The sequence below is a fragment of the Acidovorax benzenivorans genome (assembly GCF_028680575.1).
GTDB lineage: Bacteria > Pseudomonadota > Gammaproteobacteria > Burkholderiales > Burkholderiaceae_C > Acidovorax > Acidovorax benzenivorans.
The window spans coordinates 1-41941 of the sequence record NZ_JAPCKI010000025.1 but is presented as its reverse complement, the minus strand read 5'-3'; the positions used below and the strand labels follow the sequence as shown (position 1 = coordinate 41941).

General features: G+C 62.1%; 45 protein-coding genes. 10 read left to right on the top strand and 35 right to left on the bottom strand.

Annotation, left to right across the window (positions count from 1 at the left end):
• The 10 genes from OIN59_RS24410 to OIN59_RS24365 all read right to left on the bottom strand — a co-directional run.
• On the bottom strand, positions 1-289 hold a 289-nt coding region (locus tag OIN59_RS24410), incomplete at its 3' end, for a hypothetical protein (RefSeq protein ID WP_274114691.1).
• 215 nt (positions 290-504) lie between these two features.
• Positions 505-921 carry a F0F1 ATP synthase subunit epsilon gene (locus tag OIN59_RS24405; protein ID WP_274114690.1) on the bottom strand — a complete coding sequence of 139 codons (417 nt, stop codon included), beginning with the start codon at positions 919-921 and terminating at the stop codon, positions 505-507.
• Between the two features lie 75 nt (positions 922-996).
• Positions 997-2403 carry a F0F1 ATP synthase subunit beta gene (gene atpD / locus OIN59_RS24400; RefSeq protein ID WP_274114688.1) on the bottom strand — a complete coding sequence of 469 codons (1407 nt, stop codon included), beginning with the start codon at positions 2401-2403 and terminating at the stop codon, positions 997-999.
• Positions 2404-2436: 33 nt separating this feature from the next.
• A complete protein-coding gene (atpG, locus tag OIN59_RS24395) occupies positions 2437-3303 on the bottom strand; it encodes a F0F1 ATP synthase subunit gamma (RefSeq protein ID WP_056058853.1) in 867 nt (288 codons plus the stop codon).
• Between the two features lie 18 nt (positions 3304-3321).
• Complete coding sequence (gene atpA / locus OIN59_RS24390) at positions 3322-4875, bottom strand: F0F1 ATP synthase subunit alpha (RefSeq protein ID WP_274114685.1); 1554 nt, start codon at positions 4873-4875, stop codon at positions 3322-3324.
• Between the two features lie 42 nt (positions 4876-4917).
• Entirely contained in the window at positions 4918-5460 is a 543-nt protein-coding gene (locus OIN59_RS24385) for a F0F1 ATP synthase subunit delta (RefSeq protein WP_056058859.1), read from the bottom strand.
• Positions 5461-5470: 10 nt separating this feature from the next.
• Complete coding sequence (locus OIN59_RS24380; RefSeq protein WP_274114682.1) at positions 5471-5941, bottom strand: F0F1 ATP synthase subunit B; 471 nt, start codon at positions 5939-5941, stop codon at positions 5471-5473.
• A gap of 34 nt (positions 5942-5975) precedes the next feature.
• Positions 5976-6245, bottom strand: a complete 270-nt coding sequence (atpE, locus tag OIN59_RS24375) for a F0F1 ATP synthase subunit C (RefSeq protein WP_015012210.1) — start codon at positions 6243-6245, stop codon at positions 5976-5978.
• A gap of 54 nt (positions 6246-6299) precedes the next feature.
• Complete coding sequence (atpB, locus tag OIN59_RS24370; RefSeq protein ID WP_274114679.1) at positions 6300-7178, bottom strand: F0F1 ATP synthase subunit A; 879 nt, start codon at positions 7176-7178, stop codon at positions 6300-6302.
• Between the two features lie 19 nt (positions 7179-7197).
• Positions 7198-7671: an ATP synthase subunit I gene (locus tag OIN59_RS24365; protein ID WP_274114677.1), complete on the bottom strand. Its 474-nt coding sequence runs from the start codon at positions 7669-7671 to the stop codon at positions 7198-7200.
• 288 nt (positions 7672-7959) lie between these two features.
• Between OIN59_RS24365 and OIN59_RS24360 the strand changes: the two genes are divergently transcribed.
• From OIN59_RS24360 to lipA, 3 genes are read left to right on the top strand one after another with little or no spacing between them, the layout of a single operon-like run.
• Positions 7960-8277: a YbeD family protein gene (locus OIN59_RS24360; protein WP_274114675.1), complete on the top strand. Its 318-nt coding sequence runs from the start codon at positions 7960-7962 to the stop codon at positions 8275-8277.
• Between the two features lie 22 nt (positions 8278-8299).
• Positions 8300-9004 carry a lipoyl(octanoyl) transferase LipB gene (lipB, locus tag OIN59_RS24355; RefSeq protein WP_274114673.1) on the top strand — a complete coding sequence of 235 codons (705 nt, stop codon included), beginning with the start codon at positions 8300-8302 and terminating at the stop codon, positions 9002-9004.
• A 15-nt stretch (positions 9005-9019) separates the two neighbouring features.
• On the top strand, positions 9020-10000 hold the full coding sequence (lipA, locus tag OIN59_RS24350; RefSeq protein ID WP_274114671.1) for a lipoyl synthase: 981 nt from the start codon (positions 9020-9022) through the stop codon (positions 9998-10000).
• 70 nt (positions 10001-10070) lie between these two features.
• Here lipA and OIN59_RS24345 read toward each other — a convergent pair whose 3' ends face one another.
• The gene (locus OIN59_RS24345; RefSeq protein WP_274114669.1) at positions 10071-11573 is read right to left on the bottom strand and encodes a TolC family outer membrane protein; all 1503 of its coding nucleotides are present in this window, start codon (positions 11571-11573) and stop codon (positions 10071-10073) included.
• A 200-nt stretch (positions 11574-11773) separates the two neighbouring features.
• Here OIN59_RS24345 and OIN59_RS24340 point away from each other — a divergent pair, with 200 nt between their 5' ends.
• Together OIN59_RS24340 and OIN59_RS24335 are read left to right on the top strand one after the other, a co-directional pair.
• Positions 11774-12409, top strand: coding sequence for a transglutaminase-like cysteine peptidase (locus tag OIN59_RS24340; protein WP_274114667.1), 636 nt, complete (start codon positions 11774-11776; stop codon positions 12407-12409).
• A 31-nt stretch (positions 12410-12440) separates the two neighbouring features.
• Positions 12441-14354 (top strand): EAL domain-containing protein, encoded by a 1914-nt coding sequence (locus tag OIN59_RS24335; protein WP_274114666.1) that lies wholly within the window; start codon positions 12441-12443, stop codon positions 14352-14354.
• 264 nt (positions 14355-14618) lie between these two features.
• Here the strand turns inward: OIN59_RS24335 and OIN59_RS24330 are convergent, their stop codons facing one another.
• From OIN59_RS24330 to OIN59_RS24310, 5 genes are all read right to left on the bottom strand, one after another.
• On the bottom strand, positions 14619-21941 hold the full coding sequence (locus tag OIN59_RS24330) for a retention module-containing protein (RefSeq protein ID WP_274114664.1): 7323 nt from the start codon (positions 21939-21941) through the stop codon (positions 14619-14621).
• 142 nt (positions 21942-22083) lie between these two features.
• Positions 22084-22302, bottom strand: a complete 219-nt coding sequence (locus OIN59_RS24325; protein WP_274114662.1) for a hypothetical protein — start codon at positions 22300-22302, stop codon at positions 22084-22086.
• Positions 22295-22939 carry a response regulator transcription factor gene (locus tag OIN59_RS24320; RefSeq protein ID WP_274114660.1) on the bottom strand — a complete coding sequence of 215 codons (645 nt, stop codon included), beginning with the start codon at positions 22937-22939 and terminating at the stop codon, positions 22295-22297. The genes OIN59_RS24325 and OIN59_RS24320 overlap by 8 nt, the downstream gene beginning before the upstream one ends.
• A gap of 5 nt (positions 22940-22944) precedes the next feature.
• Complete coding sequence (locus OIN59_RS24315; protein WP_274114658.1) at positions 22945-24360, bottom strand: HlyD family type I secretion periplasmic adaptor subunit; 1416 nt, start codon at positions 24358-24360, stop codon at positions 22945-22947.
• Between the two features lies 1 nt (position 24361).
• The gene (locus OIN59_RS24310; protein ID WP_274114656.1) at positions 24362-26527 is read right to left on the bottom strand and encodes a type I secretion system permease/ATPase; all 2166 of its coding nucleotides are present in this window, start codon (positions 26525-26527) and stop codon (positions 24362-24364) included.
• A gap of 94 nt (positions 26528-26621) precedes the next feature.
• Here OIN59_RS24310 and OIN59_RS24305 point away from each other — a divergent pair, with 94 nt between their 5' ends.
• Both OIN59_RS24305 and OIN59_RS24300 read left to right on the top strand, forming a co-directional pair.
• Positions 26622-27332, top strand: coding sequence for an AraC family transcriptional regulator (locus OIN59_RS24305; RefSeq protein ID WP_274114654.1), 711 nt, complete (start codon positions 26622-26624; stop codon positions 27330-27332).
• A 104-nt stretch (positions 27333-27436) separates the two neighbouring features.
• Positions 27437-28270 carry a DMT family transporter gene (locus tag OIN59_RS24300; RefSeq protein WP_274114652.1) on the top strand — a complete coding sequence of 278 codons (834 nt, stop codon included), beginning with the start codon at positions 27437-27439 and terminating at the stop codon, positions 28268-28270.
• A 102-nt stretch (positions 28271-28372) separates the two neighbouring features.
• Here the strand turns inward: OIN59_RS24300 and ptsP are convergent, their stop codons facing one another.
• The 5 genes from ptsP to OIN59_RS24275 all read right to left on the bottom strand — a co-directional run bounded on the left by ptsP (position 28373) and on the right by OIN59_RS24275 (position 32827).
• Positions 28373-30130 carry a phosphoenolpyruvate--protein phosphotransferase gene (gene ptsP / locus OIN59_RS24295; RefSeq protein WP_274114650.1) on the bottom strand — a complete coding sequence of 586 codons (1758 nt, stop codon included), beginning with the start codon at positions 30128-30130 and terminating at the stop codon, positions 28373-28375.
• 130 nt (positions 30131-30260) lie between these two features.
• Positions 30261-30530, bottom strand: coding sequence for an HPr family phosphocarrier protein (locus OIN59_RS24290; protein WP_056058887.1), 270 nt, complete (start codon positions 30528-30530; stop codon positions 30261-30263).
• Positions 30499-30951 carry a PTS sugar transporter subunit IIA gene (locus OIN59_RS24285; protein WP_274114647.1) on the bottom strand — a complete coding sequence of 151 codons (453 nt, stop codon included), beginning with the start codon at positions 30949-30951 and terminating at the stop codon, positions 30499-30501. The genes OIN59_RS24290 and OIN59_RS24285 overlap by 32 nt, the downstream gene beginning before the upstream one ends.
• A gap of 86 nt (positions 30952-31037) precedes the next feature.
• On the bottom strand, positions 31038-32297 hold the full coding sequence (locus OIN59_RS24280; protein WP_274114645.1) for an MFS transporter: 1260 nt from the start codon (positions 32295-32297) through the stop codon (positions 31038-31040).
• A complete protein-coding gene (locus tag OIN59_RS24275) occupies positions 32294-32827 on the bottom strand; it encodes a hypothetical protein (protein WP_274114643.1) in 534 nt (177 codons plus the stop codon). Before OIN59_RS24275 ends, OIN59_RS24280 begins: the two co-directional genes overlap by 4 nt.
• A gap of 183 nt (positions 32828-33010) precedes the next feature.
• Between OIN59_RS24275 and OIN59_RS24270 the strand changes: the two genes are divergently transcribed.
• Positions 33011-33514: a TlpA disulfide reductase family protein gene (locus OIN59_RS24270; RefSeq protein ID WP_274114641.1), complete on the top strand. Its 504-nt coding sequence runs from the start codon at positions 33011-33013 to the stop codon at positions 33512-33514.
• A 240-nt stretch (positions 33515-33754) separates the two neighbouring features.
• Here OIN59_RS24270 and OIN59_RS24265 read toward each other — a convergent pair whose 3' ends face one another.
• Positions 33755-34210 carry a c-type cytochrome gene (locus tag OIN59_RS24265; protein ID WP_274114639.1) on the bottom strand — a complete coding sequence of 152 codons (456 nt, stop codon included), beginning with the start codon at positions 34208-34210 and terminating at the stop codon, positions 33755-33757.
• A 166-nt stretch (positions 34211-34376) separates the two neighbouring features.
• Here OIN59_RS24265 and OIN59_RS24260 point away from each other — a divergent pair, with 166 nt between their 5' ends.
• Both OIN59_RS24260 and OIN59_RS24255 read left to right on the top strand, forming a co-directional pair.
• Positions 34377-35054: a cytochrome b/b6 domain-containing protein gene (locus OIN59_RS24260; protein ID WP_274114637.1), complete on the top strand. Its 678-nt coding sequence runs from the start codon at positions 34377-34379 to the stop codon at positions 35052-35054.
• A 46-nt stretch (positions 35055-35100) separates the two neighbouring features.
• The gene (locus OIN59_RS24255; protein WP_274114635.1) at positions 35101-35592 is read left to right on the top strand and encodes a GNAT family N-acetyltransferase; all 492 of its coding nucleotides are present in this window, start codon (positions 35101-35103) and stop codon (positions 35590-35592) included.
• 71 nt (positions 35593-35663) lie between these two features.
• Here OIN59_RS24255 and OIN59_RS24250 read toward each other — a convergent pair whose 3' ends face one another.
• From OIN59_RS24250 to OIN59_RS24190, 13 genes are all read right to left on the bottom strand, one after another.
• Entirely contained in the window at positions 35664-36170 is a 507-nt protein-coding gene (locus tag OIN59_RS24250) for a peroxiredoxin (RefSeq protein WP_274114633.1), read from the bottom strand.
• A 204-nt stretch (positions 36171-36374) separates the two neighbouring features.
• Positions 36375-36644, bottom strand: coding sequence for a 30S ribosomal protein S17 (gene rpsQ / locus OIN59_RS24245; protein WP_056058906.1), 270 nt, complete (start codon positions 36642-36644; stop codon positions 36375-36377).
• Between the two features lie 9 nt (positions 36645-36653).
• On the bottom strand, positions 36654-36851 hold the full coding sequence (gene rpmC / locus OIN59_RS24240) for a 50S ribosomal protein L29 (protein ID WP_015012191.1): 198 nt from the start codon (positions 36849-36851) through the stop codon (positions 36654-36656).
• 17 nt (positions 36852-36868) lie between these two features.
• A complete protein-coding gene (gene rplP, locus OIN59_RS24235; RefSeq protein WP_274114629.1) occupies positions 36869-37285 on the bottom strand; it encodes a 50S ribosomal protein L16 in 417 nt (138 codons plus the stop codon).
• A 2-nt stretch (positions 37286-37287) separates the two neighbouring features.
• A complete protein-coding gene (rpsC, locus tag OIN59_RS24230) occupies positions 37288-38169 on the bottom strand; it encodes a 30S ribosomal protein S3 (protein ID WP_218341851.1) in 882 nt (293 codons plus the stop codon).
• 15 nt (positions 38170-38184) lie between these two features.
• Entirely contained in the window at positions 38185-38517 is a 333-nt protein-coding gene (gene rplV / locus OIN59_RS24225; protein ID WP_007847806.1) for a 50S ribosomal protein L22, read from the bottom strand.
• Positions 38518-38526: 9 nt separating this feature from the next.
• Positions 38527-38802, bottom strand: a complete 276-nt coding sequence (gene rpsS, locus OIN59_RS24220) for a 30S ribosomal protein S19 (protein ID WP_010467177.1) — start codon at positions 38800-38802, stop codon at positions 38527-38529.
• 10 nt (positions 38803-38812) lie between these two features.
• Positions 38813-39637 (bottom strand): 50S ribosomal protein L2, encoded by an 825-nt coding sequence (gene rplB / locus OIN59_RS24215; RefSeq protein ID WP_274114621.1) that lies wholly within the window; start codon positions 39635-39637, stop codon positions 38813-38815.
• Between the two features lie 2 nt (positions 39638-39639).
• A complete protein-coding gene (gene rplW / locus OIN59_RS24210; protein ID WP_274114619.1) occupies positions 39640-39954 on the bottom strand; it encodes a 50S ribosomal protein L23 in 315 nt (104 codons plus the stop codon).
• Positions 39951-40571, bottom strand: a complete 621-nt coding sequence (gene rplD, locus OIN59_RS24205; RefSeq protein WP_008906425.1) for a 50S ribosomal protein L4 — start codon at positions 40569-40571, stop codon at positions 39951-39953. The genes rplW and rplD overlap by 4 nt, the downstream gene beginning before the upstream one ends.
• Positions 40571-41245, bottom strand: coding sequence for a 50S ribosomal protein L3 (gene rplC / locus OIN59_RS24200; RefSeq protein WP_274114616.1), 675 nt, complete (start codon positions 41243-41245; stop codon positions 40571-40573). Before rplC ends, rplD begins: the two co-directional genes overlap by 1 nt.
• Before the next feature lie 232 nt (positions 41246-41477).
• On the bottom strand, positions 41478-41789 hold the full coding sequence (gene rpsJ / locus OIN59_RS24195) for a 30S ribosomal protein S10 (RefSeq protein ID WP_005796953.1): 312 nt from the start codon (positions 41787-41789) through the stop codon (positions 41478-41480).
• 26 nt (positions 41790-41815) lie between these two features.
• Positions 41816-41941: EF-Tu C-terminal domain-related protein (locus OIN59_RS24190; protein ID WP_456057495.1), on the bottom strand; the 126-nt coding region annotated here is incomplete at its 5' end.

Genomic DNA, 41941 nt, shown 5'->3' with positions numbered 1-41941 from the left:
TGCCCAGGCTGCTGAAGCCCTGCGTACCGGCCAGATCTCTGCTGGCGAAATCGGCAACGCCATGTAATTGCGAAGGCTCCATGCGCACTGCATGAGGGCTTTGTGAGAAATGCAAATGCAAAAGGCCGGGGCCCCGTGAGGGGCCCCGGCCTTTTTTGCTGACCAGAATCCAGAGATGCTCGCAGCAGAGCCAGCCCATTGCACTCCCGCCGAATCTCTCTTTGAAACAGGTTCCCAGAGAGCACTTGTTGATTGAATCGCTGCCGCTGAGCGTGCGCTCACAGCCCATAGCGCGTGCCTTTCTGAGCAGCCGCCAGTTGTTGAAGGCAGATGCAGGGGCCCTGCTCACATTGACATGTGAAGGTCTGCAGATTCGCCTAGTGGAGGAATCCCCCGCCCAGCCTTGAGTCTCCCTTCCACGGCTACTTGCGTCTCACGCAATGAACGGGCGTAAAAAAACCCGGCATCGCCGGGTTCTTGAGAGCAGATCCGCAAAAGTCTGAATCACTTCTTCTGGCGGAACTTGCGCAGTGCCGCAATCTGGGCTGCCATGACGGCCAACTCAGACTGGGCCTTGGCCAGATCGATATCGCTCTTGGCATTCTTCAGCGCTTCTTCAGCAGCCGCCTTGGCCGCAGTAGCCTTCTCGTCATCGAGATCTTTGCCTCGGATGGCGGTGTCAGACAGCACGGTCACGCAGTTGGGCTGCACTTCCAGAATGCCACCGGCCACGAAAACGAACTCTTCGCCACCGTCAGCCATTTCGATGCGCACCGAGCCCGGCTTGATGCGGGTGATCAGCGGGGTGTGGCGGGGATAGATGCCCAATTCGCCAGCTTCACCGGGCAAAGCGACAAAACGCGCTTCACCGGAGAAGATGGACTCTTCGGCACTGACCACATCAACGTGGATGGTGTTCATCATTGCTCCTAGGAAAAGGTGGGTTGCTTGATTGCTGAAGGCCGAGCTGCTACGGGCTGCCCGGCCGACGGCTCATCAGGCCACCTTCTTGGCCTTTTCGAAGGCTTCGTCGATGGTGCCCACCATGTAGAACGCTTGCTCTGGCAGGTGATCGCATTCACCGTTCACGATCATCTTGAAACCACGGATGGTTTCCGACAGGGGAACGTACTTGCCTGGCGAGCCCGTGAACACTTCGGCCACGTGGAAAGGCTGCGACAGGAAACGCTGGATCTTGCGCGCGCGGGCCACGGCCAGCTTGTCTTCAGGAGCCAGTTCGTCCATACCCAGAATGGCGATGATGTCGCGCAGTTCCTTGTAGCGTTGCAGCGTACCCTGCACGGCGCGGGCCGTGCTGTAGTGGTCTTCGCCCACCACGTTCGGGTCCAGCTGGCGGCTGGTGGAGTCCAGAGGATCCACGGCGGGGTAGATACCCAGCGAAGCGATGTCACGCGACAACACGACGGTGGAGTCCAAGTGGGCGAAGGTCGTGGCAGGCGATGGGTCGGTCAAGTCATCGGCTGGCACATACACGGCCTGGATGGAGGTGATCGAACCGACCTTGGTGGACGTAATACGCTCTTGCAGGCGACCCATTTCTTCAGCCAGCGTAGGCTGGTAGCCCACGGCGGAAGGCATACGGCCCAGCAGGGCGGACACTTCGGTACCGGCCAGCGTGTAGCGGTAGATGTTGTCCACGAAGAACAGCACGTCACGGCCTTCGTCGCGGAACGACTCGGCGATGGTCAGGCCGGTCAGCGCCACGCGCAGACGGTTGCCTGGGGGCTCGTTCATCTGACCGTACACCATGGCGACCTTCGAGTCTTCAAGCTTCTCAAGGTTCACCACGCCGGAATCGGCCATTTCGTGATAGAAGTCGTTCCCTTCGCGGGTACGCTCGCCCACACCAGCGAACACCGACAGACCACTGTGTGCCTTGGCGATGTTGTTGATGAGTTCCATCATGTTCACGGTCTTGCCCACACCGGCACCACCGAACAAGCCCACCTTGCCGCCCTTGGCAAACGGGCAGACCAAGTCGATCACCTTGATGCCGGTTTCCAGCAGCTCTTGCGAAGGCGACAGTTCGTCGTACGCAGGGGCCTTGCGGTGGATGGAGGCCGTCAGTTCCTGGCTCACGGGACCACGTTCGTCGATGGGCGCACCCAGCACGTCCATGATGCGGCCCAGCGTCGCCTTGCCCACGGGCACGGTGATGGAGTTGCCGGTGTTGGTCACCATGATGCCGCGGCGCAGGCCGTCGGACGAACCCAGGGCAATGGTACGCACCACGCCGTCGCCCAGCTGCTGTTGCACTTCCAGCGTCAGCGACGAGCCTTCGAGCTTCAGGGCGTCATAAATCTTGGGCATCTGGTCGCGGGGGAACTCAACGTCCACCACAGCGCCGATACATTGAACAATCTTGCCTTGCACTTGAGCCATTTTTCGCTCCAATAAAGTAGTTTGTTGAGCTGCTTACACAGCAGCGGCGCCAGCCACGATTTCCGAAAGTTCTTTCGTGATCGCTGCCTGGCGCGTCTTGTTGTAGACCAGCTTCAACTCGCCAATGACGCTGCCGGCGTTGTCGGTGGCGGCCTTCATGGCCACCATGCGTGCCGACTGCTCGGACGCCATGTTTTCCGCAACCGCCTGGTAGATCAGGGATTCGACATAACGGACCAGCAGCTCGTCGATGACGCTTTGCGCATCGGGCTCATAGATGTAGTCCCAGCCGTGTTCCGTCTTCTCAGCCTGCATCTGCTCGGAGGACAGGGGGAGCAGCTGCTCCACCACCGATTCCTGCTTCATGGTGTTGATGAACTTGGTGTAGCTCAGGTACACCGCGTTGATCTTGCCTTCTGCGTATGCATCGAGCAGCACCTTCACCGGGCCAATCAGCTTGTCCAGGTGGGGCGTGTCGCCCAGACCCGTCACGTGCGAAACCACCTTGGCACCCACACGGTTCAGGAAACCCAGGCCCTTGTTGCCAATCGCCACGGCTTCGGTCGAAACACCAGCACCTTGCAGTTCACGCAGTTTGGTCGTCACAGCACGCAACACGTTGGTGTTCATGCCGCCGCACAGACCTTTGTCCGTAGTGATGACGATGACGCCAGCAGTCTTGGCATCGTTCACTTTCATGAACGGATGCACGTACTCTGGGTTGGCCTTGCCGAGATTGGCTGCAATGTTGCGGATCTTCTCGCTGTATGGACGGGCTGCCCGCATCCGGTCCTGCGCCTTGCGCATTTTGGATGCGGCCACCATTTCCATGGCTTTGGTGATCTTCTTGGTGTTTTCCACCGATTTGATCTTGCCGCGTATTTCCTTGCCTGCTGCCATGATGGCTCCTCGTCCGGTTTAAGCGAACGACTTCTTGAACGCGGCGACAGCGGCGGTCAATTCAGCTTCTGCGTCCTTGTCCATGGCCTTGGCCTGTTCCAGCTTGGCCAGCAAAGCGGCGTGGCTGGTCTTCAGGAACTGGTGCAGGCCGTGTTCGAAGTCGAGCACCTTCTTGACGTCGATATCGTCCATGAAGCCCTTGTTCACAGCGAACAGCGTCGCGCCCATCAGCGAGATGGACAGGGGGCTGTACTGTGCCTGCTTGAGCAATTCGGTCACGCGGGCACCGCGGTCCAACTGCTTGCGGGTGGCTTCGTCCAGGTCAGAAGCAAACTGCGCGAACGCAGCCAGTTCACGGTACTGGGCCAGGTCGGTACGGATACCACCGGACAGGTTCTTCACCAGCTTGGTCTGGGCAGCACCACCGACGCGCGACACCGAGATACCGGCGTTGATGGCGGGGCGGATACCGGCGTTGAACAGGCTGGTTTCCAGGAAGATCTGGCCGTCGGTGATCGAAATCACGTTGGTCGGCACGAAAGCGGACACGTCGCCGGCTTGCGTTTCGATGATAGGCAGAGCCGTCAGCGAACCGGTCTTGCCCTTGACTTCACCCTTGGTGAAGGCTTCGACGTAGTCGGCATTCACACGGGCTGCGCGCTCAAGCAGACGGCTGTGGAGATAGAACACGTCGCCAGGGTAGGCTTCGCGGCCTGGTGGGCGGCGCAGCAGCAGCGACACTTGACGGTAAGCAACCGCTTGCTTGGACAGGTCGTCATACACGATCAGGGCGTCTTCGCCACGGTCGCGGAAGTATTCGCCCATCGTGCAGCCCGAGTAGGCCGACACGTACTGCATGGCTGCCGATTCGGAAGCCGATGCGGCCACCACAATCGTGTAGTCCATGGCACCGGCTTGTTCCAGCGCGCGCACCACGTTCTTGATCGACGAAGCCTTCTGGCCGATGGCGACGTAGATACAAGTCACGCCCTGGCCCTTCTGGGCGATGATGGCGTCGATGGCCACGGCCGTCTTGCCAGTCTGGCGGTCACCAATGATCAGCTCGCGCTGGCCACGGCCCACGGGCACCATCGAGTCGATGGACTTCAGGCCGGTCTGCAGAGGCTGGTCCACCGATTTACGGGCGATCACGCCCGGAGCGACCTTTTCGATCACGTCAGTGAGCTTGGCGTTGATAGGACCCTTGCCGTCGATAGGCTGGCCCAAGGCGTTCACCACGCGGCCAATCAGCTCGGGGCCGACGGGCACTTCCAGAATGCGGCCCGTGCACTTGACGGTGTCGCCTTCGGAAATGTGCTCGTATTCGCCCAGAATCACGGCGCCCACGGAGTCGCGCTCAAGGTTCAGCGCCAGGCCGTAGGAGGGCTGACCGTCCTTGGTGGCGGGGAACTCGAGCATTTCGCCCTGCATCACGTCCGACAGGCCATGAACGCGCACGATACCGTCGGACACGGACACCACGGTGCCCTGGTTGCGGATATCGCTGCTGGCTGCCAGACCTTCGATGCGGCTCTTGATGAGTTCAGAAATTTCTGCGGGATTGAGTTGCATGACTCTTTCCTTCTTTCTTTGGTTCGCTGTCCTCGCCGCGCATTACGCGATGAGGGCCGCTTTCATTTGTTCAAGACGGGCCTTGACCGAAGTGTCCAGCACCTCGTCACCCACCACTACGCGAATACCGCCGATCAGGGACTCATCCAGCTTTACAGCGAGATTGAGCTTGCGGCCGAAGCGCTTTTCAAGCGCCGCGCTGACCTCGGACAGTGCAGCACTGTCCATCGGAAATGCGCTGTACACCACGGCATCCGAAGATCCGTTGCGACGATTCACGAGGGCACGAAACTGCGCAGCCACTTCCGGGAGCGCATCAATGCGTCCGTTGTCGATGACTGTGCGCAGGAAATTTTTGGCCATATCCGGCAGGGCCGAGCGGGCGACCCCGGTGAATACGGCGAACACCTGGTCTGCCGTCACCTTGGGGTTGTCCGCCAACTGACGCAGCTGGGGGTTGGCGGCAATCGCCGCCAGTTCGTCCATCCAGGCAGCAGTGCTGCCCAGATCGACGCCCGCGCCCGCTGTGGCAGCCTTGAACAAGGCATCGGCGTAAGGGCGGGCAATGGTGGCGAGTTCAGCCATGTGTGTCCCCTTACAGCTCGGTCTTCAGGCGGTTGAGCAGGTCGGCATGGACGCCAGCATTGACTTCCTTGCGGAGAATCTGCTCGGCACCCTTGACGGCCAGCGCTGCCACCTGCTCACGCAGGGCTTCGCGGGCTTGGACCGTCTGCTGCTCGGCTTCGGCACGGGCGGAGGCAACGATCTTGTTGCCCTCTTCCGTAGCGCGTGCCTTGGCTTCTTCGATGATGGCCTGGGCACGACGGTCGGCGTCCGCAAGACGCGAGGCCGTCTCGTTGCGCGCCTGTGACAGTTCCTTCTCGACGCGCTGGTTGGCAGCGGTCAGTTCGGACTTGGCACGGTCGGCAGCTGCGAGGCCATCGGCGATTTTCTGGGCTCGTTCATCCAGCGCCTTCGCGATCGGAGGCCACACGAATTTCATCGTGAACCACACGAGGATCAGGAAGACGATGGCCTGAACGAACAGGGTCGCATTGATACTCACGGCAACACCTTTCTAAAGTGGCGTTGAACGGGAATTACTTGGGCAGGTTGGCCAAGAGCGTAGAAACGAAGGGGTTGGCGAAAGCGAACAGCAGGGCGATAGCCACGCCGATCAGGAACGCAGCGTCGATCAGACCGGCCAAGATGAACATCTTGGTTTGCAGTTCGTTGATCAGTTCGGGCTGACGTGCCGACGATTCGAGGAACTTGCCACCCATCAGGGCGATGCCGATGGAAGCGCCAATAGCGCCCAGACCAACGATCAGACCACAAGCCAGAGCGACGAGACCGAGAATGTTTTCCATGATGACTCCTGAGTTAAAAAGAAAAGTTAAGGAAAGAAAAAACGAAAGAGAAACTTAGTGCGCGTTGTGCGCCTGACCGAGGTAGATCAGCGCCAGCATCATGAAAATGAATGCTTGCAGCGAGATCACCAAAATGTGGAACAGCGTCCAAATGGTGCCAGCAATGACGTGGCCCACAGGCAGCAGCACACCCGACAGCGACAGTGCCGCCGCACCACCCATCAGGGCGATGAGCATGAACACCAGCTCGCCAGCGTACATGTTGCCAAACAACCGCATGCCGTGGGACACGGTGTTGGCGACATATTCAATGATCTGCATGAGCAGATTCACCACGCCCAGAATCAGGGCGAAGATGGGATTCTTGCTGGTACCGAAAGGCGCAGACACCAGTTCGTGCGCCCAGCCGCCAGCGCCCTTGATCTTGACGCTGTACCAGAAGCGAAGGATCAGGATGGCGAAAGCCAGGCCCAGCGTGGTAGACAGGTCAGCCGTGGGCACGACACGCAGATAGGCGTGGTGAGGGTCATGACCGGCGGCACCATAGATCTGAGCCCAGACGGCGGGCAGCAGATCCACAGGCAGCATGTCCATGAAGTTCATCAAAAAGATCCAGACGAACACCGTCAGACCCAGGGGCGCAATGAACTTGCGGCTTTCAGCATTGTGGATGTTCGCCTTGGCCTGGTTATCCACCATTTCGACCAACATCTCGACCGCAGCCTGGAAACGCCCGGGCACACCCGAGGTTGCCTTACGGGCAGCTGACCACAGAATCAAAAGGGTGAGGGCACCCAGAACCAAACCTACGATGATCGAGTCGTAGTTGATGACGGTGAAATCAACGATCTTGGTCTGGTTGACGTTTTGAAGATGCTGCAGGTGGTGAACGATGTATTCACTTGCAGTCGGAGCGTGCGCTTCTGCGGCCATCGGACAACTCTTCTCTCTATCAATCGGTTTTTCGGACACTAGGCCGCACCCAAAGTGCCACCCAGTACGTTTTCATTGCGACCACCATGCCAATCAGCAAGGCAATCCAGCTCAAGCCCGGCACCAGCCGAGGTGCCGCCGCCAGCAGCGCCACCGTCAACATGATCTTGGCGATTTCCCACCCAAAGAACCCCACCATGGCAGCCCGCGGATTCGATGACGCCTTGTGGCGCAACACACCGCGGGCAAACAGCGCAGCCGGAGCCACCACTGCCAGGGCACCGTAGGCTGCAGACCAGCCCACCACCGCCCTGCCCGTCAGAACCCAGGCCACCAGGGCCACCAGCATTCCAACCAGCGCCTGACCTGCCACCACCTTCCACACCGAGAGGGGCGGATGGCGACTGCGCCACTGCTGCGCCTCTTGGGCCGTCAGGGGCTTGAAGTCAGATTCTTCAGCCTCAGTTTCAGTCTCAGGCGGGATTGTTTTCATTGTTGAATGACGCCCGCGTTACAGACCGCAACTTTTACAAAGCCTCTAATTATAAGTAAAAACCCATGGCACCAGACAAAAACCCGCAAACGCGCTTGCGGGCTGCGTGCGCGCTTGCCCTATTGTGGTGACCTGCCAACGGCTTTGGCGCCCCCAAAAACTCGTGCAACGCACCGATTTAGAGCAGACTGAACGCGCGATGCGGACACCCTCCATCTGCCTGTGGCGCACAATGGCAGTGCATGGCCAGCTATTGAAACCGCAGCATCCCACCCACCGCTATCTACCATGACATCCTCCAATCCGCCCCCCGCTAACGGCATTGATACACAGGCCACCGATCCACGCAAAGACTCGCTGATCGAATACCCCTCCAAGTTCCCGATCAAGGTCATGGGCGCCAAGGTGGATGGATTCGTGCACGTGGTGACCGAACTGGCCCGCCAGTTTGACCCCACCTTCGACGCCGCCACCATTGAACTGCGTGACAGCCGCGCAGGCAATTACCTCGGAGTAACCATCACCATCACGGCGACCAGCCGCGAGCAGCTGGACGACCTGTACCGTGCGCTGTCATCGCATCCGCTGGTGAAAGTGGTGCTGTAACCGCTCCCCTGCAAATTGCGCCATGACGATTGACATCCTTGACATCCGCCTGCTGGGCCGCGTGGACTACGCCAGCACTGTGCAGGCCATGCAGGACTACACGGCCACCCGCACGCCGTCCGACTCGGACACACTCTGGATTTGTGAGCACGCTCCGCTTTACACACAAGGTATTGCGGGCAAAAGCGATCATGTTCTCCGCCCAGGCGACATCCCCGTGATCGCGACCAACCGGGGCGGGCAAGTCACCTTCCACGGACCGGGCCAGGTGGTGGCCTACCCGCTGATCGACTTGCAACGTGCAGGTTATTTCGTCAAGGAATACGTCTACCGCGTGGAAGAGTCCGTGATCCGCACGCTAGCGCACTTCGGCATCACGGGCCACCGGGTCGCAGGCGCACCCGGCATTTATGTGCGTCTGGACGACCCACACAGCCACGCCCTGCTGCCGCAGCGCCCCCAAAAGCGCGAGGGTGCGGCTGCGCCGGTGCCGGATTTTGAAGGCCTGGGCAAGATTGCTGCGCTGGGCATCAAGGTCAGCCGCCACTGCACATACCACGGGGTGGCGCTGAACGTGGCCATGGACCTGGAGCCCTACGGCCGCATCAACCCTTGCGGTTACGCAGGATTGAAAACGGTGGACCTTTCTACAATCGGGGTCCACACCACCTGGGAAGAAGCCGCACAGGTACTGGGCCAGCAGCTCAGCATCCGGTTGGCGCCCTGAACTCTGCCTACAGCCATGAGCACCCCTGAAGTCGTCCGCGAAGCGCAATCCACCGAAGCCTACAACCCGCTGGCCAAGCAAAAGGCTGCGGCCAAGCTGTCGCGCATTCCGATCAAGGTGGAGCAGGGAGAGGTGCTGAAGAAGCCCGAATGGATCCGCGTGAAGGCGGGCAGCCCCACCACACGCTTCTACGAGATCAAGGACATCCTGCGCGAGCACAAGCTGCACACGGTGTGCGAAGAAGCGTCCTGCCCCAACATCGGCGAATGTTTTGGCAAAGGCACGGCCACCTTCATGATCATGGGTGACAAGTGCACGCGCCGTTGCCCCTTCTGCGATGTGGGCCACGGCCGCCCCGACCCGCTCGACAAAGACGAGCCGCTGAACCTGGCCAAGACCATTGCCGCGCTCAAGCTCAAGTACGTGGTGATCACCAGCGTGGACCGCGACGACCTGCGCGACGGCGGTAGCGGCCACTTTGTGGAATGCATCCAGAACATCCGCGAGCTGTCGCCCCAAACGCAAATCGAAATCCTGGTGCCGGACTTCCGTGGCCGCGATGACCGCGCCCTGGAGATCCTGAAGGCCGCGCCGCCCGATGTAATGAACCACAACCTGGAAACCGCACCCCGCCTCTACAAGGAAGCGCGCCCCGGCTCCGATTACCAGTTCAGCCTGAATCTACTGAAAAAGTTCAAGGCCTTGCACCCCAACGTGCCCACCAAGAGCGGCATCATGGTTGGCCTGGGCGAGACAGACGAAGAGATCCTGCAAGTGATGCGCGACATGCGCGAACACCACATCGACATGCTGACCATCGGCCAATACCTGGCCCCCAGCAACAGCCACCTGCCCGTGCGCCGCTACGTGCACCCCGACACGTTCAAGATGTTCGAGGAAGAGGCCTACAAGATGGGCTTTTCCCACGCGGCAGTGGGCGCCATGGTGCGCAGCAGCTACCACGCCGATCAGCAGGCCCACGCCGCTGGCGTCTGATATCTATTGACAGTCGATTCTCTTACTGCAGGGCCGCCGCAGGGTGCGCTTGAAATGAATCAGCAACCTGCTATCGATTCGCGGCAGGTTTGGCCGCTCCTGCGGGAGTTCCTGAATTGGCCGTAGCTGGCAGCGGCAAGACGGCCCGGGGACGAGCAGGCGTATCCGCTACTGCCTTGACCTTGTCAATCACGATAGATACAGGAGCCTCTGCAGGACACAACTCCGCAAGGTCAATGCCGCTGCGCTGCTGCCCGGCATCTGCGGGTGAGGGCATGTCGGCGCGAGTTACGTTAAGCGCGGGAAGTAACTGCCCCATGGCACTCAATGTCCGAGCCTGAGCTACTACCTGATCGTACCGCGCATTGACGTACGCCCGGCTGGCTTGGAACGCTTCGTTCTGAGTATCGAGCAAGTCGAGCAGTGTGCGCTGTCCGAGATCAAACTGCTGCCGATAAGCCTCCCGTGCTTTCTCGGTGGAAAGTCGGTGCTGGTCCAAATACGTCATCTGTTCGATCAACCGTCGCACGTCATTGAACGCAATCACCGTAGTCTGCCGCACATCCCGGCACGCCTTTTCCTTCAACTCACGTGCCTGAAACTTGTTTTCAACAGCCTGCTGCTCCCGAGCCTTGTCTGCACCGCCTCGGTAGAAGTTGTACGTCAGCACCAGCTCGACCGTGCTATCCCTCGATCGCCCCTGCTCCCCAATCAGATTGCGGTCCCAGGACTGGCGGGCCCGAAAATCAATCCGAGGGACAAACCCTGCCTTTTGCGATGCAATGCCCGCCTCGCTAGCGAGCATATTCTCGATGGCGGCGTTGATCGTAGGACTGTTGTTCAAGGCGAAATTCACTACTTCTTCAGTTTTGGGAGGCAGGGCGCCAAGCTTGAACCCTTCCGGCAATGGCGCCAAGGCGCCGGGGGGCAACTCGCCGATCAATCGCTGATACCGAGCGCTGACATCGTGCAGATTGGAAATCTCCGTCAGCAGGTTCGACTCCGCCAAAGCCAGGCGACCTGTCGCCTGCTCGAGATCGACACGGCGACCGACACCAGCCGAGGTGCGCTCATCGATCTGGTTGGTGGTCAACTTGTGTTCGACGTAATTTTGCTTGGCCTGCTCGACCAGCTCCCGATAGCGCGCAACGTCAGCATACGCGCGCACGGCCTCCAGGGCTGCCGCTTCCGACGCATCCACCAGTTCGTAGTAGCGCGTCAGCTTGGCATGCCCCAGTCGCTTGACTTCGTTACTGGTGAAAAAACCATCGAACAACATCTGATTCAGCGTCAGCGCCGCTCCAGTGTGATGGTATGAACCCGTGGATCCGGAAGGACGCACACGGTTTTCTCGTCCAGTGCTGGCCACCGCGTCCAACTGGGGCAAAAAACCGGCCCGCGCGACTCCGCGTTCGGAGTCAGCAGCGCGAAAACCAAACCATCGCGCTTGCACATCCGGATTGTTTGTCACGGCCTTGCGAGCCGCCTCGACCAGTCCTTCTGGAAGTGTTTGCGCAACAGCGCCCGTACTGGCGACAACAGCGGCAGCGATCAGGGTAAGGTGCAGTTTCATGGCGACTCCGAATCGTTTGTGATGCAGAATCGAAACGTAACATTTACCTTGAAACTCGCACAGTTTTTTTTTACAAAGAAGTCACTGCGCCCCCGACCAGGTACTTTTCAGCAAGGTAGCCGCGTCTTCCGCGTTCCATGCCCTCCCTGCCGCCCCTTTTAAAGCGCGCGCCCCGAGTCACTACGCAACTTCGGGCGCTGATGGCGCTCACCATCGCCTTGGTGCTGGGAGTTGTATTCAGCGCACCGGATCTGGACAGGATTCAGTCTGCAGCGCTGCAACGCTACGGCGCCAAGGGCTCCAATCTTGTCATTGCCTGGAGAGCCATGATGGCCGAGGGAAGCCATCTGAGCGAAGCCGAGAAGCTGGCCCACGTCAACAACTTCTTCAACCGGCGCATGCTGTTCGAAAACGATATGGCGGTCTGGCAGCAGGACGACTACTGGGCCACCCCCCTGGAGTTCATGGGAAGAAACGCGGGCGACTGCGAAGACTTCTCCATCGCAAAGTACATCACACTGTTGCACATGGGGGTCCCCAACGCCAAGCTGCGCATGATCTATGTCAGAGCGCGGATCGGGGGCGCAGGCAGCACCAAAAGCGAGGCGCACATGGTGCTGGGCTACTACCCCCAGCCGTCGGACGAACCCATGGTGCTGGACAACCTGATCACCAACATCCGCCCCGCATCGTCCCGATCCGATCTTTCACCCGTCTTCAGCTTCAACAACGAAGGCCTCTGGGTCTCTGGCGCCACCACTTCTTCGGCAGACCCGACGGCCCGCCTGTCGCGCTGGCGCGATGTGCTCGAGCGCATGCGGCAAGAAGGCTTCTGAGCGCTGCGCCCTTTCTTGGAGATACAGCACCATGTCACTCACCAAACAACTCTGGCTCGCCATCGGCCTGGTCATGGCGCTTGCGTTTGGGGGCAGCATGCTGGTCAGTGTGCTGTCTGCCCGGCACTACCTGCAGCAGCAACTGCAGGTCAAGAACATCGACAACGCGACCTCGCTGGCGCTGGCGCTGTCGCAGCTGGACAAGGACCCCGTGACGGTCGAACTGCAGGTGGCAGCACAGTTCGACGCGGGGCACTACCGCTTCATCCGGATTGTGTCGCCCACTGGTCAGACGCTGGTCGAACGCAGCTTCTCAGGCTCCTTGCAGGGCGCACCGGCCTGGTTTGCGCGGCTGATTCCCATGAACGCCGAGCCCGGCCGGGCCCAGATCCAGGACGGCTGGAAGCAATACGGCACCCTCACCCTCGCCAGCCACGACCAGTACGCCTACCAGAGCCTGTGGACGGGCACCCTGGAGCTGCTGGCCTGGTTTGTTCTGGGCAGTGTCGTAGCAGGTGGCATTGGCACCCTGGCCGTCAAGCGCATCACCAAGCCCCTGCGCGACGTGGTGGCACAGGCCGAGGCCATCGCAGACCGGCGCTTCATCAAGATTGCCGAGCCGAGCACGCCGGAGCTGCGCAGCGTGGCCCGGGGCATGAATGACATGGTCACGCGCCTGCGGTCGATGTTCGGAGAGGAGGCCGCGCGCCTGGACGGCCTGCGCAAGAAGGTCAACCGCGATGCGGTGACAGGGCTTTCCAGCCGGGACTACTTCCTGTCGCACCTTCAGGAGGCGCTGGAAGGGGAGCAGTTTCTCTCTGCAGGCAGCCTGGTGATCCTGCGGCTGACTGATCTCGAAGGGCTGAACAACCAGCTGGGGCACCAGAAGGCCGACGCACTGCTCAAGCACCTGGGCACCGTGCTGTACAAGAGCGGCGAGGGCAAACCCGGCCAGCGGGCTGGTCGCCTCAAAGGGGGCGAGTTCGGGGTGTTGTGCCCCTCCACGCCATCGCCCCAAGATGCGGCACAGGACATCTTCGCCGCCCTGTCCTCGCAGTGGCTGCCGCACTGGTCAGCAATCGTCCCGGACCTGTTTCACATGGGCGCAGTGGGATACCGCAGGCAGGAACCTGTGGGCGAACTTTTCAGCCGCGCCGATGAAGCGCTGGCCCGTGCAGCGTCCCTTGGGCCCAACAGCATGTATGTGGACGAGGGCACGCACGCGGCCGACGCGCGGCCTGCCGAACAGTGGCGCACCCTGCTGACCGAGGCCGTCAGCGGCGGCCGGTTGCAGCTGGCCTTCTACCCCGTGGTGGACGGCAGCGGTGATGGTGCCATCCACCAGGAAGGCGTGATCCGCCTGGTGGCCGATGCCTCCGGTGCGCTGCTGTCGGCAGGCGACTTCATGCCCATGGCGGCCCACCTCAACCTCACCGCCCCCATCGACCTGCGCGTGGTGCGCTTGGCTATCGATCACCTGCGCAGCTCGGCCGGAGACATTGCAGTCAACCTCTCGGCGGAAACCATCGCGGACTTCCGCTTCCGCAACGAACTCACCCAGCTGCTGCATGCCTACCCCGACATGTGCGCACGCCTGCTGTTCGAGGTGCCCGAATACGGCGTGTTCCGCGCGTTCGACGCCTTCAAGGAACTGGCCCACACCCTGCAGCAACTGGGCTGCCGTGTGGGCATCGAATACTTCGGCCAGCGCTTCACCGAGGGCAACAAGCTCGCCGACCTGGGGCTGGACTACATCAAGGTCCACCCCAGCTACGTGCGCGGCATTGGCGACAACCTGGGCAACCAGGAATTCTTGCGGGGCCTATGCAACATCGCCCACGCGATTGGTATCCAGGTCATCGCCCTGGGGGTGGAATCGCGGGACGATCTGCCGCTGCTGGCATCCCTGGGCTTCGACGGCGCCACTGGGCCGGGTATCCGTTAAAACGGCTCGCCCTACAGCAGGGCGGTTGCCGCCCGGAGCCCCGCTGCCTGTCCGCAGGGCTTGAGTTTAAGCACCCGTAGCACTCGCCTGCAGCGCTAGCGAGATACCAAAATTGATAGCAAACTCTGCCTCACCACAGGCTCAAGCGGCCATTTTTACTGACTATTCAATAGAAAGGGGCCTCACGCTGCGAAGCGCAAGGGCCTTGGGCAAGGACACAGCGACCAACGACGCCTGGAACACCGTCCCAGGCGTGCGGCTTGGTCAGTCGTCGGACGGCTTGACTTCGATGGTCGCCACGCTGGGCGCCCCCAGGGCCAAGTCCACCGCCAGGGCCGCAGGTGTAGTGTCCTCCACCACAACCGTCTGAGACGCACCGCCACCCGCAGACCCGTTGCTGTCGATCGCGATGGTGGTGTCGCCTTCGGCGTCAGCGGCGGGGGCCAGGCTTGCCAGCAAGTCGCCGCCATCGTCCGCCAGGAGATCCGCCACTTCGATCTTGTCACCCTCGGCCAGGTCCGTGACGACATCCTTGTCGGAGCCGCCAGGGGCGCTGTCCGCTAGGTTGATCTCGATCGTGTCATCGCCATCCCCGCCGGTGATCGTATCGCTGCCCTTCTGGCCGTCGATGGTGTCGTCGCCGTCGCCTCCCACGATGGTTTCGGAAGCATCGCCGCCCTGGATGGCCAGGCCGCCCTTCGCGGGATCAGACAGGTCCACCTTGTCACCGTCGAGTGTGTTGTCGGTATCGATGACAACCTTCACGTCGATCGGTTCGGCCAGCTGATCTCCGTCGCCATCCACGACCACCGCCTGGAAGTCGATCCACATCTGGTCTGCATAGACCGGCTCGATGACCGGGGGGTTGATCACGGTTTCGGTATAGGTCAGCGTCATGGCGTCCGTCACGCGGTACTCCGTCCCATCCTTGGCCGCAAACTGCACCGTATTAAAAGTCGCCGAGCCACTAGGATCCACCCCGACAGGCGTTTCCACATTGGCGTTCCCGCTGTTCGTGTTATTGCCCGAGGTCGTCCCCTGGATGTCCATCGACGCCCCCACGGGAGTGGTAGTGGTAGCAGCGGTAACGATGGCAGTTTCCTTCTTGCCCAGGTGATCCAGTTCAAAGCCCGCTGATGTCACGTTCAGGCGTGTGCCATCGGGCTTGAAGAACTCGATGACCAGCCGCTCTCCGGCGCCGTCCCCCTCCTTGATGGCATCGGACTGCGAGTCTTCCTCTTCGCCCACCGAACTCTTATTGCCGATGTAGTTGTCTCCCACACCAAAACCCCCGCCACCGTTGCCACCGCCCGTGGACGACCAGTTGACCTCTTCGTCGCTGGTCGAAGGGCCAAAGGTTGTGTCGTCTTTCTTCACCTTCCAATCGCCGTCCCATTGCCGCTCGACCTCGTTGACGATGGTCTTGTCCTTCTCGGCAGAAATCTGCATGTAGATACCCGTGGCGGAATCCACATACCGGGCCGAGTCCGCGACCCCCCCGGCAGATGTCTGCATGTAATTGTCGGGCTTGTACACCTTGTCCTGCGTGCTGTTGCCAAAGGTCACCGTCTTGTCCACGGTCGTCGTGCCGCCAGGAACTTCCGTCGTGCCCACTTGCACCTTATCGGCCACAGCCACCATGTTGGTCACATAACTCGTGGTGCCATCGGCGTTCACAACTCCTTCCACTGTGAAGGCGGTCTTGATCTCGCCACAGTCGTTGTACACCGCCTTGATGGTGCCATCGCTGTTGGCCTGGTAGTACACCTTGTTGCCGTCCACCGTCATCACCGTGGACTGCACCGAGCCCCCTTGCATGTACGACAGGGAGACGTAGCGCAGCGACGAGCCGCCCACAGACGCCGTCGTGGTAGCCGCCATGTTCACATCGGCCCCCACCACATCGGCCCCCACACGGGCGCCAAGGTCGGCAACGACCTCGCCCACACCGCTGTTGGCGACTAGCGTGTCCTGCGTGCCCCCCACGTAGACGGGAGCATCGTCCTGGATTTTGACGTTGAAGCCCTGCACCTCAGTTTCACCGCCCTCAGTTTTGTTGGCCACCAGTTGCAGATACAGGTTTTCTTCGCCACTTTCGGTATAGGCGTGGTCCACCTGGCCCTTCAGCTCCAACTTGTACTGGCCGCTGTCATCGATGGTGGCCACGGCCACCGTGCGTATGTCAGCGCCCGCACCTGCCTCGCCGGTCAACGTCTTACCATCTCCCGACACCGTCCAGCGCACCTCGTCGCCTGCTGAGGTGACCTTTTGCACCGGCACACCCAGGGTGTAGCTGGCACCGCCCATGCCCAGCGTGCCTGTGGTGTCAGTGGTATGCGGGCTGCTGTCCACGTTGCCTGTAGCGAGGCCGTCTTCGTAGACCATGCCCAGGCCCTGGGTGCTCAGCTGGTGGCCCGCGTCGATGGTCAACGTGGCGCTGTCGGTGTCGCCGTCGCCATCCTTCATCTGGTAGCTAAACTGGTCCTTGGAGCCGGTCTCTACATACTCCTCAAAGCTGACGGCCTTGACGAAATAGTCCGAGCTGTCGCTGCCCTTGTCGCCCGCAAGGTAATCCACGCCAGTAAACACCACGTTCTGGAAGGCAATCGGGTTGCCATCGGCGCCCAGCACCTCGATCTCGACCTGGCCCTGGTGCACGTTGGTGTTGGCAAACAGCGTGCCGCCAATCATCCCCTCGCCCACTTTGTTGCCAGCTGCATCAAAGGCCTCCCACCGACCGGTTTCGCCGTTGTTGCCAACCTGGCCGGATTCGTCCTGGTACAGGTTGGAGATGTCCACCACCGCCCGCACAGCCATCTTGCCCAAGTCCACCGACAAGGCTTCCGTGCCCTGGCTGGGTGAGTAACCCACCTGCTCGGGCGTGCTCGCACCCACGTCACCCGGCACGGGTTCGCTCGGGTCGTCCACGCCCACACCGTTGCCCTGGCTGGTCACCACGGCACCACCGGTCTGCGTAGAGTCGGGGTTGGTGATGAGCTGCTCACCCAGGCTCGTGGTGTAAGGCTTGCCGTAGTCGAAGGCATCCATGCCTGCCGGTACACCGGCACCATCCCCTAGCTGGATGGTCGTCTGGTGGCCGGTGTAGGCGTAGTCGCCGTCAGACTCCATGGTGAGCGAGCCGTACTGGCCGGCCACCGTAGCGCTGCCACCGCTGGTGACCGCCGTACCGGGGGTCCACACGGCCCCTTCAGCGCCTGCACGCACCTGTACCACCTCGGCTTTGGCGCCGTCCTGCATGCCTTCGTACTGATCTTTTCCGGCAGGGCCGGAGGTCGTCCCTGCACCGGTCAGCACGTTGCCCGTGGCCACCAGGCGGTCCACCACCCACTGCGCCCCATCGGTATCGTCCAGTGCCACCGGGCCATCGTCGGCAATAAAGAGCATACGGCCCACGTCGATGCTGGCGTGCACCTGGTCACCATCTCCATCGATGGCCGTGAGCTTGAGCCCGATCTTGTCCGCCAGCGCCGACTGCACCTCGTTTGAATCACCTGGTGTGGAGTGCACCACGGTGCGCTGCTGGTCAAAGGTCACCTCGCCGGTCGCAGCATCAACGGACAATTTGAAGACGGTCTTCTCCACCCCGTCCACCATCACAAAGCCGATCACCGAGCCGCCAGGGCCGTTCTTGAGCAGCACATCCGAGGGCTGGCCATTGGAGTACAGCGCTGTATCGCGGAAGCCCGAGGGACTGCCCTCGCCGCCATTGAGCACCAAGCCAAATACCTTGCCATTCAGTGCTGCCGCACCGTCTGCCCCGTAGCTCACGCTAAAGCGTGTGGACCCCAGGTCGGACTCTGCATCGACATTCAGGAAGCTGTCGTCCACCAGCAGGGGCATGGAGACATTGAGCATGACGTCGTTGTAGTCACGGTCGCCACCGCCGTAGATGTCCTCCCAGTTCTGATTGCCTGTGACGGAGCCCACGGCCACTGTGTTCACATGCGACAGGCCGTCGAGATTCAGTGCGCTGTTGTCGAACAGCGCGGGAGCCCCCTGGCCCGAAAGCGGAGAGCCCCCCACGTTCGCCACCCACTGGCCACTGCCGTCCTTGGAGAAGCTCACCGGGATGCTGTTGCCCAGCGAACCGTTGAGGCTGTCGCCATTGGGGATCATGAAGAAACCGACCTGGCCAGGCAACACGCCGGGCGGCAGGGTGACGCTGGTCACCGGCTGGTTCTTCACGTTGTCCCAGACCACCATGCCGGCGGTGGGCTCGCCACTGCCGTTCTTGATGTAGTAGCCCCAGGTGTTGTTGTACCCGGCGTCGCTGCCCACCAGTTGCACCGTGATGCCCGGCACGGGGTCGGGATCCACCGTGGTAATGACGGGAGTGTCGTCCTTGACGCTGACGCCCAGCTCCACACCGATGGCGTCGCCATCGCCGTCCTGGCCCCACAAAGTGATCTTGGGCAGGGTCAGCAGATCCTCGCCCTGCGAGGAGTGCTTGAGCGCCGACAGCACCTCAAACTGGTAAGCCCCGGTGTCTGCATTCACCGTCAGCACTGCGGCACCACTGGTGGCACCCGCCGCCAGTGCCTTGCCGTTCTGATCGAAAAACACGGTCACCACGCCGCCCGAGGGGCTGTAGCTGTTTTCGAAGATCCCGTTCTTCACCTTGACGCTCGTGAGGCCGCCGAACTGGTCAGCGCCCCACTCGACCGCACCCTGGAAGCCGGTGGAATCCGACTTCACATAGCTCAGGTCGGGGCTCTCTGTTTCGTTGTTGCCCAGTGTGCCGCCGCCCGACACCGGCACCGACTCTTCCTCGACCAATGCACTGAGCTTGACGACCTTGCCATCCACCTTGTCGTGCTCGGGAACGTCATCCTGGATCTTGGCGTAAAGGTTCACGCCAATTTGGTCACCATCGCCATCCACCCCCACAAAGGTGACCGTGGGCAATAGCATCAGGTTCTCACCACCGCCCGCTTCATGGTCCAGCGGACCGACAACGGTGAGGCGATATCCGCCACTTTCGCCGTTGATCTCCAACATCACCGAGCGGGGGGTGCTGGTATCGCCTTCGGCAATGGGCTGGCCATTGCGATCCAGGTACACCGTGGCCACCGCGCTGCCCACCGCATATTCCTGCCCGGCAACGCGCACGGCCTCCACGCCGCCAAACTGATCGGCCCCCCAGCGCACGACGCCCGTCATGGACTCGTGGCCCGTAGATGCATTCAACGAGCCCAGCGGCAGCAGGCCCAGCCAATCCAGCGATTCGTTGTTGCCAATCACACCACCATCGCCGTCCGATGCAGACTCTTCTTCAAGCAGCGCAACCAGTGGCACCGGGACGCCCAGCACCTTCACATGTAACGGGACATCGTCCTGAACCCGGGTCTCCAGGGCCACGGTGATGGAATCGCCGTCTGCATCTTCACCTATCAAGCGCACGGTTTCAAGATTCAGCCAATCCTCACCTTGCACCACTTCGCCACCAGCCGCATGGTTCATGGTGGTCAGCACGGTCAGGGTGTAGTTGCCGGAAGCCTCCACCAGCAAGCTGGCGGCGGCCCCATCGGGCCGGGCACCCCCGGGGCCTGCAGGCATCACGGAGCCATCGGCACCGAACCAGACGGTCTGGCCAACAGGAACCACGCTGGCACCTTCTCCACTACCCACACGCACGCCGGTAAGCTGGCCAAAACCATCAGCCCCCCAGTCGATGGCACCGTTGATCTGGGTGAGACCGCCATTGGCTGTGGAGGTCAGAGGCAGGTCGTTCTCGTCATTGCCAATCTTGTGGCCATCGACGCGCACGGATTCTTCCTCGGCCTCCAGCGCCAGGCTGGGCTCCAGCCCTGGGCGCAGGTACTGTGTTCCGTCGCCCTCCTCGGACCACTCTTCCTCGTCATCGCCATGTCGGTAAACGGGCTCGTCGTCGCCAAACAGCAGACGCCCTCCCAGGTCCAGTTCGGCCATGACCGTGTCGTCGTCGTTGTCCGTAGCAGCCAACACCACGGAAAGCACGCCCTTGCCCAGGGCCTGCAGCTCGTCCAGGCCACCGTCCTCGTCGTCGGGCGCAGTGTGGCGAATGGCGCCCGTCTGGGTCATGACCACAGCGCCCGTCTGCGGATCCATCTGCAGCGTAAGGACTACGTTGCCGCTGCCGTCACGGCCCACCACTTCACCAGGGTTGCCGGTGGCACTCAGCACGATCTCGGTGTTGGTGCCGGTGGCATACAGCCCCGTTGCGCCACCATTACCAATCTGGAAGGAAAACGCGTAGCCGTCGGGCGTCTTATCGCTCTGGCCCTCATCCCCACCGCTGCCAGGGCGCAGCTTGGGGCCATCGGCGCCAAACGACACGACAAACGCCGTGCCGTTGAAGGTGTTGCTGTCGGTGTCCGCGTCGGGCCCTTGGGGATCATTTTCCGTCCCCTCGGAACCGGTGTTGGAGGCCTGATTCACGCCACGGTCCGAGGTCATGAGCGTCGGGATGCCTTCGGTGCTGGAGTCGATCACAGGGATGTCATCCTGCACGGACATGCCCACCTCGGCCGTGAATGCGCCACCCTCGCCCGTGACGCCATTGATGGTTACCGTGGGCAGAGCCAGGAAGTTCTCACCGCCGCCTGGTGCATGTTGCAGCGGACCAACCACGGTCAGTGTGTAGCTACCGCTAGAGGTGATGACCAGCAGGACCGCCGGGGGCGTAGGGTCGCCCTGGGGAATGGGCTCTCCCTGCGCATTGAAATAGATGGTCACGCCTACTGTGGTGACAGGCACAGGGGCAAAACCCGGCACGCTGATGGAGAAGATGCTGCCACCACCCAAGTCAAACGTGCCTTGCTGGTAGCTATATAGGCTCTCGTCCTCGTCGTTGCCAATCACCCCGTTCACACTACGACTCTCGCGACCAGAAGGGACGGACTCTTCTTCGAGTGTGATGCTAAGGCTCACCCGCACCGGATCGGGCGGAGGGGGAGGAGGCGAGACGGGAGGGAGGCCGGGTGGGGGCGGCGCAGGCGGTGGCGGCGCAGGCACGGGGGGGTTCGGGGCCGGTGGCGGTGCGGGCGGTAGAGGCGCAGGAGGCGGTGCGATGGGTGCCGGCGCAGGTGCAGGAGGCGTACCCAGTGCCAGCACAGCCAGGGGGTTGACATCGATGTCCGGCGCCGACTGGGGCGTGAAGCTGTAGAGGTAGGCCAGGGGATCCACCCCTTCGAAGATGCGCAGCAGCTGCACAAAGCTGCTGCCCTCTCCTTCGCCACCGCCACCACCGAGACCCGCCGCCGTGGCTTCCAGTTGCTCGTTCAGGTCACCGCCACGCTGCAGCGCTTGGATCACAGTATCAATGGTGCCCTGGGCCACGCTGGCGTCCTGCGCCGTAGGGCGCTCCGCCGTCTGCGTGACACTCTCGTCGAGCTTGATGCTCCGCTCAGGCGCCACGGCCAGCAACTTGCCGTCGTCCATCAGCAGCTCCACCCTGGAGTCCACAGGGGTCTGGACAACCTCCCCTTTTTGCAGAATGTCCCCCGCTTTGAGGGCACGACGATTGCCATTGGCATCGACCGCAAATGCTGTACCAGACACAGCTACGACGGTAGCGATTTGAGACATAAGCATGCTCCAAGGAACCAGATACTTCTGGGCTTTTCGTCCAGAAGAACGGCAGTTGACTGATAGCTGTGAAGGCTACCGTCAGAGCCTGTGGATCACCATTGGACTTAGGTCCACTTTTGAGGATCGCCCCCCTGGACGCTCAAATCGTTTCGTTACCCGAGTCGTCGCCCAATAGATCCAGACTATTACTAAGCCGCGCACGGGTCTCCTTGCGCTCCAGCAACTTGTTCTGCGCAGCCAGCGGCAGGTCCGTGAAACGGATGACACCCCGTGCGATCAGCAATTCGATCAGGTCCTCCGTGACCCGGGCCAGCCCCGCATCTGAGGAACTCAAAGGATGAATGTTCTTGTCAGACATGACCATTGGACCCTTGGTTGAGGCGTAGCACCAGTTGTACGCGGTCACGCACATGGAGCTTTTCAAAGGTGGCGCCGAGATGGGCCTTTACCGTCCGCTCTGAAATAAAGAGTTTCTCTGCAATTTCCCTGTTCGAGAGTCCGCGAGCGACAGCCTGGGCCACCTCCAGTTCGCGCGAGGAAAGTAACCGCTGCAGATCTTCTTGACACGGCAGCGAGGCCTGCGAGGCCGTCAGGCTCCAGGTGGCGGCCGCCAGCCGCGCCACCAGCGTCGGCCCCACCCACAGACCACCATGCTGGACCACCACAGCTACCTCCTTCAGCATTTCAGGGACGGCAAAAAGGTGACAATACGCCCTCGCGCCCTCATTGATGGCACGCAAGCCCTCGCGGTCATCAGGCACGCCGGACACCACTACCACGCGGGTGGCGGGTGCTTGTGCAAGAACGGTCCGCAGCAGCTCTGGCCAATCGGCATACTCCGTGCTCAACCACGCTATGGTCGGCGCATCATCAGTCTTCCGCAAAGCCTCCATCAGCGCAGGCCTATCGGCTCTGCCAAAACAATTCCCAAAAGGGAAGGCCGTGCACCAACGGTCCGACGGCTGTACGGTGTCGCTGGCCAAGTAGTGGTGCATGGATTTCACCTCTCCGACAAGGCGTTGGCCTTGGCACGAAGCACAGGCTTGAGAAGATAGGCCAGCACGGTCTTCTTGCCTGTGAGGATGTCCACCTGCGCCACCATCCCGGGAATGATGGGCAGATTCGGCCCCAGACTGGCCTTGCGCGTGCGCACTCGCACCAGATAGTTGGCATTACCCTTTTCATCGACCACCGAATCGGCACTGATATTCACCACATCAGCCACCAGCCCCCCATAGATGGAGAAGTCGTAGGCCGTGAACTTAACCACGGCCTCCTGGCCTGGGTGCAAAAAGGCGATATCGCGAGGGCTCACCTGAGCCTCCAGGATCAACGCGTCATCCGAAGGCACGATTTCCACCACCTCCTTGCCCGGCTGCACCACCCCGCCCACGGTGTTGACCAAAAGGCGCTTGACCGTGCCACGCACGGGCGAGCGGATGTCGGCGTGCTTGACCTTGTCGGCCAGCGCGCGCCCACCCTCCGACATGCTGGAGAGCTTGCTCATGGTCTCCGACAGCTCGGCGCTCATCTGGTTGCGCGCCGTGAGCTGCACCTCCTCGATGCGCCTAGAGGCCTCCTGGATAGCCGCCTGAACCCTCGAAATCTGCGCATTCGCCTGTTCGCTATCACCTCGCAGCCGAGCCACCTCGCGATCAAGCCTCAGCACTTCCACCTCAGAAACGGCGCCCGTTGCCACCATCGGCTTGGTGGCATTGAGTTCTTTCAATATCAGCTCCAGCCCCCTTTCGGCCTGCTCCCTGCGCGCACGTACCTCGTTGAGTTCCTGCTGTCGCTGCATCAGCTGGTTCTGCGAAATGAACACCTGCGCGCTGATCTCGTCGCGCCGTGAGCGGTACAAGCGCATCTCCTGCGCCACGATGTCCGGAGCATCGCGCAACAGCTCTGGCGGGGGGATAAAACTTCCCCCTTGGGTCAGGGCCTGCAGGCGCAAGGCCTTGGCCTGCAGGGCCAGCAAGCTGGCCTTGCTTTCGAGCATGGTGGACATGAACCGGGTGGAATCCACACGCAGCAGCAACTGGCCGGCTTCCACGACCTGCCCTTCACGCACCGGCAACTCTTCCACAATACCTCCGTCCACACTCTGGATCACCTGCACCTGACTGGTAGGCACCACCTTACCGTCGCCCCGTGTCACTTCGTCCAGCTCGGCATATGCCGCCCAAAGCACCAGCAGCAGCAGAAAGAGAACCGCTAGGCGTAGCAGCGCACGGGCGCGTAGGGGTTCCTGCTGCAAGCGTGCCCAGTCTGCATCGTCCGCCCAGTCCAACGATTCGGCAGGCCCTGCAGGCGTGAGCCGCTTGACCATGCGGCCGAAGATGGAGTCGCTCGCTCCCCCACCCGTCTTGACGACGCGCCCGATCTGGTGGAAGGCTTTCTCGTTGAGTTCGGCCATGTCACACCGCCTTCCCGATGCGCCCCTGCCGCAAGGCCTGCACCACCTGCTCCTTGGGCCCGTCGGCCACCACACGGCCAGCGTCCATCACGATGATGCGGTCCACCAGCTCCAGCAGCGAGGTCCGGTGGCTGATGAGCACCATCGTGCGGCCCTTGGAAAAATCCGCCAGGCGGCGCTTGATGTCTTCTTCGCTCGAATGATCCATGGACGAGGTGGGCTCATCCAGCAGCAGCACGGCAGGATCGTTGATCACGGCCCGGGCAATCGAGACCCCCTGGCGCTGCCCCCCGGACAGCGACTCCCCCCGCTCCCCCACCAGCATGTCGAATCCCTGCGGGTGGGCATTGATGAGGGGCAGGATGCCGCCGATCTCGGCGGCCCGGACCACCGACTCGTCATCCACCAGCGGCGCCCCCAACGTGATGTTGTCACGCAGCGAGCCATAGAACAGCATCACATCCTGCTGCACATACCCCATCTGCCGCCGCAGCTCGGCGGGGTCCAGCTGGCGCAGGTCAATCCCGTCGATGAGCACGGCACCCGACGAGGGTCGGTACAACCCCAGAATCAATTTCTGCAACGTGGTCTTGCCCGAGCCGATGCGCCCCAGAATGGCAACGCGCTCTCCGGGTTTGATGTTCAGCGTCACATTGCGCAGAGATGCCGCCTGCTGGCCCGGGTATGTAAAGCTCACATCGCGGAATTCGATGCCCCCCTGGAGCCGTCCCCGGCTGATGAAGCTGACACCTTCGGGTCGGTCCACCTCACGCTTCATCATTTCATTGAGCGAGGTCAGCGCAGTGGACGCGGTGTGGTACTGCACCAGCAGCCCCGCCACCTGCCCCACCGGCGCCATGGCGCGGGAGGCCAGCATGGTGCAGGCGATCAGTCCCCCCATGGTGAGCTGGCGCTCGCCAATCATGTACACGCCCAAAATCACGATCACCAGATTGATGAGCTGCTGCAAAAAAGCCGAGCTGTTGCTGGCCGTCGCAGAGAGCAGGCGCAGCTGCACGCCCACTCGAGCCAGCAGGGCCGTGCTGCGCTCCCACTTGCGCTGCAGCGACGCCTCGGCGCCCAGGGCTTTCACGGTTTCGAAACCGACCAGCGCCTCGACCAAAGTGGCGTTGCGCTGTGCGCCCGCGCGGTAGGTGGTCTCGGACAGCTCATGCATGCGCCCCTGAACCGCCAAGGCATACAGCAGCATCACCAACGCCCCGATGAGCAGCGGAATCAGCATGGGCCAGGAAATCCAGCCAATCACCCCCACAAAGATCAACGCGAAGGGCAGATCGATGAACGCCACCACCGAGGCCGAGCTGATGAAGTCCCGCACCGATTCAAAAGACCGCAAGTTCGACGCGAACGACCCTGCCGATGCAGGCCGGTGCTCCATGCGCGTACCCAGCACCTTTTCCATGATGTGCGTCGACAGCTTCACATCCGCACGGCTGCTGGCCAGATCCACAAACCGCCCCCGCAAGGTGCGCAGCACCAGGTCGCCCACCAGCATGATGGACAGCCCCAGCGCCAGCACCCATAGGGTGTCCACCGCGTTGTTGGGCACCACGCGGTCGTACACATTCATCGTGAAAATGGGCATGCCCAGGGCGAACAAGTTGGCCAGCAGCGCGGCCAGCAGCACGTCGCGGTACAGGCCGTGGTTTTCTGCCAGCACCGACCAGAACCAGTGCCCATGCCGCCCAGCTTTCACCTGCGGCGCGCGCGCATCAAAGCGCTGGGACGGGCGCACATACACCGTGGTCCCCAGGTAGTCCGCTTCCAACGCGGCACGCGAAACCTGGATGGGAGCATCTCCCAGCTCAGGCAGCACGACTAGCGCCTCGCCGCGCCCTTCACTCCAGCCCAGCAGCACGCACGCGCGCTCCCCCTGCAACAGCAAAATCGCAGGGAGCAGCACATCCTTGACCCGCACCAGGGGCTCTCGTACCAACCGACTGCTCATGTGCACACGGCGCGCAGCACGTGCAAACAGGCTGGGCGTTAGCCGGTGCCGGTCTGCGGGCAGACCTGCCATTACCGCCTCGGGAGTGGACGGCAGCCCATGCGCCTTGGCGACGATAAGCAAGCACCACAATAACTCGTCGGGACTGCTCCCTGCAAGCTGCTCTGCAGGCGCCGTCACACCTGCATTTGAAACCATATGAATTCCTTGTTGCTCAATGTTTAAATTCACTCTAGCAACATAAATTCAAACCACGAAGCACTAAATGGCAGCTGCGGCTGCGTCTGCCCCCATGGACACCCCAGACCAACTCTCCCTGCGACGCTACGGTACCGCCCCTGGCAGCCACAGTCACGACCACTTCCAAATCCTGTTCGGCCTGTCGGGGGCCCTGGAACTGGAAGTGGAAGGGCGCGGCGTGCGGGTAGCGACCGGGGGAGGCTATGTCATCTCCCCGGGGGATCGGCACGATTTCGAGTCCGCCGGAGGCAGCCTGTGCCTGGTGCTCGACAGCGCCCACCCCGGTTGGGCCCTGTGCTCCAGCCCACTCCGCACCACCACGCTGCCCGCCGACACCCGCCCCCTGGCGCACTACCTGGCCAGCGCGCTGCAACAGGGCCTTCCTTTGGCCCAGACTCATGGCCCGGCCCTGCTGCTGGAGGCGTGGCTGGCTGACTCAGCTCCACACGCACCCTTGCCCCGCTACGCACGCCAACGCGCCATCGATTGGACTGCTCTGCAGCAATGGGCTGCACAACAGTGGCACCGCGAACTCACCGTGGCCGACCTGGGGGCGCAGGTGCACCTGAGCCCCAGCCAGTTTGCCGCCCGCTGCCGCGAGGACCAGGGCCTGAGCGCCATGGCCTGGCTACGCAGCCAGCGCCTGGCGCAAGCCCGACTGCTGCGGGGCACCGGCATGGCCGTGGCCGAGGTGGCGCGGCGCACCGGGTACCGCTCGCCCTCGGCCCTCACGGCCGCGCTGCGCCGGGCTGAACATCGCTAGTGACGGCGGACAACCGCTGACGACCATCCAAGAGCCTTGGTGCGCGACGACGGACCGGCGTTGCGCGACGATTCACGGCGGCGCGCGCGCGTAAGCTCGGCGCCATGCAAGCCAATCTGTACGCTCTGGGCGCCATCGCGCTATGGGCCTCTCTCGCCTCCCTGGGGGTGTCACTCACCCACATTCCGCCCTTCCTGCTCACGGGCGTTGCGCTCATCATCGGCAGCGTGCCAGCCTGGCCGTTTGTGCTGCGCGATCCTTCGCAGTGGCGCATTCCGCTGCGCACGCTCGCGCTGGGCGTGTATGGCCTGTTTGCCTACCACTTCCTGCTGTTCATCGCACTGCGCCATGCGCCGCCGGTGGAGGCCAATCTGGTCAACTACCTGTGGCCGCTGTTCATCGTGGTTCTCTCGCCCGTGGTGCTACCCGGTGTGGCGCTGCGCCTGCCGCATGTGCTGGCGGCGCTGCTGGGTTTTGGGGGCGCAGCCATCGCCATTGCAGGCGGGCGCGAGTTGAGCGGCACGCCGGCCTGGGGCTACCTGCCCGCACTGGCCGCGGCTTTCATCTGGGCCACGTACTCGCTTTTGACAAAACGCGTGGCGGCCTTCCCGACCACGGCCATCGGGCTGTTCGGGCTGGTGTCGGGGGTGCTGTCGCTGCTTTGCCATGGGGCGCTGGAGCCCGCTGTGACGCTGCTGCCGCGCGACTGGGCCTTGCTGGCAGTGCTGGGCCTGGGGCCGCTGGGGGCGTCGTTTTTCATGTGGGACAAGGCCCTCAAGCTGGGGGATGCCCGGCACATAGGCATCCTGAGCTACATCACGCCCCTGGCATCCACCATGCTGCTGATCCTGGTGAGCGGCCGCGCATTCACCTGGAGCATTGCGCTGGCCACCGTCATGATCATCAGCGCGGCCGTGATCGGGATGCGAGCGCGCTGACACACAAGAATTTAGCCAAATCGACCAATAGCGCTTAGAGAACATGCCTCAGCAGCTATCATTTTTGGAGCAATCAACAGAGCCCCTCAGGCCGTTAAAGCGCTAGGCCGTCAGTAGCACGGCAGGTGCGTCGCCTTCCAGCACCTGCTGCGCCCAAGGCGCGAGCTTGCGCGTGTCGGCACGCAGCACCTCCTGCTTGACGGCCAGGATCTGCGCGGGGTGCATCGAAAAACTGCGCAGGCCCAGGCCCAGCAGCAGGCGGGTCATGGCCACGTCGCCCGCCGTCTCGCCACACACACACACGCTCTTGCCCTGGCGCTCACCCTCGGCGATCACATCGCCCACCAGGCGCAACACTGCGGGGTGCAGCGGGTCGTACAGATGGGCCACGGCCTCGTCAGCGCGATCGATGGCCAGGGTGTACTGGATCAGGTCGTTGGTGCCGATAGACAGGAAGTCGAAATACTTGAGGAAGGTGCGCACCATGAGCGCGGCGGCAGGCACTTCGATCATTGCGCCCAGCTGCACAGGCCCGTAGGGCTCGCCACGCGCATCCAGCTCGGCGCGGGCCAAATCGACCTGGGCGAGTGTCTGCTGGATCTCGTGCGTGTGCGCCAGCATGGGGAACAGCAGGTTCACCTTGCCATGCGCCGCCGCCCGCAGCACGGCGCGCAACTGGGTGCGGAACATGGCCGGGTCAGCCAGGCTCCAGCGGATGGCGCGCAGGCCTAGCGCGGGGTTCAGGTAGCTGTCCTTGTGGGCCTTGTTGTCCAGCGGCTTGTCGGCGCCCACGTCGATGGTGCGGATGGTGACTGGCAAGCCCTGCATGCCGTCGATGGCCTCGCAGTAGGCGCGGTACTGCTCGTCCTCGCCGGGCAGGTTGCCGCTTTTGCCCATGAACAAAAACTCGCTGCGGAACAAACCCACGCCCACGGCGCCTGCGCGCACGGCGGCGACCGCGTCGCCCGGCTGCTCGATGTTGGCCAGCAGCTCGATCTTGTGACCATCAATAGTGACGGCGGGCGTGTGGCGCAGGCGGGCAAGGCGCTCGCGTTCCAGCTCGACCTGGCGCTGGCGAAATCCGTATTCGGCCAGGATGATGGGCGACGGGTCGACGATGACCACGCCCGCATCACCGTCGATGATGACCCAGTCGTCCTGCCGTACCAGCTGGCTGGCTGCGCGCGCGCCCACTACCGCCGGGATGTCCATGCTGCGCGCCACGATGGCAGTGTGGCTGGTCTTGCCGCCCACGTCGGTCACAAAGCCCGCGAACACGCTTTGTTTGAACTGCAGCATGTCGGCGGGCGAGAGGTCGTGCGCCACCAGCACCAGAGGCACATCCACCGTATCGTCCAGCAGCAGGTCTTGTTGCGTCTTGCGGCGCGGGCTGCTGGCCGGTGGCGCCACGGGGCTGGCCACACCTTTCATGTAGCGCAGGATGCGCTCGACCACCTGCTCCAGGTCGGCCTTGCGCTCGCGCAGATACTCATCCTCCATCTCGTCGAACTGGCGCGCGATCACTTCGAGCTGCGTGGTCAGCGCCCACTCGGCGTTGTACAGGCGCTCGGTGATCCAGTGCTTGACACCACCCGTGAGGGCCTCGTCCTGCAGCAGCATCAGGTGCACATCCAGCAGCGCGGCCAGCTCGTGCGGCGCATCGGTAGGCATGTCGATCTGCAGGCGCTGCAGCTCCTCGACCACGGCATTGCGCCCCTGGCGCACGCGTTCGATCTCGCCTTCGACCTGAGCGGGCTCGACAAAGTAATGCGCTACATCCACACGGCTGGACGCCACCAGCACGGCCCGGCCAATGGCAATGCCGCGTGCGACTGCGAGGCCGTGGACGGAGAAGGTCATGGTGGTGCGATCCGGTACAAACGTGCGAGAAGGGCCACGTCAGCCCGCCGCCCGGCCGCCCGAAGGCGGGCTGGGCCCCCTTGGGGGGCAGGGAGCGACACGCAGTGCGCGACCGTGGAGGCGCTATTCATTACTCACCCTCGCCAAATTTGTCGGCGATGAGCGCCAGCAGGGCATCCATGGCCTCCTGTTCGCGGTCGCCGTTGGTTTCCAGCTCTACCTCGGAGCCCAGGCCAGCAGCCAGCATCATCACGCCCATGATGCTCTTGGCGTTGATGCGGCGCTCCCCCTTGCTCATGAAAACGTCACACGGGAAGCTGCCAGCCAGCTTGGTGAGCTTGGCCGATGCGCGGGCGTGCAGGCCCAGTTTATTGCTGATGGTCGTACGAGTCTTGATCATGTCGGTTACGGCGGTTCTGGTTCTGCGGTGCGGAGATGGCCACCTGCATCACCCCTTGGGTGCCCCCCACCACGGCGCGGGTCACCACGGAGTCGAGCGGCTCGTTCCGGTAGCTCACGGCGCGCAGCAGCATCGGCAGGTTGACGCCCGTCACCAAGCGCGAGCGCACGCCATCTACCAGGCGCTGCGCCACATTGCAGGGCGTGGCACCAAACACGTCGGTCAGCACCAGGGTGGTGTCAGTGCCCAGTTGGTCCAGCATGATGCGCGCCTGGGCCAGCGACTCTTCGGGGGGCTGGTTGGGCTGCACGTCCAGCGCCGCCACGCTGTTGCCGCAGTCTGAAAACACGTGCAGCGCACATTCACGCAGCGCGTGGGCCAGTGGGGCGTGGGCAATGATGAGGATGCTGGTGGGGGTCATGGTCATGACTTACGCACAGCAGCGCATCAACGAATCGCTTGCCACAAGGACGCGGCCCGTTGTTGCAACTTGATTTGCGTAAGTCTTCATGGTGCAGAGGTTTGCAGCACATTATGGCGCCGCCCCCGCAGCATGAACCACGCATAGGCACTCGCGTTGCATGCCAGGTACACCGCCATGGCCGCCTGGAACGCTGGCACGGTGGCCAGCCCGGCGGCTGCAAAGGCGTCCACCGCCAGGCCAATGCCCCACTGCACCACAAACACGCCCGCAAAAATCACCAGGTTGTAGGCCGACAGCGCGCGCCCTGCCAGCGCCTGCGGAAACGCCATGGCCACGGCCGGTTGCGACAGCGACACAAAGGTGCAAGACACACAGAACAAGGCCCAGGCGCCGCCCCCTGCCTGGGGCCCGGCCAGGATGATGCCCAGCAACACCACCAGGCACAGCGGCAGGCCCATCGCCATCAAACGATCGGCACCAAACCCCTTGCGCAGCAGCCAGGGATTGACCATGCCCCAGGTCCAGAAGGTGCACAGCATGGAGACGTTGATCCAGAACAGGCCCGTCGCCGACTCCAGGGCGGTGTAGCCCGCTACACGCTGCATCCACGGCCCCGCCCACAAAGTCTGCATGGCCACCATGCCGCCGTAGCAAAAGAAACCCAGCGGTGCGAGGCGCTGAAAGTACGGATGCCGCCACACCACACCATAGCCCTGGGGCGCAGGCGCCACATCGGCACTCGCTCCCACAGGTGCGGAGTTGGCCGGGCCCCAGCGGGGCACCCAAACAGCGATGACCACCATGGCCACCGCGATCAGCACTGCCAGCGCCCAAAACAGCGGGCGCCAGCCCACCAGCGGCAGCGCCCATTGCACTGGCAGCGTGGACGCCACCATGCCCAGCGAGCCTGTCATCAGCATCCACGAATTCGCCCGCATCTGCGCCACGGGCTCCAACCAACGGCGGTAGCCGGTGAGCGGTGCCATCAGGCACGCGCTGACGCCCGCACCACACAACACCCGCCCGGCGAGCAGACCCGAAAACCCCGTGGCCGCCGAGAACACCAGGCTGCCCACCACGGCCACGCCCAGGAACCCCAGCGCAACCTTCTTGGGGCCATGGCGGTCCAGCCACGTGCCCAAAGGCAGCTGTGTGGCCGAGAAGCCCAGAAAGTACCCGCCCGCCAGCAGCCCCAGATCCCGCGCCTGCAGCGAGAACTCCTGGGCCAGCGTCGGCGCCAAGGTGGCCGTGACGGCGCGCACCAGCGCCGACAGGAAGTACGCAAACGCAAACGCCAGAAAGACAATGACGGCGGCCCGCCGTGGCAACACGCTGCTGCTCATGGCAGCGCCAGACCGGCAAAGAACTGGTCGGCCACGTCCGGCCTGGGCTTGGCGGTGTAGACGACGGCGTGGTATAGCCGCACTTGCGGGCCTGCCGCACGCGCAAACCACACGGCCTGTGCCGTGACTGCGCTGCCATCAGGGCGCTGGCCCTGGGCCACCGTGCGCACCGATTGCAGCAGGGGCAAGGCGCCACGCGGCGCGTAGGGAACATCTTTGGCCCCCGCCTCAGCGCCCGCCCCCAGGCGTGCCAGCATGGCAGTCCGCCAGTGCGTGAGTGCTGCGCCCACCTGGGCCGGGTCGGCCAGGGCTGCGTGAGACACCGCAAAGGTCGCGCCATCGGCATCGCAGCCCACCATGGACAACTCCACCGGTGCGCCAGCCAGCTCCACGGAGCGGGTGGCCTGATCGGGCTTGCACGGCAGGGTGATGGTCAGGCCCGCTTCAGGCAGCGGCACGGTGCGCCAATTCAGCGCGGGGCTGCAGCCCGCGATCAGCAGGGCGGCGGCCCCGGTCAATGTCCATTTCATCGGGGCATTATCGGCAGAGCAGCCCCGGTCGGCTGGCCGATCCGTTTTGTGGCGAACTTTTCGCGGCGCGTCGAGTCCAGAAAGGGTGTTGCAGGCGCCCTGGCGCGGCGCACGGGTAGCTCCGGCACAATGCGGGGGTGGGGGCATAGGCCCCGTGTTTCCTTTTGGATGGGTGGTGAAGTCATGGCGATCAAGCATTGGGCAGCAGGTGTGACAGTGGCAGCGTTTGCCGCTGTGGGCGCCTATGTGTACCTGGACACGGGCCGCGCTGAAGCCCCCGCATCCACCTTTGTGCTGCTGGACGGCTCCAGCAAATCCACATCCGACCTGAAGGGCAAGGTCACCCTGGTCAACTTCTGGGCCACCAGCTGCACCACCTGTGTGGCCGAAATGCCCGAGATCGTGGCCACCTACAACAAGTACAACAGCAAAGGCTTTGACACCCTGGCCGTGGCCATGAGCTACGACCCACCCAGCTACGTGGTCAACTTTGCCGAGACGCGCAAGCTGCCTTTCCAGGTGGCCATCGACAACACTGGCAATGTGGCAAAGGCCTGGGGCGATGTGCGACTCACGCCCTCCACCTTCATCGTGAACAAGCGCGGTGAGATCGTGAAGACCTATGTGGGTGCCCCCAACTTCCCCGAGTTGCACCAGTTGATCGAAAAGCTCCTGGCAGAGACCTGAGCCGCTACAACATCTCCTAAAACAAAAGGCCAATTTCAAGCGAAATTGGCCTTTTGTGCTTATGGATCCAGCGCGAGCAGCTATCAAATTTGAATACTGACGTCCATCACTGACGTAGCGGCAACCCAGCGGATACCGCGCAAGGGCGGCGCCGTCGCGCTGGCGTCGCCCCCAGTCCAGGATGCGCGGCAATTCGAGAGAAGGGAGAGGCGGCACAGCCGCCCACTCAGGGGGTTGCTTTTACTTCGCGCGGAAGTTGTCGTGGCAGGCCTTGCAGGTGCCAGCGGCAGCGCCAAAAGCGGTCTTGAGGTTGTCCAGGTTGCCCGTCTTGGCGGCGGCGGCCAGCTTGACGGACTCGGCTTCCAGCTTCTCGGCATGGTCCTTGAACTTGGCTTGTTCGGTCCAGATCTCTGGCAGGGCCTTGGTGGATGCGCCCTTGTCGGTGCCCGGGCCAAAACCTGCCCATGGCAACTTGGCCATGTGGGCCACAACATCGGCGTTCTCCTGCGCCACCTTGGCGTCGAAAGGCACACGGCCGTTGGCCATGGCGCCCAGGCGACCGAAGTGCTGCCCCATCACAAACAGCGCGCTTTGGCGGTATTTGATGGCGTCTTCAGCCTTGGCAAATTGGGCGGAGGCGGGGGCTGAAAGGGTGAGGGCAGCCGCCGCCAAGGTCAACGCAACAAGTGCTTTCATCGGAACTTCCTTTTTTCGTGGGTGGAACAAAATGGTGCCTTCCAAGCCTGCGCAGTATGCCGGTTTGGGCACCGTTGTGCTGAGGCAGGGTGGTTACAAGCCCTGCCGCACAATGCCGCATACACCTCCACCCATCCCTCACTTCGGCGCACCGCCCTTGACCACCATGACGCAGCACACCGTACGCATCTGGGACCTTCCAACCCGCATCTTTCACTGGGCCCTGGCGGCCTGCATCGTGGCACTGGCCATCACAGCCAAAGTGGGCGGCAATGCCATGGTCTGGCACTTTCGCCTGGGCTACACGGTGCTGGCGTTGCTGGTGTTCAGAGCAGTCTGGGGGCTGATGGGCGGTCGCTGGTCACGCTTTTCAGCGTTCCTGTATTCGCCTGCGCGCTTGCTGCGGTACTTGCGCGGCACGCCCCATCCCGAAGACAGCATTGGGCACAGCCCGCTGGGCGGGCTGTCAGTGTTTGTTTTGCTGGCAGTGCTGGTAGCCCAGGTTGGCACCGGCCTGCTGAGTGACGATGAGATCGCCTTCGCTGGGCCGCTGACCTCTTATGTTTCGAACGCGGTGGTGGGGCTGGCCACGAGCTATCACAAGGACATCGGGCAGTTCCTGCTACTGGGGCTGGTAGGCCTGCACGTGCTGGCCATCATCTTTTATGTGCGTGTGCGCAAGCAACAGCTCATCCGGCCCATGCTGGACGGAGACAAGACGCTGCCCCAAGCTGCCACGCCCTCCCGTGACGACGCAACGAGCCGCACCGTGGCATTGGTGGTGCTGGCCCTGAGCGCGGCATTGGCCTGGTGGGTGTCTTCATTGGCTGCGCCAGCGTTCTGACCGAAGTCGCTACACTGGCGGCTCCCTCGTTTGCATGCTCTGCGCTTTGGACAAGCCTTCCATCTCCCTGAGAACCCCTGCCTCGCCCGCCGAATGGGATGCGGTCAGAAACATCTTTCGCGAGTACGCCAGCACGCTGGGCGTGGACCTGTGTTTTCAGGACTTTGAGTCTGAACTGGCACAGTTGCCCGGCGACTACGCCGAACCCCGTGGCGCCCTGCTGGTCGCCGAAGTCGAAGGGGCCGTGGCAGGCTGTTGTGCCCTGCGCCCGCTGGACAACGCCGATTACCCCAACGCCAGCGAAATGAAGCGCCTGTATGTGCGCAAGGCATTTCGGGGCTTTGGCTTGGGCCGCGAGCTGGCCGAAGCCATGCTGGACCGGGCGCGGCAGGCTGGCTACGCCTGCGTGTTGCTCGACACGCTGGACGATATGGAGTCGGCCCGTGCGCTATACACCGACCTGGGCTTCGAAGAAATCCCGCCCTATTACCATAACCCCATACCAGGGGCGCATTACCTCAAGGCCGATATTTCTTGACCGATTGGGTCGCTGGCGCACGATGTACATGCACCAGCCGCTATCCATTCAGTAGCATTGACCGCGACGTATCAAGCCTTGGCCTGCGCCAGCAGGGTGTCGGCGTCGCTCACTTCGAACTTGCCCGGCGCTTCGACGTTGAGCGCCACCACCTTGCCATCGCGCACCAGCATCGAGTAGCGGTTGCTGCGCAGGCCCATGCCCTTGGACGTCAGGTCCAGGGTGAGGCCCGTGGCTTGCGCGAAGGCGGCGCTACCGTCACCCAGCATGCGCACCTTGCCATCGGTCTTCTGGTCGCGCGCCCAGGCGCCCATCACAAACGCGTCGTTCACGCTCACGCACCAGATTTCATGAACACCCGCCGCCTTGAACTCGGCAGCCTTTTCCACAAAACCAGGGACATGTTTGGCTGAGCAGGTGGGTGTGAAGGCACCAGGCAATGCGAACAGGGCAATTGTCTTGCCCGCCGTGGCCTTGTCCACCGCCACGGGATTCGGACCAATGCTGCAGCCTTCGCCCTCGACTTCGGAATATTCCATCAGCGTGGCTGCGGGCAGGGTATCACCGACTTTGATCATTGTTTTCTCCTAGGGATGTTGGGATGGGATGTTGGGATGGGGTGTTGGACCCCGAGAACGCCGTGCCTCGTAACGTCCCTCTCCTGGGCACTTGGCATCGTGCGCACTAAAGGGGAGCCCATAAAGCAAAACGACCCACATTGTGGGTCGTTTTGAAGGGCTTTGCCGCCCAGGGGCTTGCCCCGGGGCGCCATGGTCAGCTGCTTACAGCAGGCCAGCCTTTTGCACCAAGCGGGTAGCCACCCAGTTCTTGGTCTTGGAGAGCGGACGGCTCTCGGTGATTTCGATCACGTCGCCCAGCTTGTACTCGCCATTTTCATCATGGGCGTGGTACTTGCTCGACTTCGCAACGATCTTGCCGTAGAGCTCGTGCTTCACACGACGCTCAACCAGCACGGTCACAGTCTTTTGACGCTTGTCGCTGACCACCTTGCCAATCAAGGTGCGCTTGAGGGATTTTTTAGGTTCCGTCATATGGGCTCCTTACTTGGCGGCTTGCTTTTCAGCAAGAATGGTCTTGGCACGTGCGATATCACGGCGGGTGGTGCGCAGCGTGTTGGTGTTACCCAGTTGCTGCGTAGCCTTTTGCATGCGCAGGCCGAAATGGGCCTTTTGCAGTGCCTTGATTTCGGCTTCGATGCCGGCAACGTCTTTTTGGCGCAGTTCAGTAGCTTTGGTCATTTTCATGGTCTCCTGAATTACGCGCCAAGGTGACGGCTGACGAACGTGGTGCGCAGCGGCAGCTTGGCAGCAGCCAGGCGGAAGGCTTCGCGGGCCAGTTCTTCGGGCACGCCGACGATCTCGAACACGATCTTGCCGGGCTGGATTTCGGCCACGTAGTACTCGGGGTTGCCCTTACCGTTACCCATACGCACTTCTGCGGGCTTGGTAGAGATTGGCTTGTCCGGGAACACGCGGATCCAGATACGGCCGCCACGCTTGACGTGACGGGAAATCGCACGGCGCGCAGCTTCGATCTGACGGGCCGTCAGACGGCCACGATCGGTGCACTTCAGACCGAAATCACCGAACGCAACGGTAGCACCCCGTGTTGCGACGCCAGTGTTACGGCCCTTTTGCTCCTTGCGGTATTTACGGCGAGCAGGTTGCAGCATAGTTATTCTCCTTTACCGTCCGCTGCTGTAGCGGGCGCGGCGACTTTGCGTACGCGCTTAACGGCATTGTTATCAGCGCCACCAGCTTCCGCTGGCTTATCGCTGCCGTCGGCTGGAGCAGTGTTGCCACCGACAGGACGACGTGGGCCACGGCCTGCGCCTGGACGGTCGCCACCTGGGCGGCCATCACGGCGTGGACCACGTGGGCGGCGCTCTTCGTCTGGACGAGGCGTTTCCACGGCAGGCAGGTCATTGCGGCCCAGCGTGTCACCCTTGTAGACCCAGACCTTGACGCCGATCACACCGTAGGTGGTCTTGGCTTCAGAGGTACCGTAGTCGATGTCCGCACGCAGCGTGTGAAGTGGCACGCGGCCTTCACGGTACCACTCGCAACGAGCGATTTCGATACCGTTCAGACGACCGGACGACATGATCTTGATGCCCTGGGCACCCAGACGCATGGCGTTCTGCATGGCGCGCTTCATGGCGCGGCGGAACATGATCCGCTTTTCGAGCTGTTGCGTGATGCTGTCGGCGATCAGCTTGGCATCGATTTCAGGCTTGCGCACTTCTTCGATGTTCACTGCGACAGGCACGCCCAGGCGAGCAGCGAGTTCCTTCTTCAGGTTCTCGATGTCTTCACCCTTCTTGCCGATCACCACACCAGGACGTGCCGAGTAAATGGTGATGCGGGCGTTCTTGGCAGGACGCTCGATCAGGATGCGCGACACGGCCGCATTCTTGAGCTTGGCCTTCAGGTACTCGCGCACCTTGATGTCTTCAGCCAGCATGCCCGCGAAGTCGCGGTTGCTGGCGTACCAACGGCTGGACCAGTTGCGGCTGACCGCAAGGCGGAAGCCGGTAGGATGGATTTTCTGTCCCATAGTCTTCCCGAGCCTTTAGTTGCCAACCGTCACGTACACATGGCACGTGGGCTTGCTGATGCGATTGCCGCGGCCTTTGGCGCGCGCGGTGAAGCGCTTGAGCGTGGTGCCTTGTTCGACGTAGATGGTCTTGACCTTCAGTTCGTCGATGTCAGCGCCATCGTTGTGTTCGGCGTTGGCGATGGCCGACTCCAGAACCTTCTTGACGATTCCCGCAGCTTTTTTCTGCGTGAAGTTCAGGATGTTCAGAGCCTGGTCCACTTTCTTGCCGCGGATCAGATCGGCGACCAGACGGCCCTTGTCGACCGACAGACGGACGCCCCGGAGGACTGCACGTGTTTCAGACATGGTCGTTCCTTACTTCTTCGCTTTTTTGTCAGCGGGGTGACCCTTGAAGGTGCGCGTCAGGGCGAATTCGCCCAGCTTGTGGCCCACCATCTGGTCGGTGACATAGACAGGTACGTGCTGCTTGCCGTTGTGCACGGCAATGGTCAGACCGATGAACTCGGGCAGAACCATAGAGCGACGCGACCAGGTCTTGACTGGTTTCTTGTCCTTGGTGGCAACGGCCTTTTCGACCTTGGCCAGCAAGTGATGGTCAACAAATGGACCCTTTTTAAGAGAGCGAGTCATCTGTTACCCCTTACTTCTTGCGACGCGACACGATCATGATCTGTGTGCGCTTGTTGTTACGGGTGCGATAACCCTTGGTCAGATTGCCCCAAGGATCGACTGCATGGCGGCCTTCGCCGGTGCGGCCTTCGCCACCACCGTGAGGGTGATCCACTGGGTTCATGGCAACGCCGCGAACCGTAGGACGAATACCCATCCAGCGCTTCACACCGGCCTTGCCCAGTTGGCGCAGGCTGTGCTCTTCGTTAGCCACTTCACCAATGGTGGCGCGGCATTCGATGTGGATCTTGCGAACTTCACCGGAACGCATACGCACCTGGGCGTAGATGCCTTCACGGGCCAGCAGCGTTGCCGAAGCACCTGCCGAACGAGCGATCTGAGCACCGGCACCGGGCTTGAGCTCGATGCAGTGAATCGTCGAACCCACGGGAATGTTGCGAATCGGCAGTGTGTTGCCAACGCGGATCGGGGCTTCCGAACCGCTCATCAGCGTTGCGCCAGCTTCAAGACCGCGGGGAGCAATGATGTAACGACGCTCGCCGTCGGCGTAGCACACCAGAGCGATGTGGGCCGTACGGTTGGGGTCGTACTCGATGCGCTCAACCTTGGCCAGAATGCCATCCTTGTTGCGCTTGAAGTCCACCACGCGGTAGTGGTGCTTGTGACCACCGCCCTTGTGGCGAGTGGTGATGTGACCATTGTTGTTACGACCGGCCTTCTGGAATTGTGGCTCCAGCAGGGGGGCGTACGCTTCACCCTTGTACAGGTGGTCACGCGTGACCTTCACCACAGCACGTTGGCCGGGCGAGGTAGGTTTCATCTTAACGACAGCCATGATTACGCGGCCTCCCCGGAGAGGTTCAGCTCTTGACCTGCCTGCAGCGTGACGTATGCCTTGCGAACATTGTCGCGGCGGCCGACGGTCTTGCCGAAACGCTTGGTCTTGCCTTTGGTGTTCACCACAGAAACGCCCTTGACTTCTACCTTGAACATCAATTCCACAGCGGCCTTGATTTCGGGCTTGGTAGCGTTCTGCAGCACCTTGAACGTCACTGCATTGGACTTCTCAGCAACCATGGTGGCCTTTTCGGACACGATGGGAGCGACCAGCACTTGCATCAGACGACCTTCGTCAAACTTGAGTGTGCTCATGCGAACATCTCCTTGAGTTTGTCGATCGCACCCTTGGTGACGAGCACTTTCTTGAAACGCACCAGCGACACGGGATCGGCGTAACGGGGCTCAACCACGAGCACGTTCACCAGATTGCGCGAAGCCAGGTACAGGTTTTCGTCCACTTCGTCGGCAATCACCATCACCGATTGCAGATTCATCGCCTTGAACTTGTCTGCCAGGACCTTGGTCTTGGGGGAATCAAGCTTCAGCGAATCGACCACAGCCAGACGGCCTTCGCGGGCCAGCTGCGACAAGATGGCAGACATACCGGCGCGGTACATCTTCTTGTTGATCTTCTGCGTGAAATTTTCGTCAGGCATGTTCGGGAAAATCCGACCGCCCCCGCGCCACAAAGGCGAGGAAGTCATACCTGCACGTGCGTTACCCGTACCCTTTTGCTTGAAAGGCTTCTTGGTCGAGTGACGAACTTGCTCACGGTCTTTCTGAGCGCGAGTGCCTTGGCGTGCGTTGGCCTGATAGGCCACCACGATCTGGTGAACCAGATCTTCGTTGTATTCACGACCGAACACGGTTTCCGGAACATCCAGCTTGGATGCACCTTGGCCCTGGTCATTCAGGAGTTCGAGCTGCATTAGTTCGCTCCTTTGGAGGCTTTGGCCTTGACCGCTGGACGCACCGTCACGAACCCACCCTTGGAGCCCGGAATAGCGCCCTTGATCAAGAGCAGTTGACGCGCTTCATCGATGCGGATGACATCGAGGTTTTGCGTGGTCTTGGTGACATCGCCGAGGTGGCCCGTCATGCGCTTGCCGGGGAACACGCGACCTGGGTCTTGTGCCATACCGATAGAGCCAGGCACGTTGTGCGAACGGCTGTTACCGTGCGACGCGCGCTGCGAGCTCATGTTGTGACGCTTGATGGTACCGGCGTAGCCCTTACCGATGGAGGTGCCTTGCACGTCCACCTTCTGGCCGACAGCAAAAACATCAGCCACAGGCACTGCAGCACCAGCGGCGTACTTGCCGGCGGTTTCTGCGGTCACGCGGAATTCCTGGATGACTTCACCGGCTTCCACACCTGCCTTGGCAAGGTGGCCGGCTTCTGGCTTGGTCACACGCGATGCTTTGCGCGAACCGAACGTGACCTGCAGGGCCACGTAGCCATCGTTCTCTTGGGTTTTGACCTGGGTAACGCGGTTGTTGGATACATCCACCACCGTGACAGGCACTGCGTCCCCATCATCGGTGAACAGACGCATCATGCCCACTTTGCGACCCAGCAACCCGAGGGAGTTGCTCAGACTCATTGGTTTTCTCCAAAACTCTCACCGCCGCAACTTCAATTGGCTACGGCGTTTCCGCAAGCTCTCGCCTGCGTGCATGAAAGAAGGTTAATAAAACTCCGCTGACAAGCGCCGTTTGACGGACGTAAATCGAGCGAAGCCCTAAAGTATAACGCGAACTGCTTTTTCAAGCAAGTTCGCGTTATTTCAGTCACTGCAAGGCGGGTGAACCCACCTCGCAGCAGCCATTGCTACATCACTGCAGCTTGATTTCGACGTCCACGCCAGCAGGCAGGTCGAGCTTCATCAGGGCGTCCACGGTCTTGTCCGTAGGATCCACGATGTCCATCAGACGCTGGTGCGTGCGGATTTCGAGCTGGTCGCGGCTGGTCTTGTTGACGTGCGGCGAGCGCAGGATGTCGAAACGCTTCATCCGCGTCGGCAGGGGCACGGGGCCCTTGACGATGGCGCCGGTGCGCTTGGCGGTGTCAACGATCTCGGCAGCGGACTGGTCGATCAGCTTGTAATCAAACGCCTTCAGGCGGATACGGATTTTTTGCTTGGACATGGCAAGTTCCTTGTTCTGCTTGTGAATTAAGCAATGATCTTGGCCACGACGCCAGCGCCCACGGTACGGCCGCCTTCGCGGATAGCGAAGCGCAGACCTTCTTCCATGGCGATGGGGTTGATCAGCTTCACAGTGATCGACACGTTGTCACC

Coding starts and splice junctions, on each gene's coding strand:
- OIN59_RS24405 (WP_274114690.1), bottom strand. CDS start 921: ATGAACACCATCCACGTTGATGTGGTCAGTGCCGAAGAGTCCATCTTC.
- atpD (WP_274114688.1), bottom strand. CDS start 2,403: ATGGCTCAAGTGCAAGGCAAGATTGTTCAATGTATCGGCGCTGTGGTG.
- atpG (WP_056058853.1), bottom strand. CDS start 3,303: ATGGCAGCAGGCAAGGAAATACGCGGCAAGATCAAATCGGTGGAAAAC.
- atpA (WP_274114685.1), bottom strand. CDS start 4,875: ATGCAACTCAATCCCGCAGAAATTTCTGAACTCATCAAGAGCCGCATC.
- OIN59_RS24385 (WP_056058859.1), bottom strand. CDS start 5,460: ATGGCTGAACTCGCCACCATTGCCCGCCCTTACGCCGATGCCTTGTTC.
- atpE (WP_015012210.1), bottom strand. CDS start 6,245: ATGGAAAACATTCTCGGTCTCGTCGCTCTGGCTTGTGGTCTGATCGTT.
- atpB (WP_274114679.1), bottom strand. CDS start 7,178: ATGGCCGCAGAAGCGCACGCTCCGACTGCAAGTGAATACATCGTTCAC.
- OIN59_RS24365 (WP_274114677.1), bottom strand. CDS start 7,671: ATGAAAACAATCCCGCCTGAGACTGAAACTGAGGCTGAAGAATCTGAC.
- OIN59_RS24360 (WP_274114675.1), top strand. CDS start 7,960: ATGACATCCTCCAATCCGCCCCCCGCTAACGGCATTGATACACAGGCC.
- lipB (WP_274114673.1), top strand. CDS start 8,300: ATGACGATTGACATCCTTGACATCCGCCTGCTGGGCCGCGTGGACTAC.
- lipA (WP_274114671.1), top strand. CDS start 9,020: ATGAGCACCCCTGAAGTCGTCCGCGAAGCGCAATCCACCGAAGCCTAC.
- OIN59_RS24345 (WP_274114669.1), bottom strand. CDS start 11,573: ATGAAACTGCACCTTACCCTGATCGCTGCCGCTGTTGTCGCCAGTACG.
- OIN59_RS24340 (WP_274114667.1), top strand. CDS start 11,774: ATGGCGCTCACCATCGCCTTGGTGCTGGGAGTTGTATTCAGCGCACCG.
- OIN59_RS24335 (WP_274114666.1), top strand. CDS start 12,441: ATGTCACTCACCAAACAACTCTGGCTCGCCATCGGCCTGGTCATGGCG.
- OIN59_RS24330 (WP_274114664.1), bottom strand. CDS start 21,941: ATGTCTCAAATCGCTACCGTCGTAGCTGTGTCTGGTACAGCATTTGCG.
- OIN59_RS24325 (WP_274114662.1), bottom strand. CDS start 22,302: ATGTCTGACAAGAACATTCATCCTTTGAGTTCCTCAGATGCGGGGCTG.
- OIN59_RS24320 (WP_274114660.1), bottom strand. CDS start 22,939: ATGCACCACTACTTGGCCAGCGACACCGTACAGCCGTCGGACCGTTGG.
- OIN59_RS24315 (WP_274114658.1), bottom strand. CDS start 24,360: ATGGCCGAACTCAACGAGAAAGCCTTCCACCAGATCGGGCGCGTCGTC.
- OIN59_RS24310 (WP_274114656.1), bottom strand. CDS start 26,527: ATGGTTTCAAATGCAGGTGTGACGGCGCCTGCAGAGCAGCTTGCAGGG.
- OIN59_RS24305 (WP_274114654.1), top strand. CDS start 26,622: ATGGACACCCCAGACCAACTCTCCCTGCGACGCTACGGTACCGCCCCT.
- OIN59_RS24300 (WP_274114652.1), top strand. CDS start 27,437: ATGCAAGCCAATCTGTACGCTCTGGGCGCCATCGCGCTATGGGCCTCT.
- ptsP (WP_274114650.1), bottom strand. CDS start 30,130: ATGACCTTCTCCGTCCACGGCCTCGCAGTCGCACGCGGCATTGCCATT.
- OIN59_RS24290 (WP_056058887.1), bottom strand. CDS start 30,530: ATGATCAAGACTCGTACGACCATCAGCAATAAACTGGGCCTGCACGCC.
- OIN59_RS24285 (WP_274114647.1), bottom strand. CDS start 30,951: ATGACCCCCACCAGCATCCTCATCATTGCCCACGCCCCACTGGCCCAC.
- OIN59_RS24280 (WP_274114645.1), bottom strand. CDS start 32,297: ATGAGCAGCAGCGTGTTGCCACGGCGGGCCGCCGTCATTGTCTTTCTG.
- OIN59_RS24275 (WP_274114643.1), bottom strand. CDS start 32,827: ATGAAATGGACATTGACCGGGGCCGCCGCCCTGCTGATCGCGGGCTGC.
- OIN59_RS24270 (WP_274114641.1), top strand. CDS start 33,011: ATGGCGATCAAGCATTGGGCAGCAGGTGTGACAGTGGCAGCGTTTGCC.
- OIN59_RS24265 (WP_274114639.1), bottom strand. CDS start 34,210: ATGAAAGCACTTGTTGCGTTGACCTTGGCGGCGGCTGCCCTCACCCTT.
- OIN59_RS24260 (WP_274114637.1), top strand. CDS start 34,377: ATGACGCAGCACACCGTACGCATCTGGGACCTTCCAACCCGCATCTTT.
- OIN59_RS24250 (WP_274114633.1), bottom strand. CDS start 36,170: ATGATCAAAGTCGGTGATACCCTGCCCGCAGCCACGCTGATGGAATAT.
- rpsQ (WP_056058906.1), bottom strand. CDS start 36,644: ATGACGGAACCTAAAAAATCCCTCAAGCGCACCTTGATTGGCAAGGTG.
- rpmC (WP_015012191.1), bottom strand. CDS start 36,851: ATGACCAAAGCTACTGAACTGCGCCAAAAAGACGTTGCCGGCATCGAA.
- rplP (WP_274114629.1), bottom strand. CDS start 37,285: ATGCTGCAACCTGCTCGCCGTAAATACCGCAAGGAGCAAAAGGGCCGT.
- rpsC (WP_218341851.1), bottom strand. CDS start 38,169: ATGGGACAGAAAATCCATCCTACCGGCTTCCGCCTTGCGGTCAGCCGC.
- rplV (WP_007847806.1), bottom strand. CDS start 38,517: ATGTCTGAAACACGTGCAGTCCTCCGGGGCGTCCGTCTGTCGGTCGAC.
- rpsS (WP_010467177.1), bottom strand. CDS start 38,802: ATGACTCGCTCTCTTAAAAAGGGTCCATTTGTTGACCATCACTTGCTG.
- rplB (WP_274114621.1), bottom strand. CDS start 39,637: ATGGCTGTCGTTAAGATGAAACCTACCTCGCCCGGCCAACGTGCTGTG.
- rplW (WP_274114619.1), bottom strand. CDS start 39,954: ATGAGCACACTCAAGTTTGACGAAGGTCGTCTGATGCAAGTGCTGGTC.
- rplD (WP_008906425.1), bottom strand. CDS start 40,571: ATGCAGCTCGAACTCCTGAATGACCAGGGCCAAGGTGCATCCAAGCTG.
- rplC (WP_274114616.1), bottom strand. CDS start 41,245: ATGAGTCTGAGCAACTCCCTCGGGTTGCTGGGTCGCAAAGTGGGCATG.
- rpsJ (WP_005796953.1), bottom strand. CDS start 41,789: ATGTCCAAGCAAAAAATCCGTATCCGCCTGAAGGCGTTTGATTACAAG.